Annotated in this window: 51 protein-coding genes and 1 riboswitch (1 of these 52 only partly in view); of the genes, 19 read left to right on the top strand and 32 right to left on the bottom strand. The window is 72.9% G+C overall.

Going from position 1 to position 56331, the window contains the following annotated elements; all coding sequences use genetic code 11:
* Positions 1-2503, bottom strand: partial view of a multifunctional oxoglutarate decarboxylase/oxoglutarate dehydrogenase thiamine pyrophosphate-binding subunit/dihydrolipoyllysine-residue succinyltransferase subunit gene (locus tag ACWDR7_RS07910; RefSeq protein WP_449854379.1) — the 5' portion only. 1220 nt of this gene lie to the left of the window's left edge; only the first 2503 of its 3723 coding nucleotides appear in the window; it begins with the start codon at positions 2501-2503; its stop codon lies beyond the left edge, outside the window.
* Positions 2504-2748: 245 nt separating this feature from the next.
* Here ACWDR7_RS07910 and ACWDR7_RS07905 point away from each other — a divergent pair, with 245 nt between their 5' ends.
* Both ACWDR7_RS07905 and ACWDR7_RS07900 read left to right on the top strand, forming a co-directional pair.
* On the top strand, positions 2749-4080 hold the full coding sequence (locus ACWDR7_RS07905) for a hemolysin family protein (RefSeq protein WP_449854378.1): 1332 nt from the start codon (positions 2749-2751) through the stop codon (positions 4078-4080).
* Positions 4077-5138 carry a hemolysin family protein gene (locus tag ACWDR7_RS07900; RefSeq protein ID WP_449854377.1) on the top strand — a complete coding sequence of 354 codons (1062 nt, stop codon included), beginning with the start codon at positions 4077-4079 and terminating at the stop codon, positions 5136-5138. The genes ACWDR7_RS07905 and ACWDR7_RS07900 overlap by 4 nt, the downstream gene beginning before the upstream one ends.
* A 277-nt stretch (positions 5139-5415) precedes the next feature.
* On the opposite strand, the gene ACWDR7_RS07895 is transcribed toward ACWDR7_RS07900, so the two are convergent.
* The gene (locus ACWDR7_RS07895) at positions 5416-6516 is read right to left on the bottom strand and encodes an NADH:flavin oxidoreductase/NADH oxidase (RefSeq protein ID WP_449854376.1); all 1101 of its coding nucleotides are present in this window, start codon (positions 6514-6516) and stop codon (positions 5416-5418) included.
* A 61-nt stretch (positions 6517-6577) separates the two neighbouring features.
* On the opposite strand from ACWDR7_RS07895, the gene ACWDR7_RS07890 reads away from it, so the two are divergent.
* The 6 genes from ACWDR7_RS07890 to ACWDR7_RS07865 are packed head-to-tail and all read left to right on the top strand — an operon-like array spanning position 6578 to position 11042.
* Positions 6578-7498 (top strand): ADP-dependent NAD(P)H-hydrate dehydratase, encoded by a 921-nt coding sequence (locus ACWDR7_RS07890; RefSeq protein WP_449854375.1) that lies wholly within the window; start codon positions 6578-6580, stop codon positions 7496-7498.
* Positions 7488-8762 carry a hypothetical protein gene (locus ACWDR7_RS07885; protein WP_449854374.1) on the top strand — a complete coding sequence of 425 codons (1275 nt, stop codon included), beginning with the start codon at positions 7488-7490 and terminating at the stop codon, positions 8760-8762. The genes ACWDR7_RS07890 and ACWDR7_RS07885 overlap by 11 nt, the downstream gene beginning before the upstream one ends.
* Before the next feature lie 9 nt (positions 8763-8771).
* Complete coding sequence (locus ACWDR7_RS07880; protein WP_449854373.1) at positions 8772-9101, top strand: thiamine-binding protein; 330 nt, start codon at positions 8772-8774, stop codon at positions 9099-9101.
* 55 nt (positions 9102-9156) lie between these two features.
* Positions 9157-9393, top strand: coding sequence for an antitoxin (locus ACWDR7_RS07875; RefSeq protein ID WP_449854372.1), 237 nt, complete (start codon positions 9157-9159; stop codon positions 9391-9393).
* Complete coding sequence (locus ACWDR7_RS07870) at positions 9390-9761, top strand: type II toxin-antitoxin system PemK/MazF family toxin (protein ID WP_449854371.1); 372 nt, start codon at positions 9390-9392, stop codon at positions 9759-9761. Before ACWDR7_RS07875 ends, ACWDR7_RS07870 begins: the two co-directional genes overlap by 4 nt.
* 60 nt (positions 9762-9821) lie before the next feature.
* Positions 9822-11042 (top strand): MFS transporter, encoded by a 1221-nt coding sequence (locus tag ACWDR7_RS07865; RefSeq protein WP_449854370.1) that lies wholly within the window; start codon positions 9822-9824, stop codon positions 11040-11042.
* An 88-nt stretch (positions 11043-11130) separates the two neighbouring features.
* On the opposite strand, the gene metX is transcribed toward ACWDR7_RS07865, so the two are convergent.
* Positions 11131-12336, bottom strand: a complete 1206-nt coding sequence (gene metX, locus ACWDR7_RS07860; protein ID WP_449854369.1) for a homoserine O-acetyltransferase MetX — start codon at positions 12334-12336, stop codon at positions 11131-11133.
* 102 nt (positions 12337-12438) lie between these two features.
* Complete coding sequence (locus ACWDR7_RS07855) at positions 12439-13755, bottom strand: bifunctional o-acetylhomoserine/o-acetylserine sulfhydrylase (RefSeq protein WP_449854368.1); 1317 nt, start codon at positions 13753-13755, stop codon at positions 12439-12441.
* A 135-nt stretch (positions 13756-13890) separates the two neighbouring features.
* Here ACWDR7_RS07855 and ACWDR7_RS07850 point away from each other — a divergent pair, with 135 nt between their 5' ends.
* From ACWDR7_RS07850 to ACWDR7_RS07835, 4 genes are read left to right on the top strand one after another with little or no spacing between them, the layout of a single operon-like run.
* A complete protein-coding gene (locus ACWDR7_RS07850) occupies positions 13891-14679 on the top strand; it encodes an SDR family oxidoreductase (RefSeq protein ID WP_449854367.1) in 789 nt (262 codons plus the stop codon).
* Positions 14676-15176, top strand: coding sequence for a phosphoribosyltransferase (locus tag ACWDR7_RS07845; RefSeq protein ID WP_449854366.1), 501 nt, complete (start codon positions 14676-14678; stop codon positions 15174-15176). Before ACWDR7_RS07850 ends, ACWDR7_RS07845 begins: the two co-directional genes overlap by 4 nt.
* Positions 15177-15187: 11 nt before the next feature.
* A complete protein-coding gene (locus tag ACWDR7_RS07840; RefSeq protein ID WP_449854365.1) occupies positions 15188-15871 on the top strand; it encodes a uracil-DNA glycosylase in 684 nt (227 codons plus the stop codon).
* Positions 15872-15876: 5 nt separating this feature from the next.
* Complete coding sequence (locus ACWDR7_RS07835; protein ID WP_449854364.1) at positions 15877-16509, top strand: N-acetyltransferase family protein; 633 nt, start codon at positions 15877-15879, stop codon at positions 16507-16509.
* A gap of 104 nt (positions 16510-16613) precedes the next feature.
* Here the strand turns inward: ACWDR7_RS07835 and ACWDR7_RS07830 are convergent, their stop codons facing one another.
* The 7 genes from ACWDR7_RS07830 to ACWDR7_RS07800 all read right to left on the bottom strand — a co-directional run bounded on the left by ACWDR7_RS07830 (position 16614) and on the right by ACWDR7_RS07800 (position 23770).
* Positions 16614-17636, bottom strand: coding sequence for an alcohol dehydrogenase catalytic domain-containing protein (locus ACWDR7_RS07830; RefSeq protein ID WP_449854363.1), 1023 nt, complete (start codon positions 17634-17636; stop codon positions 16614-16616).
* A 180-nt stretch (positions 17637-17816) separates the two neighbouring features.
* Positions 17817-18602: an ABC transporter ATP-binding protein gene (locus tag ACWDR7_RS07825; RefSeq protein ID WP_449854362.1), complete on the bottom strand. Its 786-nt coding sequence runs from the start codon at positions 18600-18602 to the stop codon at positions 17817-17819.
* Positions 18595-19470, bottom strand: a complete 876-nt coding sequence (locus tag ACWDR7_RS07820; RefSeq protein WP_449854361.1) for an ABC transporter ATP-binding protein — start codon at positions 19468-19470, stop codon at positions 18595-18597. Before ACWDR7_RS07820 ends, ACWDR7_RS07825 begins: the two co-directional genes overlap by 8 nt.
* Positions 19467-20339, bottom strand: a complete 873-nt coding sequence (locus ACWDR7_RS07815; RefSeq protein ID WP_449854360.1) for an ABC transporter permease — start codon at positions 20337-20339, stop codon at positions 19467-19469. Before ACWDR7_RS07815 ends, ACWDR7_RS07820 begins: the two co-directional genes overlap by 4 nt.
* Positions 20336-21289 (bottom strand): ABC transporter permease, encoded by a 954-nt coding sequence (locus ACWDR7_RS07810; RefSeq protein WP_449854359.1) that lies wholly within the window; start codon positions 21287-21289, stop codon positions 20336-20338. The genes ACWDR7_RS07815 and ACWDR7_RS07810 overlap by 4 nt, the downstream gene beginning before the upstream one ends.
* 19 nt (positions 21290-21308) lie before the next feature.
* On the bottom strand, positions 21309-22823 hold the full coding sequence (locus ACWDR7_RS07805; RefSeq protein ID WP_449854358.1) for an ABC transporter substrate-binding protein: 1515 nt from the start codon (positions 22821-22823) through the stop codon (positions 21309-21311).
* 23 nt (positions 22824-22846) lie between these two features.
* Positions 22847-23770: an alpha/beta fold hydrolase gene (locus ACWDR7_RS07800; protein WP_449854357.1), complete on the bottom strand. Its 924-nt coding sequence runs from the start codon at positions 23768-23770 to the stop codon at positions 22847-22849.
* 226 nt (positions 23771-23996) lie between these two features.
* Between ACWDR7_RS07800 and ACWDR7_RS07795 the strand changes: the two genes are divergently transcribed.
* Positions 23997-24458 carry a carboxymuconolactone decarboxylase family protein gene (locus tag ACWDR7_RS07795; protein WP_449854356.1) on the top strand — a complete coding sequence of 154 codons (462 nt, stop codon included), beginning with the start codon at positions 23997-23999 and terminating at the stop codon, positions 24456-24458.
* A gap of 6 nt (positions 24459-24464) precedes the next feature.
* Here the strand turns inward: ACWDR7_RS07795 and ACWDR7_RS07790 are convergent, their stop codons facing one another.
* Positions 24465-25877: an amino acid permease gene (locus ACWDR7_RS07790; RefSeq protein ID WP_449854355.1), complete on the bottom strand. Its 1413-nt coding sequence runs from the start codon at positions 25875-25877 to the stop codon at positions 24465-24467.
* A 73-nt stretch (positions 25878-25950) separates the two neighbouring features.
* A complete protein-coding gene (locus ACWDR7_RS07785; protein WP_449854354.1) occupies positions 25951-27405 on the bottom strand; it encodes a helix-turn-helix domain-containing protein in 1455 nt (484 codons plus the stop codon).
* Positions 27406-27583: 178 nt separating this feature from the next.
* Between ACWDR7_RS07785 and ACWDR7_RS07780 the strand changes: the two genes are divergently transcribed.
* Complete coding sequence (locus ACWDR7_RS07780; RefSeq protein WP_449854391.1) at positions 27584-29368, top strand: phosphoenolpyruvate carboxykinase (GTP); 1785 nt, start codon at positions 27584-27586, stop codon at positions 29366-29368.
* Between the two features lie 158 nt (positions 29369-29526).
* Positions 29527-29910 carry a hypothetical protein gene (locus ACWDR7_RS07775; RefSeq protein ID WP_449854353.1) on the top strand — a complete coding sequence of 128 codons (384 nt, stop codon included), beginning with the start codon at positions 29527-29529 and terminating at the stop codon, positions 29908-29910.
* Positions 29911-29931: 21 nt separating this feature from the next.
* On the opposite strand, the gene ACWDR7_RS07770 is transcribed toward ACWDR7_RS07775, so the two are convergent.
* The 4 genes from ACWDR7_RS07770 to ACWDR7_RS07755 all read right to left on the bottom strand — a co-directional run bounded on the left by ACWDR7_RS07770 (position 29932) and on the right by ACWDR7_RS07755 (position 35332).
* Entirely contained in the window at positions 29932-31956 is a 2025-nt protein-coding gene (locus ACWDR7_RS07770; protein ID WP_449854352.1) for a S9 family peptidase, read from the bottom strand.
* A 36-nt stretch (positions 31957-31992) separates the two neighbouring features.
* Positions 31993-33060, bottom strand: a complete 1068-nt coding sequence (locus tag ACWDR7_RS07765) for a winged helix DNA-binding domain-containing protein (RefSeq protein ID WP_449854351.1) — start codon at positions 33058-33060, stop codon at positions 31993-31995.
* A gap of 123 nt (positions 33061-33183) precedes the next feature.
* Entirely contained in the window at positions 33184-35127 is a 1944-nt protein-coding gene (locus tag ACWDR7_RS07760; protein ID WP_449854350.1) for an ABC transporter ATP-binding protein, read from the bottom strand.
* Positions 35128-35131: 4 nt separating this feature from the next.
* Complete coding sequence (locus tag ACWDR7_RS07755) at positions 35132-35332, bottom strand: AsnC family protein (protein ID WP_449854349.1); 201 nt, start codon at positions 35330-35332, stop codon at positions 35132-35134.
* Between the two features lie 202 nt (positions 35333-35534).
* Between ACWDR7_RS07755 and ACWDR7_RS07750 the strand changes: the two genes are divergently transcribed.
* Positions 35535-36935: a dihydrolipoyl dehydrogenase family protein gene (locus ACWDR7_RS07750; RefSeq protein ID WP_449854348.1), complete on the top strand. Its 1401-nt coding sequence runs from the start codon at positions 35535-35537 to the stop codon at positions 36933-36935.
* Positions 36936-37011: 76 nt separating this feature from the next.
* Here the strand turns inward: ACWDR7_RS07750 and ACWDR7_RS07745 are convergent, their stop codons facing one another.
* From ACWDR7_RS07745 to ACWDR7_RS07695, 11 genes are all read right to left on the bottom strand, one after another.
* Positions 37012-38649: an ABC transporter ATP-binding protein gene (locus ACWDR7_RS07745; RefSeq protein ID WP_449854347.1), complete on the bottom strand. Its 1638-nt coding sequence runs from the start codon at positions 38647-38649 to the stop codon at positions 37012-37014.
* Positions 38646-39659: an ABC transporter permease gene (locus ACWDR7_RS07740; RefSeq protein ID WP_449854346.1), complete on the bottom strand. Its 1014-nt coding sequence runs from the start codon at positions 39657-39659 to the stop codon at positions 38646-38648. The genes ACWDR7_RS07745 and ACWDR7_RS07740 overlap by 4 nt, the downstream gene beginning before the upstream one ends.
* A 1-nt stretch (position 39660) precedes the next feature.
* Positions 39661-40746 (bottom strand): ABC transporter permease, encoded by a 1086-nt coding sequence (locus ACWDR7_RS07735; protein ID WP_449854345.1) that lies wholly within the window; start codon positions 40744-40746, stop codon positions 39661-39663.
* A gap of 64 nt (positions 40747-40810) precedes the next feature.
* A complete protein-coding gene (locus tag ACWDR7_RS07730) occupies positions 40811-42433 on the bottom strand; it encodes an ABC transporter substrate-binding protein (protein ID WP_449854344.1) in 1623 nt (540 codons plus the stop codon).
* 256 nt (positions 42434-42689) lie between these two features.
* A complete protein-coding gene (locus ACWDR7_RS07725; protein ID WP_449854343.1) occupies positions 42690-44135 on the bottom strand; it encodes an MFS transporter in 1446 nt (481 codons plus the stop codon).
* Positions 44136-44467: 332 nt separating this feature from the next.
* Positions 44468-44821: a Fe-S protein gene (locus tag ACWDR7_RS07720; protein ID WP_449854342.1), complete on the bottom strand. Its 354-nt coding sequence runs from the start codon at positions 44819-44821 to the stop codon at positions 44468-44470.
* A 47-nt stretch (positions 44822-44868) separates the two neighbouring features.
* The gene (gene ribH / locus ACWDR7_RS07715) at positions 44869-45342 is read right to left on the bottom strand and encodes a 6,7-dimethyl-8-ribityllumazine synthase (RefSeq protein WP_449854341.1); all 474 of its coding nucleotides are present in this window, start codon (positions 45340-45342) and stop codon (positions 44869-44871) included.
* On the bottom strand, positions 45339-46640 hold the full coding sequence (gene ribA, locus ACWDR7_RS07710; protein WP_449854390.1) for a GTP cyclohydrolase II: 1302 nt from the start codon (positions 46638-46640) through the stop codon (positions 45339-45341). The genes ribH and ribA overlap by 4 nt, the downstream gene beginning before the upstream one ends.
* A 14-nt stretch (positions 46641-46654) precedes the next feature.
* Complete coding sequence (locus ACWDR7_RS07705) at positions 46655-47374, bottom strand: riboflavin synthase (RefSeq protein WP_449854340.1); 720 nt, start codon at positions 47372-47374, stop codon at positions 46655-46657.
* Positions 47374-48411: a bifunctional diaminohydroxyphosphoribosylaminopyrimidine deaminase/5-amino-6-(5-phosphoribosylamino)uracil reductase RibD gene (gene ribD, locus ACWDR7_RS07700; RefSeq protein ID WP_449854339.1), complete on the bottom strand. Its 1038-nt coding sequence runs from the start codon at positions 48409-48411 to the stop codon at positions 47374-47376. Before ribD ends, ACWDR7_RS07705 begins: the two co-directional genes overlap by 1 nt.
* A 65-nt stretch (positions 48412-48476) precedes the next feature.
* Positions 48477-48618: riboswitch (FMN riboswitch) on the bottom strand.
* Positions 48619-48663: 45 nt separating this feature from the next.
* Positions 48664-49527: an Fpg/Nei family DNA glycosylase gene (locus ACWDR7_RS07695; protein ID WP_449854338.1), complete on the bottom strand. Its 864-nt coding sequence runs from the start codon at positions 49525-49527 to the stop codon at positions 48664-48666.
* 252 nt (positions 49528-49779) lie between these two features.
* Between ACWDR7_RS07695 and ACWDR7_RS07690 the strand changes: the two genes are divergently transcribed.
* Together ACWDR7_RS07690 and ACWDR7_RS07685 are read left to right on the top strand one after the other, a co-directional pair.
* Positions 49780-50622 carry an endonuclease domain-containing protein gene (locus tag ACWDR7_RS07690; RefSeq protein WP_449854337.1) on the top strand — a complete coding sequence of 281 codons (843 nt, stop codon included), beginning with the start codon at positions 49780-49782 and terminating at the stop codon, positions 50620-50622.
* Positions 50623-50802: 180 nt separating this feature from the next.
* Positions 50803-51318: a GNAT family N-acetyltransferase gene (locus ACWDR7_RS07685; RefSeq protein ID WP_449854336.1), complete on the top strand. Its 516-nt coding sequence runs from the start codon at positions 50803-50805 to the stop codon at positions 51316-51318.
* Between the two features lies 1 nt (position 51319).
* Here ACWDR7_RS07685 and ACWDR7_RS07680 read toward each other — a convergent pair whose 3' ends face one another.
* The 4 genes from ACWDR7_RS07680 to ACWDR7_RS07665 form a co-directional block, all read right to left on the bottom strand.
* Positions 51320-51880 (bottom strand): GNAT family N-acetyltransferase, encoded by a 561-nt coding sequence (locus tag ACWDR7_RS07680; RefSeq protein WP_449854335.1) that lies wholly within the window; start codon positions 51878-51880, stop codon positions 51320-51322.
* Entirely contained in the window at positions 51880-52887 is a 1008-nt protein-coding gene (gene trpS, locus ACWDR7_RS07675) for a tryptophan--tRNA ligase (RefSeq protein WP_449854334.1), read from the bottom strand. Before trpS ends, ACWDR7_RS07680 begins: the two co-directional genes overlap by 1 nt.
* Positions 52888-52940: 53 nt before the next feature.
* Positions 52941-53840, bottom strand: coding sequence for an exodeoxyribonuclease III (locus ACWDR7_RS07670; protein ID WP_449854333.1), 900 nt, complete (start codon positions 53838-53840; stop codon positions 52941-52943).
* Between the two features lie 61 nt (positions 53841-53901).
* Positions 53902-54441: a TetR/AcrR family transcriptional regulator gene (locus ACWDR7_RS07665; RefSeq protein ID WP_449854332.1), complete on the bottom strand. Its 540-nt coding sequence runs from the start codon at positions 54439-54441 to the stop codon at positions 53902-53904.
* 111 nt (positions 54442-54552) lie between these two features.
* Between ACWDR7_RS07665 and ACWDR7_RS07660 the strand changes: the two genes are divergently transcribed.
* Positions 54553-56079: an MFS transporter gene (locus tag ACWDR7_RS07660; protein WP_449854331.1), complete on the top strand. Its 1527-nt coding sequence runs from the start codon at positions 54553-54555 to the stop codon at positions 56077-56079.
* The last annotated feature ends 252 nt before the right edge of the window (positions 56080-56331 follow it).

Raw genomic sequence — 56331 nt, 5'->3', positions numbered from 1 at the left:
CGTGCGTCTCGGCGAACGCGACCTCCAGGCGGTTCTGGAAGTCGGCCTTGGCCTGCTCGTACTCCTCCTCGGTGATGTCGCCGCGGCCGACGAGGGCCTCGGTGTACAGGCGGCGCGTGGAGCGCTTGGCCTCGATGAGGTTGGTCATGAGCGGCTGCGTCATCGACGGGTCGTCGCCCTCGTTGTGACCGCGGCGGCGGTAGCAGACGAGGTCGATCACGATGTCGCGGTGGAAGCGCTCGCGATATTCGAAGGCGAGCTCCGCGGCGCGCACGACGGCCTCGGGGTCGTCGCCGTTCACGTGCAGCACGGGCGCCTGGATCGTCTTGGCCGGGTCGGTCGCGTACGTCGAGGAGCGCGAGTCGACGGGCAGCGTCGTGAAGCCCACCTGGTTGTTCACGACCACGTGGATCGTGCCGCCCGTGCGGTAGCCGCGCAGCTGCGACATCTGCAGCGTCTCCATGACCACGCCCTGGCCCGAGAAGGCCGCGTCGCCGTGCACGAGGATCGGCAGCCAGCCGTACGTGCCGGGCGCCGAGCGGTCCTGCTTGGCGCGCACGACGCCCTCGAGCACGCCGTCGACGGTCTCGAGGTGCGAGGGGTTGGCCGCCAGGTACACCGGCAGCTCGTCGCCGTCCTCGCCCACGAACGTGCCCTGCGTGCCGAGGTGGTACTTCACATCGCCCGAGCCGCGCTTGTTGCCGGGAAGGGCGCCCTCGAACTCCTGGAACACCTGGCCGTAGGTCTTGCCGGCGATGTTCGTGAGCACGTTCAGGCGGCCGCGGTGGGCCATGGCGATCGCGGCGCCGTCGAGGTTCTTCGCCGCGGCACCCGTCAGGATCCGATCCAGCAGCGGGATGAGAGATTCGCCGCCCTCGAGCGAGAACCGCTTCTGGCCGACGTACTTCGTCTGCAGGAAGGTCTCGAAGGCCTCGGCCTCGTTGAGCTTGCGCAGCACGCGCAGCTGGTCGTCGTGGTCGAGCTTCGCGTACGGCTTCTCGATGTGCTCCTGGAACCAGTCGCGCTGCTCGTGGTCGGAGATGTGCATGTACTCGTAGCCGGTGGTGCGGCAGTACGAGTCGCGCAGCACGCCGAGGATGTCGCGCAGCTTGGCCTGACGGCGGCCGCCGAAGCCGTTCGTGACGAACTCGCGCTCGAGGTCCCAGAACGTCAGCCCGTGCGACTCGATCTCGAGGTCGTGGTGCTCGCGCTGCCGGTACTCGAGCGGGTCGGTGTCGGCCATGAGGTGGCCGCGCACGCGGTAGGCGTTGATGAGCTCCTGCACGCGGGCCGTCTTGTCGACGCGCTCGGAGAGGTCGACCGAGACGTCGGCGTTCCAGCGGATGGGCGCGTACGGGATGCGCAGCGCGGCGAAGATCTCCTCGTAGAAGCCGTTCTTGCCGATCAGCAGCTCGTGCACGATCTTCAGGAACTCGCCCGATCCGGCGCCCTGGATGACGCGGTGGTCGTACGTGCTCGTGAGGGTGATCGTCTTGCCGATCGCGAGCTCGTTGAGCGTCTTGGCGCTGGATCCGGCGAACTCGGCGGGGTAGTCGAGGGCGCCGGCGCCGATGATGCAGCCCTGGCCCTTCATGAGGCGGGGGACCGAGTGCACGGTGCCGATGCCGCCCGGGTTGGTGAGCGAAACCGTGGTGCCGGCGAAGTCGGCGGCCGTCAGCTTGTTGGCGCGGGCGCGCTTGACGAGATCCTCGTACGCCGCGAGGTAGTCGGTGAACGAGAGCGACTCGGCGTTCTTGATGCTCGGCACCATGAGCGCGCGCGTGCCGTCGGGCTTGGGCAGGTCGATCGCGATGCCCAGGTTGATGTGGGCGGGCGCCACGACGCTCGGCTTGCCGTCGATCTCGGCGTAGAAGACGTTCTGGCTCGGGAAGGCCTTGAGCGCCTGGATGAGCGCCCAGCCGATGATGTGCGTGAAGCTGACCTTGCCGCCGCGGGTGCGGGCCATGTGGTTGTTGATGACGATGCGGTTGTCGATCATCAGCTTGGCCGGGACCGTGCGCACGCTCGTCGCGGTCGGGACGGTCAGCGACTCGTCCATGTTCTTCGCGAGCGTCTTCGTCATGCCCTTGAGCACCGTGACGCGGTCCTCGGACTGCTCGGCGGGCTCCTGCGACGCGGGCTTCGACTTCTCGGGCGCCTCGGCGGGGATGGGCGTCGGCGCGGCGGGCTTGCTCGTCGTGCGGGCGACGGGCTGCTGCCCCACGGCGGCGGTCGGCGCCGTGGGCGGGTTGGCGGCCGAGGACGGCGCGGCGGCCTCCTGCTTCTGTGCCGGGGCGGGATCGGCCGGGGCGGGAGCGGCCGCCGGGGCCGGGGCGTCCGCCGCCGGAGCGGCGGAGGCCTCGTAGGCCTCCAGGACCGGCCACCACTCCTTGTCGACCGCGTTGCGGTCAGACTTGAACTGCTGGTAGAGCTCCTCGACGAGCCACTGGTTGGCTCCGAACTCCCCCTCGCCAGTACCGACTCCCGTCGTCTGGTTCGTCACGGCTGGATCGCCCACTTTCCTAGCTCTCGTCATGCGCGGTCCGTCCCGGCGCACCCGGGGATCAAGCGTAGTCCACTCGCGGCGGCCTGAGGCCCCCTTGCGCAACCTCGCGCGGGGTGATTCCGCGCGCGCGGGAGCCGCCGTTCAGGGCGTCGCCCTATGATGGTGCGCACGATGGACGACCCTCCCAGTAGACACAGGCCCCACCGACCCTTCCTCGCGTGCGCACGCGGAGGCGATCCGGCATGACCGACTGGATCCTGATGGGGGTGGGGCTCCTTCTGACAGTGGGCACCGGCCTCTTCGTGGCCAGCGAGTTCGCCCTGGTCAACCTCGATCGCGCCGAGCTCGAGGCGCGGCAGCAGCGCGGCGAGCCGAAGCTCGTCATGACGATCCGCGCGCTGCGGCACACCTCCACGCACCTGTCGAGCGCGCAGCTCGGCATCACGCTCACGACGCTGCTGACGGGCTACACGCTCGAGCCGGCGTTCTCGCGCGCCCTCGCGCCGCTGTTCGACGCGCTCGGGCTGCCGCCCGAGGTGAGCGCGCCGATCGCGACCGTCGTGGCGATGGCGATCGCGACGATCCTGTCGATGATCCTCGGCGAGCTCGTGCCGAAGAACTTCGCGCTCGCGCTGCCCCTGGCCACAGCCAAGGTCGTCGCGCCGTTCCAGCTCGCCTTCACCGCGGTGTTCCGGCCCGCCGTCGCGCTGCTGAACGGCAGCGCCAACGCGGTGCTGCGCGGCGTGGGCATCGAGCCGAAGGAGGAGCTGTCGGGCGCCCGCACGGCAGAGGAGCTGTCGAGCCTCGTGCGCCGCTCGGCGACGGCCGGCGTGCTCGAGAAGGACACCGCGAGCCTGCTCGACCGGAGCCTGCGGTTCTCGCGCCTGAGCGCCTCGGACGTCATGACCCCGCGCCCGCGCATGCACGCGCTGGCGGCCTCCGACTCCGCCGAGGACGTCGTGCAGCTGGCCAGGCAGACCGGCCACAGCCGGTTCCCCGTGTTCGGCGACTCGCTCGACGACATCGTCGGCATCGTGCACCTCAAGGCCGCCGTCGGCGTGCCGCGCCACAAGCGGGCCGAGGTGCCCGCCGCGGCGCTTGCGACCGAGCCGCTGCGCACGCCCGAGACGGTGCACCTCGACGCGCTCATCGCCGAGCTGCGGGCACGCGGCTACCAGATGGCCGTCGTCGTGGACGAGTACGGCGGCACCGCGGGCGTCGTCACGCTCGAGGACCTCGTCGAGGAGATCGTGGGCGAGGTGGCCGACGAGCACGACCGGCGCCTGGCCGGCGTCGTGCGCCACCGCGACTCGCTCACCTTCCCCGGCCAGCTGCGGCCCGACGAGCTGCGCGACCGCGCCGCCGTCGAGGTGCCCGAGGACGACGCCTACGACACCGTCGGCGGCTACATCATGAGCGTGCTCGAGCGCGTGCCCGCCGTGGGCGACGCCGTGCGCCTCGAAGACGGCACCCTCACGGTGGAGCGCATGGACGGGCGCCGCGTGGACCGCGTGCGCTTCACACCCGATCCGCTCCCGGAGGGCGCCGACGTCCAGGGAGGTGACGAGCGATGAGCGACTGGATCGGACTCGTCTGGCTGGTCGTGCTGCTGCTGGCCAACGCGTTCTTCGTCGGCGCCGAGTTCGCCGTCATCTCCGCGCGCCGCTCGCAGATCGAGCCGCTCGCCGAGAAAGGCAACCGTGCGGCCAGGACGGCGCTGTACGCCATGGAGCACGCCACGCTCATGCTCGCGACCTCGCAGCTGGGCATCACGATCTGCTCGCTGCTGATCCTGAACGTCTCCGAGCCGGCGATCCACCACCTGCTCGCCGCGCCGCTGGGCCTCACGCCGCTGCCGGAGGCGGCCGTCGACACGGTCGCGTTCGTCATCGCGCTCGTGTTCGTGTCGTACCTGCACGTGGTCTTCGGCGAGATGGTGGCCAAGAACATCGCGTTCTCGGTGCCCGACCGCGCCGTGCTCATCCTCGCGACGCCGCTCGTGTGGGTGTCGAAGGTGTTCCACCCGGTGATCTTCGTGCTCAACTGGGTCGCCAACGCCGTGCTGCGCCTGTTCCGCGTCGAGCCGAAGGACGAGGCGAACTCGACCTTCACGCTCGACGAGGTGGCGACGATCGTCAGCCAGTCGCGCCGCGAGGGCGTGCTGGACGACGCGACGGGCACCGTCGCGGCCGTCGTGGAGTTCACCGACAAGGACGCCGTGGACGTCGCGGTGCCGCTGGATCGGATCGTCACGCTCCCCGAGCGCACGACGCCCGCCGAGATCGAGGCGGCCGTGGCCAAGCACGGCTACTCCCGCTACGTGATCGTCGACGACGAGGGCGAGCCCGTGGGCTACGTGCACCTCAAGGACATTCTGCGCGCCGCGGAGGGGGACGACGCCGACCGAGTGGTGGAGGCTCCGATCCCCGCCAAGCGGATCCACCACATGGTGCCCGTGCAGGAGACGACCGACCTGGAGGACGCGCTCGCGATCATGCGGCGCGCGGGCCGCCACCTCGCCCGCGTGCGCAACGCGCAGGGCGAGACGACGGCCGTGCTCTTCCTCGAGGACATCCTCGAGGAGCTCGTCGGCGAGGTCCACGACGCGACGGAGCGTGCGCGGCGCCGCTGATTTTCTGGATCTGCGCCGCTCGGGCACCCGCTGCGCGGGCGCCGCTCGCGTGCTCGGGCCGTCGCTCCGCTCCGGCCGGCAGCGCTTCGCGCTGCGGGGCGGCCGCACCCGCGGCCGCACGCTCGCGCTTCGCGCTCGCACAATGACCGGTCGCGGTGGTCGCTTCATCTCCGCGGCTTCGCCGCTGAAGTTCAGCAACCGATCGGTGCCACCCCTCGGTTGCTGAACGAAGGCCGCGCCAGCGGCCGAAGATGAAGCGACCAGCGCAACCCTCGCGTCAGTGCTTGGGGGCGCGATAGGCGCGGAGGTACTGCGGCGGCCACAGGGCGTCGGGGTGCTCGCCGAGCTCGGCGGCGGCGCGCAGGCCGAAGTGCGGGTCGCGCAGCCACTCGCGCGCCGCGAGCACGACGTCGGCCGAGCCCTCGGCCAGCACCTGCTCGGCCTGGGCGCCCGAGGTGATGATGCCGACGGCGCCCGTGGGCGCGCCCGTCACCTCGCGCACGCGGGCCGCGAACGGCACCTGATAGCCCGGGCGCACGTCGATCCGCTGATGGGCGACGAGGCCGCCCGAGGAGATGTCGAAGAAGTCGGCGCCGGCCTCGACGGCCCACTGCGCGACCCGCGCGACGTCGTCCACGACGAGGCCGCCGGGCGCCGAGTCCTCGGCCGAGAAGCGCACGAGCACCGGCACGGCCTCGCCCACCTCGGCGCGCACGGCGCGGATGACCTCCAGGACGAGGCGGGCGCGGTTCTCGAGCGATCCGCCGTACTCGTCGTCGCGCTCGTTCGACAGCGGCGACAGGAACTGGTGCAGCAGGTAGCCGTGGGCCGCGTGCACCTCGAGGGCGTCGAAGCCGGCGTCCACCGCACGGCGGGCGGCCGCCGCGAACGCCGCCACGATCTGCCCGATCCGCTCGGCGGGCATCGCCTCCGGCATCGCGTAGCCCTCGTACGCGAGCGCCGAGGGCGCCTCGGTGACCCAGCCGCCGCGATCCTGCGGCACGGATCCGCGGTGCTGCGTGCCGCCGCTCTCCTCGGCGAAGGGCCACCACGTCGACGCCTTGCGGCCCGCGTGCGCCAGCTGCACGCCGGCCTTCGCGCCGCGGGCGTGGATCGCCTCGACGACGGGCCGCCACGCGTCGCGCTGCGCGTCGTTCCAGATGCCGGCGTCGCGCGGCGAGATGCGGCCCTCCGGCACGACGGCCGTCGCCTCGGCGATCACGAGCCCGGCGCCGCCGGAGGCGAACTGGGCCAGGTGCACGTGGTGCCAGTCGTTCACGATCCCGTCCTCGGCGCTGTACATGCACATGGGCGCGACCCACAGGCGGTTGCGGAACTCGACCTCGCGGAGGGTGATCGGGGTGAACAGCTGGGACATGGGGATCCTTCCGTGTGGGAGGCGCGGGCGTCCTCCGGGCGGCACGACGTAATCTGGCGGCATGCCAGGGGGATACGCCAGGCCGAGCGATGAGACCTTCGAGTGGACCGCGGCCGATGCCGCGGCGCACCTGCGGGTGCCAACGGCCTCGGACCACAAGTATTCCCGGGGCGTCGTGCTGCTCGAGACCGGCTCGCCCGCGTACCCCGGCGCGGCGGTGCTCACGGCGGAGGGCGCGTGGCGTGCCGGCGCCGGCATGGTGCGGTGGCAGGGAGACCGCGATGTCGCCCGCCTCGTGCTGCAGCGCCGCCCCGAGACGGTGGTGAACACGGGCGAGCGGTTCGACGCCGCGGTGATCGGCTCCGGGGTGTCGGCGCGCGACCGCGACGGCGAGGCGACGGCGCGCTTCCGGGCGCTGCTGCGCGCCGACGCGCCGACCGTCGTCGACGCCGGCGCGCTCGACCTCGTCACGGATCTGCGCGGCCCCGTCGTCGTCACGCCGCACGAGGGGGAGCTGGGCGAGGTGCGGATCCCGCTGGGGCTCGGCATCGACGATCTCGACGGCGATCCGCTGCCGCGGCGCCTGCGGGCCGGCTTCGCGGAGCGGCTGCTCGCGGTGCGCGAGACCGCGGTCGCGCTGGGCGGGGTCGTGCTGCTCAAGGGCGCCGAGACGATCGTCGCCACGCCGGGCGGCTGGTGGACCGTCGTGCGCGCCGGGACGCCCTGGCTCGCCACGGCCGGCACGGGCGATGTGCTCGCCGGCGCGATCGGCGCCGTCGTCGCCGCCGCGCAGGCGCGCGCCGAGGGCGGGCTCGACGCCGAGGATCTCGGGCCGCTGGCGGCCACGGCGGCGTGGCTGCACGGCACCGCCGGCCGCCTCGCCTCGGGTGTCGACGGCGCCGCGCCGGGGCACCCCGTCACGGCGCTCGACGTGGCCGCCCGCCTGCCCGACGCCTTCGCGGCGGCGCTCCGTGCGCGCTGACCGGCCGCGCGCGCCGCACCGGCGCACGCGGGCGTGGCTGTGGGCGGGGTTCGTCGTCGTGCACGCGATCGTCGCGCTCCTGGGCTGGGCGCTGCCCAACCAGCCCATGGGCGACGTCTACCTCGTGTACGAGCCGTGGTCGGAGCAGGCGCTCGGGGGCGAGCGGATCGTGGGCGTCACAGAATCGTGGGTGTACCCGATCCTGGCCCTCGCGCCGATGCTGCTCACACAGGCGCTCGGCTTCCTCGGCCCGTACGAGATCGGGTGGGCGGTGCTCGTCACCGCGTGCGACGCGGCGGCCTTCGCCCTGCTCGTGGGCGGCGGGCGCTCGCGCGGGCGCGTGGCGGCCGCCTGGTTCTGGCTCGTGTTCGCGCTCGCGCTCGGACCCGTGGGCATGTACCGCCTCGACGCCGTCACGGTGCCGCTCGCCGTCGCCGGCGTGCTGTGGCTCGCGGGCCGCCCGCCCGTCGCCGGAGCGCTGCTGGCCGCCGCGACGTGGATCAAGATCTGGCCGGCGGCGCTGCTGGCCGTGGCCGTTGCCGCCCTGTGGCGGGCCGCGCGGGCCCGCGCGCTCGGCCTCGTCGTCGGCGCGGCGGTGCTCAGCGGCGTCGTCGTGGGCGTCGTCGCGATCGCGGGCGGCCTGCCGCATCTGCTGGGCTTCGTCGCCACGCAGCAGGACCGCGGCCTGCAGATCGAGGCGCCCGCCGCCACGCCGTACGTGTGGGGCGCTGTGGCCGGCCGGGACGGCTGGTTCCTGTTCTACGACCGCGACATCCTCACCTTCCAGGTCGCCGGCCCGGGCGTCGATGCGGTGGCCGCCGCGACGACCCCGCTGCTCGCGCTCGCCGCCGTCGCGATCGCGGCGCTCGCCGCCGTCAAGACGTGGCGCGGCGCCGCCGTGGCGCGGGTGCTGCCCCCGGCGGCGCTGGCCCTCGTGCTCGCGCTCATCGTGTGCAACCGCGTCGGCTCGCCGCAGTTCCACGCGTGGCTCATCGCGCCGCTCGTGCGGTGGCTCGTGTGGGACCGCCGGCGGGCGTGGCCGCTCGCGGCCCTCGCCCTCGTGTGCGCCGGGCTGACGCAGCTCGTGTACCCCGTGGCCTACTGGTCGCTGCTGGGCGCGGATCCGCTCGGCGCGGCGCTGCTGTCCGCGCGCAACCTCGCGCTCGTGGCGCTGCTGGCGTGGGCCCTCGTCCGGCTCGCGCGGGTCCCGGCGGGCCGGGATCGCGCCCGGATCGGGGTGGATCCGCTGCGGTCGGCGGCATAGCCTCGGAGCATGCTCATCGCCTTCTCCGTCGCCCCGAGCGGCGCGCCCTCGGGCGCCACCGCGAACCCGGACGGCTCCGTCCACGACGCCGTCGCCGCGGCCGTCCGCGTCGTCCGCGACTCAGGCCTGCCCCACCGCACCACCTCGATGTTCACCGAGGTCGAGGGGGAGTGGGACGAGGTCATGGACGTCGTCCGGCGCGCCACCGACGCCGTCATGCCCTTCGGATCGCGCGTGTCGCTCGTGCTCAAGGCCGACATCCGTCCCGGCCGCACGGGCGAGCTCGACGGCAAGATCGAGCGCCTCGAGCGCGCCCTCGGCGAGGACGCGGCGGATTAGGCCGCGCCGGGCCCGAGCCGGGCCAGCCGTTGCGAGCGGCACTATGATTGGCGCTATGAGCCTGAGTATGAAGGCCTTCAGCGGCAGCCTGCCGGAGAACGATCTCGCCTTCCTCGAGGAGTACGGACGGCGTCACCGCCTGGCGAGTCGATCGGCCTCGCTGCGGGCGGCGGTGCGCGCGCTTCGGGAGGCCGAGGCCGAGCGCGAGTACGTCACGGCTTTCGAGGAGTTCGAGGCGTCGGGCGACGCCGCGCTCTGGGACGGCGTCAGCGGTGACGGGCTGAGGGCGTGAGGCCCGACATCCCCCGCCTGCGTGGCGACATCTGGGACGTCGAGTTCGACCCCGCCCAGCCCGGGGAGGTCGCGAAGACGCGGCCGGCGGTGATCGTGTCGAACGACGGGGCGAACCGGGCCGCGCTTCGCGCACGCGCCGGGGGTGTGCTCGTCGTCGTGCCGATCACCTCGAACATCGCGAACGTGCTGACCTTCCAGACGCGACTTCCCGCCGACGACCTCACCGGGCTGACGACGGAGTCGAAGACGCAGCCCGAGCAGCTGCGGGCGGTGCACGTCCGCCGGCTGGTGCGGCGTCGTGGCGCGCTCAACGCCGAGCAGCAGGCCGCGCTGGACGCCGCGATCACCGATCACCTCGCGCTCTGAGCGGTCCGGTCCCGGGGAAGGGTGAGCGCCCGCCGCACCGGGAGCCATTAGGCTGAACGGGTGACCACCTCGACACCCGTGTCGGGGGGTGCGGCGAGGATGGCGCTCCTCTCGCTCGCCATCGGCGCCTTCGGCATCGGCATGACCGAGTTCGTCTCGATGGGGCTGCTGCCCGGGATCGCGAGCGACCTGCTGCCCGACCTGTATGCCGCCCGCACGGAGGACGCCATCGCGCGGGCCGGCCTGCTCATCAGCCTCTACGCGCTGGGCGTCGTGCTGGGCGCCCCGACGATCGCCGGCTTCGCGTCGCGCTTCCCGCGCCGCCGCGTGGTGATGGCGCTCGTCGCGGCGCTGCTCGTCTTCAACGTGCTCACGGTGATCGCGCCGACGTTCGAGCTCGTCGCCGTCTCGCGCTTCCTCTCCGGCGTGCCGCACGGCGCGTTCTTCGGGATGGGCGCGCTCGTCGCGAGCGAGCTCCTCGGGCCGGACAAGCGCGGCCGCGCCGTGGCGCTCATGATGACCGGGCTCACCGTCGCCAACGTCGTCGGGGTGCCGGCCGGCACCTTCCTCGGCCAGGCCGTCGGATGGCGGGCGGCCTACGTGGTCGTCGCGCTCGTCTTCGCGCTCGCGTTCGTCATGTGCGCGCGGTTCCTGCCCGCGCAGCCCGGCGATCCCGGGCGCACCTTCCGGCACGAGCTGCGCGTGTTCCTCATCCCGCAGGTCTGGTTCGCGATCGGGATCGGGGCGATCGGTTTCGGCGCGTTCTTCGCGATCTACAGCTACGTCGCCACGCTCGTGACAGAGGCCGCCGGCGCGCCCGAGTGGCTCGTGCCGTTCGCGCTCATGGCGCTGGGGCTCGGCATGGTGGTGGGCAACCTGTTCGGCGGACGCCTGGCCGACATCAGCGTGACCCGCACGCTCGTGGCGGGGCTGGGCGGGATGTCGGCCGCATCGGTGATCGTCGCGGTCCTGTCGAGCTGGAGCATCGCGCTCGTCGCCGCCCTGTTCGTCTTCGGGCTCATCGCGCAGCTGATCAACCCCGCCATCCAGCTGCGCCTGTTCGACGTGGCCCACGAGCACCAGGCGCTCGCCGGCGCACTCAACCACTCGGCCCTCAACATCGGCAACAGCGTGGGCGCGGCCGTGGGCGGCGCCGTGATCGCGGGCGGCTTCGGCTATGTCGCCCCGGCGTGGGCCGGTGCTGTGCTGGCGTTCGCCGGCGTGCTCATCGCGCTCGCCGCGTTCGCCGTCGACCGGCGATCCGTGCGCGTCGCCGCCTGATCCGGCCGTCCCGCCCGATCCGGTCGCGGATCCGGTCGCCGATCCGGCCGTCCCGCGCGATCCGCCGCGTGATGCGGCGATCCGGGCGTCAGGACTCGAGCAGCCGCCGCAGGTGGTACCCGACGGCGCCGGTCTCGATGAGGAACCCGTCGTGGCCGAAGTCGCTGGGGACGACGACGGCACGGTCGCCGTCGAGCGCGCGCGGGATGCCGCGCGCGATGCGGTGCTGGCCGCCGATGGGGAACAGCCGGTCGGAGTCGATCCCCAGCACGAGCGTGCGGGCGGTGACGCGCGAGAGCGCCTCCTCGACGCCGCCGCGGTCGCGGCCCACGTCGTGCGAGTCCATGGCCTCGATGAGGCGCACGTAGCTGTTGGCGTCGAAGCGGCGCGTGAACCGGTTGCCGTGGAAGTCGAGGTACGACTCCACGGCGAAGCGGCCGCCGTGGCCCAGCGGGCTCACGCCCGACTGCCACGAGCGCTGGAAGCGCTGGTTCAGCTCGGTGGGGCTGCGGTAGTTCAGCAGCGCCATGCGCCGGGCCAGCGCGAGACCGCGGTGCGGGCCCTCGCCGTCGGGCGCGTCGTAGTACTCACCGCCGCGGAAGCGCGGATCCATCTCGATCGCCTGCCGCTGCACGGAGTTCAGCGCGATCTGGTCGGCCGTGTTCAGCGGCGGCGCCGAGAGCACCGCGAGCCGCTCGACGCGCTCGGGCAGCGTCGCGGCCCATTCCAGGGCGTGCATGCCGCCCATCGACCCGCCGATCACGGCCGCCCACACCTCGATGCCGAGCGCATCGGCCAGGCGTTCCTGCGCCTCGACCTGGTCGCGGATCGTGAGGAAGGGGAAGCGCGAGCCCCACGGATCGCCGTCGGGGTGGACGCTCGCCGGGCCCGTCGATCCCTGGCACCCGCCGAGCATGTTGGGCGCCACGACGAACCAGCGATCCGTGTCGACCGCGCGCCCCGGGCCGACGATGTCGTCCCACCAGCCCGCCGTGGGGTGGCCGGGCACGGCGGGGCCGGCGACGTGGCTGTCGCCCGTGAAGGCGTGCGCGATGAGCACGGCGTTGTCGCGCGCGGGGTTCAGCTCGCCCCACGTCTCGTACGCGATGCGGAACGACGGCAGCGCGCGGCCGCTCTCGGTCACCAGCTCGCCGAAGGTCTCGAAGCGGCGCTCGCCCACCGGGTCGCCCTCGCGCCAGGCGCCCGTCGCCGGGGGACGGCCGACCATCGACCGCGCGTCCTGCTCGGTGACGAGCGCGGACGGCACGGTGTCCTCGGAGATCTGCCAGTCCATCCGCCTCATTCTGCCGTGCCGGGGCATCGCGCCGCCGGAGTGTTACGGACGGGTCGGGCCCGCACGCACGTGGCGTGCGGGCCCGACCAGGGTGAGCGCGGCTCAGGCGCGCGCGGTGAGGGCGCCCGAGCGGGCCGCCTCGAGCGCCTGCTCGAGGTCGGCCGTGAGGTCGGCGACGTTCTCGAGGCCGACCGACAGCCGCACGAGGCCCGGCGTGACGCCGGCCGTGAGCTGCTGCTCGGGCGTGAGCTGCGAGTGCGTGGTCGAGGCGGGGTGGATGACGAGCGAGCGCACGTCGCCGATGTTCGCGAGGTGGCTGAACAGCTTCAGCGCGTTCACGAACGCGCGGCCGGCGTCCACGCCGCCCTTGAGCTCGAACGAGAGCACGGCGCCCACGCCCTTCGGGGCGTAGCGGTTCGCCGCCTCGTACCAGGGCGAGCTCGGCAGGCCCGAGTAGCTCACCGAGGCCACGTCGTCGCGCGCCTCCAGCCACTCCGCCACCGCCTGCGCGTTCTGCACGTGCCGCTCGATGCGCAGCGACAGCGTCTCGATGCCCTGGATGAGCTGCCACGCGTTGTTGGGCGAGACCGCCGATCCCAGGTCGCGCAGCAGCTGCACGCGCGCCTTGGTGATGTACGCGACGCCGTCGCCGAGCACGCCCGTGTAGCTCACGCCGTTGTACGACGGGTCCGGCTCGGTGAGGCCGGGGAAGCGATCGGCGTGCTGCGACCACGGGAAGGTGCCGCCGTCGACGATCGCGCCGGCGACCACGGTGCCGTGCCCGGCGAGGAACTTCGTGGCGGAGTGCACGACGATGTCGGCGCCGTGCTCGAAGGGACGGATGAGGTAGGGCGTGGCGATCGTGTTGTCGACGATGAGCGGCAGACCGTTCTCGTGCGCGATGTCGGCGACCGTGCGGATGTCGAGCACGTTCGCCTGCGGGTTGCCCACCGTCTCGGCGAAGAACAGCTTCGTGTTCGGGCGGATCGCGGCGCGCCAGGCCTCGGGGTCGTCCTGGTTCTCGACGAACGTCGTCTCGATGCCGAGCTTGGCGAGCGTGTACTTGAAGAGGTTGTACGTGCCGCCGTAGATGGAGCTGGACGAGACGATGTGGTCGCCCGCCTGCGCGATGTTCAGCACCGCGAACGTCTCGGCCGCCTGGCCGCTGGCCACGAGCAGCGCGCCCGTGCCGCCCTCGAGCGCCGCGATGCGCTGCTCGGCGACGTCCTGCGTGGGGTTCATGATGCGGGTGTAGATGTTGCCGGTCTCGGCGAGGGCGAACAGGTTCGCCGCGTGATCCGCGTCCTTGAAGACGTACGCCGTGGTCTGGTACAGCGGCGTCGCGCGCGCGCCGGTCGTGGGATCGGGCTGCGCGCCGGCGTGGATCTGCTTGGTCTCGAAGCGCCAGTTCTCGGTCATGATGCGTCCTCGTGTCTCTCGTGCGCGGCCTTCCGCCGGTCGCACGGGCGACGCTACGCGCGCGGGCAAGGCCGCGGCAACGGCCCGGAAACGCGGCGTCACAATCGGCGCCCGGCGCCGCGATACCGTGGAGGCATGGCGAACAGACGCGCGGTCGTGACCGGGGCGAGCTCGGGGATCGGAGCGGCGACCGTGAGGGCGCTGCGCGACGCGGGATGGGATGTCGTGGGCGTGGCCAGGCGGGCCGATCGCCTCAGGGAGCTGGCGGCCGAGACCGGGGCGGACACCTTCGCCGCGGATCTCACCTCGCAGACCGACGTCGACGCGCTCGCCGCGCACCTCGCGCACACCGGTCCCGTGCACGCGCTCGCGCACGTGGCGGGAGGCGCGAAGGGCACCGATCGCGTGGAGGACGGCGCGGCCGCCGACTGGCTGTGGATGTACGAGGTGAACGCCCTGTCGGCGCAGCGCCTCGTGCAGGCGCTGCTGCCGCAGCTGCGCGGCACCGCCGCGGCCGAGTCGACGCACGCAGACCTGCTGTTCGTCACCTCCACCGCCGCGCAGGTGGCGTACCCGGGAGGCGGCGGCTACAACGCCGCGAAGGCCGCCGAGAGCATGCTCGTGCACGCGCTGCGGCAGGAGCTGAACGGCGAGCCGCTGCGCGTCGTCGAGATCGCGCCCGGCATGGTGCACACCGAGGAGTTCACGCTGAACCGCACGGGCGATCCCGCCGCCGTCGAGGCGCTGTACGCCGACGTCGACGGGCCGCTCGTCGCCGAGGACGTCGCCGACGTCATCGCCTACGCGCTGAACGCCCCCGGCCACGTCAACCTCGACCTCGTCACGATGCGCCCCGTCGCGCAGGCCGCGCAGCACATGCTGCATCGCGGGCCGCTCGCGCCGCGCGAGGAGCCCGGCGCATGACGGCGCCGCGCGAGGTGCTCACCTGGCAGGGCTTCGGCGATGCCACGCGCGAGCTGTCGCGGCGGATCGTGGCCGACGGGTTCGTGCCCGAGGTCGTCGTCGCGATCGCGCGCGGCGGGCTGCTGCCGGCGGGCGCGCTCGCGTATGGCCTGGGCGTGAAGAACTGCGGCGCCATCAACATGGAGTTCTACACGGGCATCGGCACGGTTCTCGACGCCCCCGAGGTGCTGCCGCCCGCGCTCGACATGGACTACCTCGACGGCCGGCGCGTGCTGCTCGTCGACGACGTCGCCGACTCGGGGCGCACGCTGCGGATGGCGGTGGATCTGCTCGCCGCGAAGGGCGCGGACGTGCGCTCGGCGACCATCTACACGAAGCCGTCCACGATCATCCAGCCGGACTACGCGTGGCGCGACACGGATCGGTGGATCGACTTCCCCTGGTCGGCCGCCGGCTCGGTGGTCGAGGAGGACGCCGGCCTGGCCCCGTCGGCGTGAGCATGCCGGGCATGACGCTGCCGCAGCTGGCGGAGGCGGGGCTGATCGACGCGGGCTGGGCCGACGCCCTTGCGCCCGTGGCGGGCGAGATCGCCGCGCTCGGCGACCGGCTGCGTGCGGAGGTCGCCGCCGGCCGGCCGTACCTGCCGGCGGGGGAGCACGTGCTGCGGGCGTTCCAGCGGCCGCTCGCCGACGTGCGGGTGCTCGTCGTCGGCCAGGATCCGTACCCCACGCCCGGCCATCCCATCGGCCTGTCGTTCGCCGTCGAGCGCCACGTGCGCCCGCTGCCGCGCAGCCTCGCCAACATCTACCGCGAGCTGCACGACGACCTCGGCATCCCGCCGGCCGCGCACGGCGATCTGTCGGCCTGGGCGGACCAGGGCGTGATGCTGCTCAACCGCGTGCTCACGGTGCGGCCCGGCGCGCCGGCCTCACACCAGGGCTGGGGCTGGGAGCGCGTGACGGAGCACGCGATCCGCACGCTCGCGGCGCGCGGCGGCCCGCTCGTGGCGGTCCTGTGGGGGAACCAGGCACGCTCGCTCGCGCCGCTGCTGGGCGACGTGCCGCGCGTGGAGTCGGCGCACCCCTCGCCGCTCTCGGCGAACCGCGGCTTCTTCGGCTCCCGCCCGTTCTCGCGCGTCGACGCGCTGCTGCGGGCACAGGGCGCCGGCCCGGTGGACTGGCGCGTAATCTGATGCCCATGCTCGATGAGTCGTACGAGAGGCGCCGCCGGCGGCACCTGCGCAGCCGTCAGGTGAGCGAGGAGCGCCCGTTCTCGTACGAGATCCGACCGGCGAGGCTCGAGGACATCCCGGACATCCGCGAGATCTACAACTACTACGTCATGAACTCGGTCGTGACCTTCGACGAGAAGCGGTGGACCCACACGCAGTGGGTCGAGAAGTTCGAGCATCTCCAGAGGCTCGGCCTGCCGTTCCTCGTCGCCGTCTCTCCGTCGGGGCAGGTGCTCGGGTACGCGCTCGTCTCGCCGTGGGCCGGCAAGTCGGCGTTCCGCTACACCGTGGAGAACTCCGTCTACCTCGGCCAGGCCGCCACGGGGAAGGGTCTCGGCCGCGCGCTGCTGGAGGCGCTCATCGAGGCGTGCGAGGAGATCGGGCTGCACCAGCTCGTCGCCGTCATCAGCGACAAGGGCGCCGAGGCATCCATCGCGCTGCACCAGAAGCTCGGCTTCGTCGAGGTGGGGCGGATGGGGCGCGTCGGCTTCAAGTTCGGCCGCTGGCTCGGCACCGTATACCTGCAGAAGCAGCTCAAGCCCCGCAAGAAGCCCGGCGTGCTCTCCCGCATCTTCGGGAGGGGCGAGCAGTCTTCCTGACCGCGGGGTTGCACCACTCGGTCGCACCCATCGGTTGCTGAACGGAGCGGCCGGAGGCCGCGGAGATGAAGCGACCACCGCAAGCCGCGCCGCGGCCCCGGGCGTCAGCGGCGGGGCTGGACGGAGGCGCGCGGGGCGATCGGGGCCGGCTGCGTGAGCAGGGTCGGCAGGTACGACATCGGCACGGCGGGCGAGACGAGCTGCTCCCACGGCCAGCGGTCGCGGGCCTCGGCGAGATAGGCGACGGCCTCGGCCAGGTGCCGCGGCTCCGAGCCGAGCACGCCGGCGACCGAGAGCCGGCGGTCGACGAGGCGCTCGGTGTCGAGCGCGAGCGGATCGGCGGCGGCACGGGACCCGACGAGCGCGAGACGGCCGCCGATCGCGAGCGCGTCGAACGCGGGCGCCGGCGGCATCCGGAACACGAGCGCGATGTCGACGTCGGGCAGCGGGGCGCCGGGCGCGACGGCCTCCGTCGCGCCGAACGCCCGGACCATGGCGCGGCGCGAGGCATCGCGGTCGACGGCCACCACGGTGGACGCGCCCCGGTCGGTGGCGACGGCCGCCGCCGTGAGGCCGAGCATGCCGGCGCCGCCGACGAGCACCCGCGCGCCGCGCAGCGGTCCGACGGCGTCGAGCGCGGCCATGACGGTGGCGGCGGCGCAGCCGGCCGACGACGCGACGGCGTCGCACAGCACCTCCGGCACGCGGGCCACCGTCGCGCCACGGGGCAGCAGCACGTGCGCGGCGAACGAGCCCGACAGCGGCCACGACCCGTCGATCGGCTCCTCGCCGAACCGGCGCAGCATGCGGCAGGCCGCGGTGCGGCCCCCACGGCAGCGGTCGCATCGGCCGCACGCGACCGTCGGCCCCCACACGACCCTGTCCTTCACGGCGGCGGGGGCGCCGGGCCCGGCGGCGACGACGCGGCCGACGCCCTCGTGCCCGAGGACCCGCGAGGGGCCGGACGCGGCGGGCGCGCGATCCGCGGCGCACACGGTGGCGAGATCGACGGCCACGAGCAGCTCGCCCTGACCCGGCTGGGGCAGGGCGATGCGCTCGACCGACACGCTTCCGCCGCGCAGCACGGCGGCGGTCGTGGTGCCCGTGGTCACCTCGCGTACGCTCACGCCGCCACCTCCCCCTGCTGCCCGACTCGAACGGTCTCCCTAGGGTCGCCCGCGCTCCGGAACGCGCCCGGTATGTCGGGTGAACGGCAGGTGAATTGCACGGATCGGATTACCGACGGCCCGATCCGGCGCCGCGCCGGCGCCCCGATCCGCGTCCGCCGGAGCGTCGATCCGGCCGCGTCAGATGGTGGGGATCGAGGCGAGCAGGCGCCGCGTGTACTCCTCGCGTGGGCGGCGCAGCACCTCGGAGGTCGGGCCGGATTCGACCACGGCCCCTCCCTTCATGACCACCACGGTGTCGCACAGGTTCTGCACCACGCCGATGTCGTGCGAGACCATGACGAGCGTCAGGCCCTCGCGCTCGCGCAGCCCCCGCAGCAGCTCGAGGATCTGCGCGCGCACGGTCACGTCGAGGGCCGAGAGCGGCTCGTCGCCGAACAGCACCAGGGGTCGATGCGCGATCGCCCGCGCGAGGGCGATGCGCTGGCGCTGCCCGCCCGAGAACTCGTGCGGGTGCCGATCCGCCATGTCGGGATCGAGGCCCACGTCGGCGAGCACCTCGCGCACCCTCGCGCGGTGGTCTCCGTCCACGCCGAGCGCCCACAGCGGCTCGTCCACGATCCGGCCCACGCTCATGCGGGGATCGAGGGACGCGTACGGATCCTGGAAGACGACGCCGGTCATGCGGCGCAGCCAGTGCAGCGAGCGCGCCGACGCGCGGGCGTCCACGGCGCGCCCGTCGACCTCGACGGTGCCCGAGGTAGGCCGGTCGAGCCCGAGCAGCAGCCGCACGAGCGTCGACTTGCCCGACCCGGACTCGCCGATGACGCCGACGGCCTCGCCGCGCGCGATGTCGAGGTCGGTCGGCTGCAGCGCCGTCGTGACCCGTCGCGGCGAGAACGCCCTCGCGCGCGGCGCCGCGTACGCGCGCCCGAGCCCCCGCGCCCGGATCAGCACATCACTCATCCGCCGCTCCCTCATCCGGCGAGACAGCATCCTGGCGCCGAGACAGCGGACGCTGCACGCTGTCTCGGCGCGCGGTTGCTGTCTCGCTGCCCTCGCCGCGCCACAGGGTCGCGGTCGCGTCGCGGAGCAGGCCCTGCGTCACGGGGTGCGCCGGGTCCGTGAGCAGGCGCGGCACGGGCCCGCGCTCGACGACTCGGCCGCGCTCGAGCACGATGCCCTCCGCGGCGACCTGCGAGAGCACGGCGAGGTCGTGGGTGATGAACAGCAGCGACATGCCCGCGTCGTCGACCAGCCCCAGCAGCAGCTCGAGGATCTCGGCCTGGATCGTCACGTCGAGGGCGGTCGTGGGCTCGTCGGCGATGAGCAGGCGCGGTCCGCACGCCAGCGCCATCGCGATGGCCACGCGCTGCCGCTGCCCGCCCGAGAGCTGGTGCGGGTAGCGGTTCACGATCGCCTCGGGGTCGGGCAGGCGCACGCGCGCCGCCTCGGCCACGGCGATCCGCCGCGCCTCCGCCCGCGAGACGCCGCGGTGGATGCGCACGGCCTCGGCGATCTGCCGGCCCACGGTCCGGATGGGGTTCAGCGCCTTCTGCGGCTCCTGGAACACCATCGCCAGCTCGTCGCCGCGCAGCGCCGCCAGCCGCCGCTCGGGCATGCCGAGCAGCTCCGTCCCGTCCCAGCGGATCGATCCGGTCGCCGTGGCGCCGTCGGGCAGCAGGCCCAGGATGGCCAGGGCGGTGAGCGACTTGCCCGAGCCGGACTCGCCGATCAGCCCGGCGCGCGATCCGTCCGACACCTCGAACGAGACGCCGTCGACCACGCGCCGGCCGTCGATCTCGATCGCGAGATCGCGCACCTCGAGGCTCACGCGACCACCCCCGGCGTCGTGTGCGGGATGCGCCGGCGGTCGCCGTGGCGCAGCGTCGGATCGGTCGCCTCGCGCAGGGCATCGCCCAGCAGGTTGAGCGCGAGCACGGTGAGGGTGATCGCCAGGCCCGGCCACACGACGGAGGTGGGGTGGATCGCGATGTAGCGCTGCAGCTCGCTCAGCAGCAGGCCCCACGACGGCTCGGTGACGGTGGCGCCGAAGCCGAGGTACGACAGCCCGGCCTCGGCGAGCACCGCCACGGCCATGCCCCACGACAGCTGCACGATGAAGATCGGCGCGACGTTGGGCAGCAGGTGCCGCGTGAGGTTCTGCCACGGGGTGAGCCCGGCGGCGCGGCCGGCGAGCACGAAGTCGCTGCGCTGCACGCGGCGCAGCTCGGGGCGCGTGACGCGGGCGATGTTGACGCCGAAGCCGATGCCCACCGCCCACACGACCACCCACAGCGATCCGCCCCACACCGAGGAGATCATCATCGCGATGAGCAGCACGGGGAAGGCGATGAGGATGTCGATGAGCACCGCGACGGCCTCGCGCGTCCAGCGCGGGGTGAGGGCGCCGAGCACGGCGAGCACCATGCCGAACAGCGTCGCCACGAGCGCGGCGCCGACCGCCACGAAGATGGTCGTGCGGGCGCCGACCATGAGCAGGCTCAGGATGTCGCGGCCGGTGTTGTCGGTGCCGAGCAGGTGCGGCCAGCTCGGGCCGGCCCAGCGGGCGGCCGTGTCGACCGCGCGCGGATCGAAGGGCGTCCACAGCAGCGACACGAGCGCCGTCGCGGCGATCACCGCCACGACGACGAGCCCGAAGCGGCCCGTGCCCGAGCGCCACAGTCGCGCGAGCGTGGTCATCCGGCCTCCCTCTGCCGCGGATCGACGGCATGATGCAGCAGGTCGACGAGGAAGCCGACGGCGAGCACGAAGCCCGTGAGCACGAGCAGCTCGCCCTGCACCTTCTCGAGGTCGCGCGCTCCCACGTCGGTCACGAGCATGCGGCCGATGCCCGGCAGGTTGAACACCTGCTCGATCACGACGGCGCCCACGATGATCCCCGCCACCTGCACGCCCAGCACCGTGACGACCGACAGCCCGACGCTCGGCAGCCCGTGCCGCAGCAGCGCCTGCGTGCGCGTCAGTCCCTTCGCGGCGGCGGTGCGGACGAAATCCTCGCCGAGAGCCTGCAGCGTGGCGCTGCGCACGAACCGCAGCAGCACGGCCCCCTCCACGACGCCGATCGTGAGAGCGGGCAGGAGGAGCGCGCGCAGCGCCTCCCACGGCGTGGACCAGCCGGTGCGGGTGGGGAAGCCCTGCGCGGGCAGCCAGCCGAGCCCCACGGCGAAGACGACGACGAGCATCATGCCGGCCCACACCACGGGCACGGCGGCCAGCCCCTGCGCCACCACGCTGATCGCGGTGCCCGAGGCGCGGCCGCGCCGCAGCGCCGAGAGCACGCCGAAGGGCACGGCCACGAGCAGCGCGATGAGCATGGCGAGCAGACCGAGGGGCACGGTCACCTCGGCCTTGCGCGCGAGCTCGGGGGCCACGGGCGCGCCCGTGAGGAAGGACGATCCCAGATCCCCGCGCAGCACGCCGCCGATCCAGTCGGCGTACTGCGCGAGCAGCGGGCGGTCGAGCCCCAGCTGGGTGCGGATCCGCGCCGCCTGCTCGGGCGTGCCGTTCGTGCCGGAGATGAGCTGCGCGACGTCGCCGGGCAGCACGCGCAGGGTGAGGAAGATGATCGCGCTCGCCACGACGAGGCCCACCGCGAGCAGCAGCAGCCTTGTGAGCGCGTAGCGGATCACCCGTCCTCCCCGGTGCGGATCAGCCGGCGAACGTCACGCCCGCCAGCGGCAGGCGGGTGCTCGTGGCGTCGGCGGGGAAGCCCTCGACGCCCGGGGCGACGGCGACGATGTCGGCGCGCGTGTAGAGCCAGTCGGCGGGGTGGTGCTCGGCGACGATCCGCGCGGCCTCGGCGAGCAGCTGCGCCGACGCGTCCGGGTCGGTCTCGCGCATCGCGTCGGCGTAGAGCCCCTGCACCTGCGCGAGCACCTCCTCGTCCGAGATGGCGTAGTAGTAGTCGGGGTCGGCCCACGTCTCGAAGTCGCGCGGCTCGACGTGGTTGACGTAGCTGAGCTCGTAGTCCTGGTTCGTGTACACGTCGTTCAGCCACGTCGAGAACTCGACCGGCTCGACGCGGAGGTTCACCCCGATGTCGTCGAACGCGCCCACCAGCAGCGTCGACACGGTGGTGCCGTACACGTTGGGGATCGTCAGCTCCAGCTCGAGGCCATCCGCTCCCGCCTCGGCCAGCAGCTCGCGGGCGCGCTCGGGGTCGTACGAGACGACGTCCGAGAGATCCTCGTAGCCGGGGTCGAGCTCGGGGATCGGGCCGAACTGCGGGATGCCGGCGCCGACGGTCTCGATGATCGCCTGGTGGTCGATCGCCATGCGCAGCGCCTCGCGCACCCGGATGTCGTCGAGCGGCGGCGCGGCGTCGTTGAAGGCGAGGATGAACTTGTCGGTCGTCAGTCCCTCGCTCACCTCGAACGAGCCCTCCAGCTCCGGCACGAACTCCGGATCGACGGCCGTGATCGCGTCGAGGGACCCGTCGAGCCCGGCGTTGACGAGTGCCGTGGCGTCGGGGATGTACTGCAGCACGACCTCGGCGACGCCCGCGGGCTCGCCCCAGTACGCGTCGTTGCGCGCGAGGGTGAGGTGGTCGCCGTCGACCCACTCGGCGACCGTGAACGGGCCGGTGCCGTTGGCGGCCGTGCGCAGGTCGGTCTCGTCGCCCTCGTCGAACACGAGCCCGGCGCGCCCGCCCAGCGCGAAGAGGAAGTTCTGATTCGGCTCGGCGAGCGTGACGACGACGGTCGAGTCGTCCGGCGCCTCGATCGAGGCGACGTTCGCGAACACCGCGTGGTCGACGTACGACTCGTCGGCGCGCACCGCCTCGAGCGAGGCGACGACGTCCGAGGTCGTCAGCGCGCCGCCGCCGTGGAACCTCACGCGCTCGGCGATCGTGAAGGTGTAGGTGAGGCCGTCGGGGGACACCTCGTACTCGGTGGCGAGGCGCGGCACGACCTCCCCCTCGGGCGTGCGGCTGACGAGGCCCTCGTACACGTTGTCGATGAGCGCCTGCTCCAGCGCCGCCCCCGAGGTGCGGCGGATGTCGAGGTTGTCGGGCTCCAGGATGAGCCCGACCCGCAGCGCGGCGTCCGGGTCGGCGGGCGCCGGCGACGGGTCGCCCGCCGAGCACGAGGCGAGTGCGAGCGCCGCGGCGAGCGCGGAGGCGACGGCGGCGGCGCGGACGCCGCGGCGAACGGGAAGCGACATGGGGGTCCTTTCGGGCGAGCGCGTCAGGCGACGCTCTCGGGTGCGGGGGAGGAGAGGGGGGAGCGGATGAGGGCGGCCAGCTCGACGGGGGCGACCTCCTGCACGTTGTGCGGGGCCTCGAGCTCGACGACGTCGGCGTGCGGCAGGCGCGAGCGGAACGTGTCGAGCGCGGCCGCGGAGACGAAGCCGCGCGTGCCGCGGACGAGGGTGAGAGGCGCGCGCACCGCCTCGAGGTCGGCCCAGCGCTCGCCGTCGTCGTCGCGCGCGGCGGGTGCGAGGGCGGAGGCGGCGATGCGGGCGAAGTGGTGCTTCCACTCGACGGTGCCGTCGGGCAGCACGCGCGAGTTCAGCACGACGCCGCGGCGGGCCTGCTCGCGCCCGCCGCCCAGGCCGAAGGCGACGACGTGGTCGAGCAGCTCCTCGCGCGAGGCGAACGAGAGCCGCTCGTAGAAGCGGCGCAGCTCGGCCGGGCCGGACTCGTCGATTCCGGGGGTGATGTCGACGAGCACGACGGCGCGCACGAGATCGGGCCGCGCGGCGGCGACCGCCGCGGCGGTGGCGCCGCCGAGCGACTGGCCGACGAGCACGACAGGCGCCTCGGCCCACTCCTCGATGCCGCGGATGACGTCGGGCGCGAGCACGCGCGGGGCGTAGGCCGCGTCGTCGCGCCACGACGAGTCGCCGTGGCCGGGCAGGTCGATCGCGAGGGTCGGCTCGCCGAGGGCCAGGGCCGTGGCGTCCCACGTGTGCGCGTTGAGGCCGGCGCCGTGCAGCAGCACGACCGCGGGCGCGCCCTCGCCGAGCGCGACGGCGCTGAGCGAGCGGCCGTCCGGCAGGCTCAGCGCGAGCCGGCGGGCGGGCGGCACCTCGGTGCCCAGATCGGCCGCCTGCGGCGCCAGGAACGAGAACTCGTCGATGTCGTCGTGGCGCGGGCTGTCAGAGCTCACAGCGGATCCCTTCGTGGCTGGCCGTGAATCGCTCCATTGTGAGGCCACCGCGCGCCCGCGTGGAAATCGCGGATCAAAGTGCCACGTAATGGTCCTGTCTATCTGTGCGAAGTGATCCCAAACAGCCTAGAAGGCTGTGCGAAGTGATTTCGGAGCGTGCGGCGCCGTGCGGGCGGTACTGTCGTCGCAGGCGGTCGGACCAGGCCGCGCAACCGAGGGAGGATCGATGGCCGAGAAGCGCGTGCACCTGTCGAAGGCGGCGCCCGAGGCGTACCAGGCGCTCGACGCCTTCGCCGACACGGCGGCCCGGATCGCGCGCGAGAACGGCGTGGACGAGCGGATGAAGGAGCTGGTGCTGCTGCACTGCTCGCAGCTGAACGGCTGCGCGTACTGCTCGCGCGTGCACGCCGACCGCGCCGCGAAGGCGGGCATCTCGTACGACGACCTCGCGCAGCTGCCCGTATGGCGCGAGTCCGGCGTGTTCTCCGAGCGCGAGCGCGCGGCGCTCGAGCTGGCCGAGGCGCTCACCTTCATCCACCGCGGCGGCATCTCGGACGACGTCTACCACCGCGTGGGCGGCGTGCTCAGCGAGCCCGAGTACGTGGGCGTGTGCTGGCTCGCCGTGGAGATCAACGCGTTCAACCGCATCGTCATCGCCGGGCGCTACCCGGTGCCGCCCCGCGGCTGAACCCCGTCAGCGCGTCTCGAGGCCGTGCGGCTCCGGCGCGCGCGTCTCCAGCTCGGGGCGGACGCGGCCCTTCGGCCCCACGAGGACCGCGTAGGCGATCGACAGCAGCGCGATCCAGATCGCGCCCACGACGAGGGCCGTGCGGCCCGACTCTGTGAAGGCCAGGATCACGACGACGAACGCCATGAACGCCAGCGCGACGAGGTTCGTCCACGGCCACAGCGGCATCGCGAAGCCCGCGCTCGGCGCGCCGTCGCGGGTCATCTCGCGGCGCATGCCATGGTGGGCGAGCAGGATCGAGGCCCACGTCAGCACCGTCGCGAACGTCGCGATCGAGGCGACGACGAGGAACAGCTGGTCGGGGATCAGCAGGTAGGCGCCCAGGCCCAGCACGGCGCACCCGGCGACGATCGCGACCGGCACGATCGGCACGCCCGAGCGCGACAGCCGCGTGAAGACCTTCGGCGCGTGATGCTGCTCGGCGAGGCCGTACATCGTGCGGCTCGCGGCGTAGGTGATGGAGTTCATCGCCGAGAGGGCGGCCGTGAGGACGACGAAGTTGAGGATGTGCGCCGCCGCCGGCACGCCGAGCGTGGCGAAGACCTGCACGAACGGCGACTCGCCGGAGCCGATCTCGGTCCACGGGATGAGCATGAGGATCACCGCGAGCGTCGCGACGTAGAACAGCAGGATGCGCACCGGCACCGTGTTCACGGCCTTCGGGATCGAGCGGGCGGGATCCGCCGTCTCGCCGGCCGTCATGCCGAGCGTCTCGATCCCGCCGAACGAGAACACGACGATGCCGAGGCTCATGACGATGCCCCACACGCCGAACGGCGCGAAGCCGCCCAGGTGGTCGAAGAGGTTGTGGGGCCCCGGCTCGAAGCCGCCCAGGCTCACGCCGAACACGATGAGGCCGAGACCGCCCACGATGAGCGCGACGATCGTGACGATCTTGATGAGCGTGAACCAGAACTCCAGCTCGCCGAACACCTTCACGCGCAGCAGGTTGAGCCCGCAGATCAGCGCGATGGCCGCCACCATCCAGACCCAGCCGGGGGTGTCCGGGTACCACATGCCCATGTAGCCGGCCGCGGCGGTCATGTCGGCGACGGCGACGACGATCATCTCGAACGTGAACGTCCAGCCCGTGAGGAAGCCCAGGAACGGGCTCACGTAGCGGCTCGTGTACTGGGTGAACGAGCCCGCCACGGGGTGGCGCACGGCCATCTCGCCGAGGGCGCGCATCACGGCGAACGCCGCGCACCCCGCGATGAGGTAGGCGATCAGGACGGCGGGGCCGGCGGCCTGGATCGTCTCGGCCGAGCCGTAGAACAGGCCCGTGCCGATCGCGGTGCCGAGGGCGATGAAGCGGATGTGGCGCAGCGACAGGCTGCGACCGAGGCGATCAGAAGACACGGGTCTCGACGTTAGGCGATGCGCCCGACAGTCCGGTGTGCGACGCGGCCCGGGGCACGCAAGGGCGGGCCCGTCAGCTCTCGGCGTGGCGCTCGAGGAACTCGAACACCGTGCTGTCGTCGACACCCGGGAAGGTGCCGCGGGGCAGCGGGGTGAAGATGTGGGTGTGCACGCGGGCGCTCGGCCACGCCTTGCCCCGCCACCGATCGGCGAGCTCGCTCGGGGCGCGCCGGCAGCAGGCCTCGTCGGGGCACGTCGACGTCGCGCGGTTCTGCGTCTCGCGCCCGCGCCACCACCGCGCGTCGTCGAAGCGCACGCCCACCGTGATCGAGAAGTCGCCGTCGTCGCGCGATCCCGTCTGAGTCGCGCACCAGTACGTGCCGGCGGGGGTGTCGGTGTACTGGTGGTGCTCGGTCGTGCGGTTCTGCTGCTCGAATGCGTCGCGCGCCGAGAACTTGCGGCACACGATCTGGCCCTCGATCGATCCCGTCACGTCCTCGGGCAGCGGCAGGCCGTCGTTCTCGTACACGCGCTCGATCTGCCCGGCCGATCCGACGCGCAGGAAGTGCAGCGGCATGTCGAAGTGCGTCGTCATGAGGTTGGTCATGCGCATCGCGGCGGCCTCGTGCGTCACACCGAACGCGTCGCGCAGGTCCTCGACGGCGAGGTTGCGGTCCTTCTTCGCCTGGCTCAGGAAGGCGACCGCCGCCGTCTCGGGCACGAGGCAGCACGACGCGTAGTAGTTGATCTCGAGGCGCTGCTGCAGGAAGTCGGCGTAGTCGGTGGGCGGCCGGTGGCCGAGCAGGCGGTGCGCCATGGCCTGCAGCGCCATGGAGCGCAGGCCGTGGCCGCCGGGGATCGACGCGGGCGGCAGGTAGATGCGGCCGTTCTCGAGGTCGGTGATCGACCGGGTGGCGGAGGGCAGGTCGTTGACATAGAGCAGCTCGAAGCCCAGCTGCTCGGCCATGATGCTCACGGTGCGGTGGCTGAGCGCCCCGCCCGTGTGGCCGGCCGCGGCCAGCTGCTTCTCGGCGAGCTTCTCGATCTCGGGCAGGTAGTTGCTCCGCTCGCGCATGCGCAGCCGCAGCTCGGTGTTGGCACGCCGGGCCTCCTCCGGCGTGGCGATCGCCTCGCGCTCGCGGCGCTGCAGCTCGCGGTGCAGTCCGAGGATCGACTCGATCGTCTCGTCGCTGATCGACTTCGTCACGCGCACGGGCGGGATGCCCAGCTGCCGGAACACGGGGCTCGACTGGGCGCGCTCCAGCTCCAGCTCCAGCGCGGCCCGCCGGTTGGGCGGCCCGCCCGAGATGAGATCGGTCACCGTCGTGCCCGTCGCCTCGGCGATGGCCTGCAGCAGCGAGAGCTTGGGCTCGCGCTTGCCGTTCTCGATGAGGCTGAGCTGGCTGCCCGCCACCCCCACGGTGGCGCCCAGCTCGTCGAGCGTGAGGTGCTGCTGCGTGCGGTAGTGCCGGATGCGGTGCCCGAGCGTGCGCAGCTCGAGTCCCTTCGAATCGGACGCCGAGGTCATTCCTTGAGCATATCTAAAGATCCGCGATTCTTTCGTGCGAATCGGACCGAAAGGGCGGGGAAGGGATGCCCATGCTGGAGACATCCCCGCCCATTCAGCGAAGGAGCTCACGGTGACGATCGACACGCACCCCGCCCCCACGGCCGCGGCCACCGCCCCGGCCGTCGAGGGACGCGGCATGGCCGAGCTGCTCGCCTGGGTCGACGAGATCGCCGCCCTCACGCGGCCGGATCGCATCCACTGGGTCTCCGGCTCGCCCCGCGAGCACGAGGAGCTGCTGGCCGAGATGGTCGAGGCCGGCACGCTGCTGCGGCTGAACGACGCCAGGCGGCCGAACTCCTACCTGGCACGCTCCGATCCGGACGACGTCGCGCGGCTCGAGTCGCGCACCTTCGTCTGCTCCGAGCGGCGGGACGACGCCGGGCCCACGAACAACTGGATGGCGCCCGACGCGATGCGCGCGACCCTGAACCCGCTCTTCGAGGGCTCGATGCGCGGGCGCACGATGTACGTCGTGCCGTTCTCGATGGGCAAGGTCGGCGGCCCGATCTCGCAGCTCGGCGTGCAGCTGACCGACAGCCCGTACGCGGTGGCGTCGATCGAGATCATGACGCGCGTGGGCGATGAGGTCGTCGAGCTCATCGCGGGCGGCGAGCCGTTCGTCCGCACCGTGCACAGCGTCGGCGCGCCGCTCATCGGCGGCGCGGACGACGTGGCCTGGCCCTCGAACCCCGAGAAGTACATCGTGCACTTCCCCGACGCGCTCGAGGTGTGGTCGTTCGGATCGGGATACGGCGGGAACGCGATCCTCGCGAAGAAGTGCTACGCGCTGCGCATCGCCTCGGTGCTGGGGCGGGAGCAGGGCTGGATGGCCGAGCACATGCTGCTCATCCGCGTGATCGATCCGGAGGGGCGCGCCTTCCACGTGGCGGGGGCGTTCCCCTCGGCATGCGGCAAGACGAATCTCGCCATGCTGCGCCCGACCCTCCCCGGGTGGCGGGTCGAGACGCTCGGCGACGACATCACGTGGATCCGCCCCGGCGACGACGGCCGGCTGTGGGCGATCAACCCCGAGGCCGGGTTCTTCGGCGTCGCGCCCGGCACCGGCGCGTCGACGAACGTCACGGCCGTCGAGACGCTGCGACGCGACGTCATCTTCACCAACGTGGCCCTCACCGACGACGGCGACGTGTGGTGGGAGGGGCTCACGGACGAGCCGCCCGCACACCTGATCGACTGGCGCGGCGAGGACTGGACGCCGGATTCTGGGCGGCCCGCCGCGCATCCCAACGCGCGGTTCACCGTCTCGGCCGCGCAGGCGCCGTCGATCGCGCCCGACTGGGAGGAGGCCGTGCCGCTCGACGTCATCCTCTTCGGCGGGCGCCGCGCGACGAATGTGCCGCTCGTGGTGGAGGCCTTCGACTGGGAGCACGGCGTGTTCCTGGGATCGACGATCTCGTCGGAGCGTACGGCGGCCGCCGAGGGCACGGTGGGCGAGCTGCGCCGCGATCCGTTCGCCATGATGCCGTTCTGCGGCTACAACATGGCCGACTACTTCGCGCACTGGATCGAGATGGGCGGGCGGGTGGCATCGCCGCCGGCCGTCTTCCAGGTGAACTGGTTCCGCAAGGGCGCCGACGGGCGCCTGCTGTGGCCCGGGTTCGGCGACAACGCGCGCGTGATCGAGTGGATCATCCGGCGCCTGACGGGCGAGACCGGGGCCGTGGACTCGCCGATCGGGCGACTGCCCGAGGCGGGCGCGCTGAACCTCGAGGGGGTCGACGTCGCGACCGCCGACCTCGACGAGCTGTTCGCCGTCGATCCCGACTCCTGGCTGGCCGAGGCCGACCTGACCGAGGCGTTCTTCGACACGTTCGGCGATCGTGTGCCGGCCGCGCTGCGCGCGCAGCTGGCCGCGCTGCGCGAGCGTCTGAAAGCCGCGAAGGCCTGGACCGCACGCTAGGTCCTTCGCCCGCGCGCTCCGGACCGCACGCCGGGGCCCGCACACACAGCGGCCCGCCCCTTTCCGATCCGAGGGGCGGGCCGCTTCCTTCCTGCTGCGCCGGACCCCTGCGCCGCGAGACAGCGGGCGCGCGCGACGAGGCGAATACCATGACCGGCATGACGTCGCAGACTCCGAACGGCGCCCCGCCCCCGGGCTTCTACCCGTACGCCGACGTCCAGGCGCAGCTGCGCTGGTGGAACGGGTACGCGTGGGAGGACAGGTGGCAGCAGGTGCCCGAGCCGGGCAAGCGGTTCACGTGGGGCACGGGCAACGGCACGGCGCAGGTGGTCGGAGGCAGCATCATCGCCGGGTTCCTGGGCCTGCTGCTGATCGTCGGGCTCTTCAGCCTGGCGGCGGTCGAGGACGGCATCGACCTGCTCATCGCGCTTCTGTGGATCATCAGCCCGCTGCTCATGATGGTCGCGGCCGCCGCGGTCATCTACAACGGACGCGTCGCGATCCGGCGCCAGCGCGACCGGGAGCGCGTCGGCTCCCGCTGATCCCCGGCGGAGCGTCGCGGATCAGCCCAGCAGCTCGGGGTGCGACGGCTCCTCGCCGAGCACGTGCTGGGCGAGGAACGCGAAGACCGTCTCGTACCAGACCTTCGCGTGCTGCGGGGTGAGGACCCAGTGGTTCTCGTTCGGGAAGTACAGGAACCGGTGCGGCATCTCGCCCTCGGGCGTGGCGTGGTGCAGGTACAGGTCGCTCCACAGGCGCAGGCCCTCGCCGATCGGCACGCGGTAGTCCTTGTCGCCGTGGATGACGAGCATCGGCGTGCGGATGTCCTCGACGAAACGGTGCGGGGAGTTCTCGACGAGGCCCTCGGGCGTGAAGGTCGACAGCCAGTAGGTGGGCATGTCGGTGGTGCCGCTGAACTGGTCGAGCGCCCACAGGCTCGCGTGCGTCACGATCGCGCGGAAGCGGTCGGTGTGGCCCGCGACCCAGTTGGCCATGTAGCCGCCGAACGATCCGCCCATCGCCGCCGTGCGCGTCTCGTCGATGTCGGGGCGGGCCTCGACGGCGTCGGTGATCGCCATGAGGTCGGTGTAGGGCTTGCCACCCCACGCGTTCCAGCCGCGGGCGATGAAGTCCCGGCCGTAGCCGGTGGACAGGGCGGGATCGGGCAGCAGCACGGCATAGCCCCGAGCGACCATCAGCTGCGGCGTCCACCTCCAGCTCCACGCGTTCCAGCTGTTCAGCGGCCCGCCGTGGATCCACAGCAGCAGGGGTGCGGGCGCCGTCGCGCCGGCGGGCTTCAGCAGCCAGCCGCGCACGCGCGCGCCGTCCTCGGCGGTGGTCTCGACCTCCTCCATCGTCGCGTTGGGGGCCGGGATCGGCGCGGGCGTCGGCAGCGGGGTCACGGATCCGTCCGCCGCGATGCGCACGGGGTGCGGCGGTTCGATCCAGTTCGAGCGCAGCGCCGTGATCGTGCCGTCGTCGGCGACGTCGACCGAGGAGTACGCGTAGTCGTCGTTCGTGAGCCGGGTGGGGGCCGATCCGTCCAGCGGGATGCGGAAGACGGGGCCGCGGCCGTCGTGGTCGGCCGTCGCGATGAGCGCGGCGTCGTCGGCGGCGAAGCGGAACGACGACGGCCAGCGGTCCCACTCGGGGGCGAGGCGGACCGGGTCGGATCCGTCGATCCCGGCGATCCACAGCTCGGAGTCGGACGGGGCCTCCGGCGTCGCGAGAGCGGCGCGGAGGTAGGCGAGGCGGGTGCCGTCGCGGCTGACGATGGGGCTCTCGTACTCGAAGCCCGGCTCGGTGAGGACGGTCGTGCGCTCTCCGGTGGCGACGTCGATCGCGACGAGGTCGCTCGTGAAGGCGCGGTCCTCGATGCGGCGGAGGGCGGTGATGAGGGTGCGGCCGTCGGGCGTGATCGACTGCCCGGCGTTCTCGAGCGTGCGGCCGGGCTTCGGCGTGAGGTCGCGCAGGGTGGGACGCGGGCTCTGGCCGGCGGCGGGCGCCGCGGTCAGCTCGCCGTCGACGGCGAGCAGGTGCGGCTCGGCCGGCCCGAGGTCGTGGTCCCAGAAGCGCACGGGCAGCGACGCGTGCAGGATCGCCTGCACCTTCAGGTCCTTGCGCTTCTTGCGCAGCGCGGCCTCGGCCTCCAGCCCCTCCGCGCCAGGCAGCAGCCCCGCGGAGAGGATCACGGTGCCGGCCTCGTGCGCGACGGCGGCGATCTGCCCGACCCCGCCGGCCAGCGACGTGAGCGCGCGGGCCTCCCCGCCCTCGCGCGGCAGCAGCCACAGCTGCGGCTTGTCCTCCGGGGCGTCCTCGTCCTCGGCGTCGGGTCGCGCGGAGGTGAACAGCAGGTCGCCGGAGGGCAGGAACGCCGCGCCGGCCTCGCCCTTGGCCGAGCGCGTCAGCCGAACGGGCGCGCCCGCGGCGCTCACGGGGACGCGCCAGATCGCGCGCTCCCACGCGGTGCGGTCGGCGCTCAGCGTGGCGACGGTGGCGGCGGCCCACGTGCCGTCGGGGGAGAGGGCGAGGGCCTCCACGCGGGGCAGGGCGATGAACTGGTCGAGGTCGTCGTACGGCGCGGTCATGGCTCCACCGTATCGGCGGCGTGTGACGGCCCGGCGTCAGCCGCGCAGGGCCGCCATCGCACGATCGAGCGCGACGCGGATCGCGTCCTCGGGCGCCGGGCGCATCAGCTCGAACGCGGGCTCGACGGTCGCGCGCTCCGCCGGCGGCGGGGGCTTCCAGAGCGCGACGACCTCGCCCTCGTGCAGCAGCAGCGCGCGGACCATGCCGTTCTTGCCGGGCCCCGCGGCCGCCATGACGTCGAACGACGCCACGCGTGAGCGGTCGGCGTAGGCGATGTAGTACTCCTCGAACGTCGGCAGCGCGTGCGTCGCGGCGGCGCCCGGGGCGCGCCGCGGGGCGGCGGCCGAGGCGAAGAGCATCTCGCCGCCGACCGCGATCGTGGCGAGGCGATCGGCCGCGGCCGCCGCGGCCCGGCGCGCGTCGCCCTTGGTGAGCCCGGCCCACCACGCGAAGTCCTCGGGGCTCGCGGGCCCGTGGCCCTCGATGTACCGCACGAACAGCTCGGCGAGCGGATCGTCCGGGGCGTCGTGCTGGCCGATCCACTCGTCGACGAGCACGATCCGCTGCTCGCGGGGCTCGAATCCGTCGCGCCGGACCGTGGGGCCCCAGCAGATGAGGCCGCGCAGCGCGATGTGGAACAGCAGGTGGTAGCCGCGCCCCTCGGTGGTGGGGATGCCGGCGGCCTCCCAGAGCGCGAGCGCCTCGGCGCGGGTGAGCGCGCCGCCGCCGCGCAGGGCGCCGACGAGCGCGTCGGTGGCGCGGGCGATGGTGCCGTCGTCGAGGCCGAGCTGGGCGCGCCGGGTCGCGCTCTGGGCGAGCGTGCGCGCGGCCGTGACCGACAGCACCCAGCGCAGGTCGCCCGCGGGGATGGTGTGCAGCGTGCCGCGCTGCGTCCACGCCCGCACGAGGTCGCCCCGGTCGTACGCCGCGTCGACCTGCGACGCCCGGCCGCCGCGGGAGCGCGCGGCGAGGGCGAGGCGCCCGCTCCAGTAGTCCTGCGACTGCACGCACAGCAGGTGCCGGGCGGCGTCGGTCACCGTGCGCGCCGGGGCGGTGAGCCGGTGGTGGCGCAACCGCAGCGCCCGCAGCCTCGCGAGGTCCATGCGCCCATCCTGCCGGTGGGGTCGGACACTGCGACAGATTCCTGTGGTCGCACCTCTCGGTTGCTGAACGGAGCGGCCGGAGGCCGCGGAGATGAAGCGACCAGCGCGAGCCGCCCGCGAGCCTCACACGAGCAGCTGGTGCTTGGCGAGGTCGCGGTACAGCGGGGTGGACTCGACGAGCTCGCTGTGGGTGCCCTGCCCGACGACGCGGCCCTTGTCGAGCACGACGATCCGGTCGCTGTCGACGACCGTCGACAGGCGGTGCGCGATGACGAGCAGCGTGCGGCCCTCCGCGACCGCGTCGATCGCCTCGCGCATACGCTGCTCGTTGACGCCGTCGAGCGACGACGTCGACTCGTCCAGCAGCAGGATCGGCGGCGCGGCCAGCAGCGCGCGGGCGATCGCGAGGCGCTGGCGCTCGCCCCCCGAGAGCATCACGCCGTCCTCGCCGACGGGGGTGTCGATGCCCGCGGGGGAGCGGTCGATGACGTCGCCGAGGTTCACCTGCCGCAGCACGCGCTCGCACTCCTCATCGCCGGCATCGGGCGAGGCGAGACGCAGGTTGTCGGCGATCGTGCCGGCGAGCGTGGGGGCGTCCTGCTCCACGTAGCCGAAGCGGGCGCGCAGCTCGTCGCGCGGCAGGTCGCGGATGTCGGCGCCGCCGATCCGGATCGTGCCCTCGGTGGGGTCGTAGAAGCGCTCGATGAGCGCGAGGATCGTCGACTTCCCGGCGCCCGAGGGGCCGACGAGGGCGACGCGCGTGCCGACGGGCACCTCGAACGAGACGCCGCGCAGCACCTCGCGCGGCTCGTCGCCCGCGGTGATCGACTCCGTATCGAGATGCGCCTCGGCTGCGAGGCTCAGCGCCTCCTTCTCGGCCTCGGTGCGCGCCGCGACCGCGGCCTCGGGGTAGCGGAACCGCACGTCCTCGAACGCGATCGCCGGGGCATCACTGCACAACGAAGGAGATCCGGCCGCGGCCGGGCCCGATTCGGGCCCTGCCATGCGCGGGGCCCCGCCGTCTTCCTTCGTTGTGCCGGAGGGCGCCCGGTCGCCGTCGGACTCGAGGGGCAGGTCCAGCACCTCCTGGATGCGGCCGAGCGCGCCGAGCGCCTGGCCGACCGAGGTCATGGCCCCGAAGAACGACGCGAGCGGCATGACCATGAGGAACAGGAACATCACGAACGTGACGAGACTCGCGATCGAGATCGCGCCCGAGGCCACGCGGAAGCCGCCCACGCCCAGCACGACGAGCATCGAGGCCTGCATCGCGACGCTCGCGACGGGCACCACGAGGGCCGAGGCCTTCGCGACCTTCACCCCCGCCCCGTATGCCGCCTCGGCCATACGCGCCACCGACGCCTTCTCGCGCTCTGTCGCGCCCGCCGCCCGCACGGTGCGGATCGCGCCGATCGCCCGCTCGACGCCCGAGGTCAGCTCGCCCACCCGCTCCTGCTGCTCGGCCGTGGCGCTGCGGATGCGCCCGCTGAGCGACGCGACGAGCGCCACGGCGACGACGAGGACGCCGATGATCGACAGCAGCAGGATCGGATCGATGAAGATCATCGCGACGAGCGCGCCGATGAACAGCAGCGCGTTGCCGACGCTGTCGGCCAGGCCCTGCGTGAGCACGGCGTAGAGCATCGTGGTGTCGGTGCCCACGCGCGAGACGAGGTCGCCCGTGCGCCGCGCGTCGAACTCGCTGATGGGCAGGTGCAGGATGTGCGCGATGAGGCGCCGGCGGCTGGAGAACACGATGGCCGTGCCCGTGCGCTGCAGCAGGTAATGCTGGTAGGCGCCCACCGCCGAGGCCACGATGACGAGCCCGACGAGCAGCCAGACGATGCCGCCCAGCGCCTCGCCGATCTGCACGCGTTCGATGACCCGGCCGATGAGCAGCGGCTGCACGAGGGTGAACACCGCCTCGATGACGCTGAGCACCGCGACGACGATCAGCACCGCCTTGTGCTCGAAGAGGAACGGCAGCAGCTGGCGGAAGGTGGCACGCGGCCCCTCCTGGGGCTGCGGGCGGCGGAACGGGGAGCGGCGGGGCGCGTCGGTGCTCACGGATCTACTTTCGTCCGTACTTCTTGTGAGCCGCCTGCTTGCTCACGCCGAGTGCCATGGCGATCGCCTCCCACGAGTAGCCGCTCACGCGGGCGCGGCGCACGAGCGCCTCCTCCTCGCGGCTCAGCGCGCGGCGGCGCTCGGCGAGGCGCCGCAGGGCGGCGATCGGCTGATCCGGATCCTCGGACGTGGCGGTGACGGGCATGGCGTCAACCGTAGTTGACGTGCCCCGGTGCGTCAACAACCGTTGACGCACTGCACGACGAAGGAGGAGTCGGGTGTCCTCGGCGGATTCGGCGGCGTGTCGGGCCGCGGCGGGGCCGGATCTCCTTCGTTGTGCAGCCCGGCGGGAGGAGAGGGGGCGTGGGCGTTGTGCGCAAAGCGTGCGGACCCGTAGCGTCGGCGGCATGGAGACGCGCGAGGTGGACGTGGTGGTGATCGGCGCCGGCCCTGTCGGCGAGAACGTGGCGGATCGGACGGCGCGGGCGGGCCTCGAGACCGTCATCGTCGAGGCGGAGCTCGTCGGCGGGGAGTGCTCGTACTGGGCGTGCATGCCGTCGAAGGCGCTGCTGCGTCCCGGCGCCGCGTTGCGCGCCGCCCAGGCGGTGGCCGGCGTGACCGGCGGAGGACTCGACGCCGGGGCGATCCTCGCCAGGCGCGACGAGTTCGCCGCGCACTGGCACGACGAGGGACAGGTCGAGTGGCTCGCCTCGGCCGGGATCGAGTTGATCCGCGGGCGGGGCCGGATCGTGGGCGAGCGGATCGTGCGCGTCGAGACCAGCACCGGCGAGGTCGAGCTGCGCGCGCGACACGCGGTCGTCGTGGCGGCGGGATCGGACGCGCGCATTCCGGACACACCCGGCCTGCGCGAGGCGCGGCCCTGGACGAGCCGCCAGGCCACCGCCGTGCGCACCCCGCCCGCGCGCCTCGCCGTGATCGGCGGCGGTGTCGTGGCGGTCGAGGCGGCCACCTTCCTGCACGACCTCGGCAGCGCGGTGACGATCCTCTCGCGCGGGCCGCTGCTGCGCGGCATGGAGCCGTTCGCGGGCGAGGCCGTGCGCGACGCGCTGCGCGAGCGCGGCGTCGACGTGCGCGAGGGCGCGCCGGTCGCGTCGGTCGAGCGCGCCGGGGAGGTGCGGATCGCGCTCGAGGGCGGCGGCGTCGTGACGGCCGACGAGGTGCTCGTGGCCACGGGGCGCGCGCCGCGCACGGGCGACCTGGGGCTCGAGACCGTCGGGCTCGAGCCGGGTGCGCCCGTCGAGGTCGACGACACGCTGCGCTCGCCGCAACTGCCGTGGCTGTATGCGACGGGCGACGCCAACGGGCGCGCGCTGCTGACCCACCAGGGCAAGTACCAGGCGCGGGCCGCGGGCGAGGCGATCGTCGCCAGGGCGCGCGGCGAGCGGGTGGATGACGCGCGCTGGGGCCGGCACGCCGCCTCGGCGGATCACGCGGCCGTGCCGCAGGTGGTCTTCACCGATCCGGAGATCGCGTCGGTGGGGATCACGGCGGCGCAGGCCGAGGAGCGCGGCCTGCCGCACCGCGTGATCGACTACGACCTCGCGAGCGTCGCGGGCGCCGGACTGCTCGCCGACGGCTACGCGGGGCGCGTGCGCGCCGTCGTCGACGAGGAGCGGCGCGTGCTCGTGGGGCTGACGCTCGTGGGCGCCGGCGCGGGCGAGATGCTGCACGCCGCGACGATCGCCGTGGTGGGAGAGGTGCCGCTCGAGCGGCTCTGGCACGCCGTGCCGTCGTACCCCACCGTCAGCGAGTTCTGGCTGCGGCTGCTGGAGGAGTACGGGCTGTAGCGGGCGCGCTGCTCCGTTCGGCGACCCGTTCGGTTCCTGAACGGAGCGGCGCAGCCGCGGAGATGAAGGGACCGGATCAGGCCAGCGACGCGCGGCGCGCGGCCTGCTCCACGGGATCCGGAACGGGCAGCGAGGCGATCAGGCGGCGGGTGTAGTCGTCCTTCGGGGCGCCGAGCACCTGCGCCGTCGGGCCCTGCTCGGCGATCTCGCCGTGGTGCAGCACCGCCACGCGGTGCGCGAGCAGGTCGACGACGGCGAGGTCGTGCGTGATGAACAGGCACGCGAAGCCGAACCGCTCCTGCAGCTCCTGGAACAGCTCGAGCACGCGCGCCTGCACCGACACGTCGAGCGCCGAGGTCGGCTCGTCGGCGATGAGCAGCTGCGGGTTGAGCGCGAGGGAGCGCGCGAGGCTCGCGCGCTGGCGCTGGCCGCCCGACAGCTCGTGCGGGAAGCGATCCCCGAACTCCTTGGGCAGCTGCACGGCCTCGAGCAGCTCGTCCACGCGGTCGCGCGCGTCGGCGGGCGAGCCGGCCTCGCCGTGCACGACGAGCGGCTCGGCGATGGCGTCGGCGACCGTGAGCATCGGGTTGAAGCTCGAGGCCGGGTCCTGGAACACGAAGCCGAGCTCGCGGCGCGACCGGCGGAACTGCCGCTCGCGCATGCCGTTCATCTCGGTGCCGAGCACGCGCAGCGAGCCGCCGGTCACGGGCGCGAGGCCCGCCATGGCGCGGCCGATGGTCGTCTTGCCCGATCCCGATTCGCCCACGAGGCCCAGCACCTCGCCGGGGCGGATCGTGAAGTCGACGCCCTTGACGGCCCGGAACGGCTTCTGCCCGAAGCGGCCGGGGTACTCGATCTCGAGCCCCTTCGCCTCGACGACCGGCGCCGCCTCGGGGTCGCCGTCGTACGCGCGGTCGGCCACCTCCAGGCGCGGCACGGCGGCGAGCAGGCGCTGCGTGTACTCGTGCTGCGGGGCGGCGAACAGCTCGCGCACGGGCGCCGTCTCGACGATGTCGCCGCGGTACATCACGGCCACGCGGTCGGCGAGGTCGGCCACCACGCCCATGTTGTGGGTGATGAGCACGATGGCGGTGCCGAACTCCGTGCGCGCGCGGCGCAGCAGGTCGAGGATCTCGGCCTGCACCGTCACGTCGAGCGCCGTCGTCGGCTCGTCGGCGATGATCACCGACGGCTCGAGCGCGAGCGCCTGCGCGATGACGATGCGCTGCTTCTGGCCGCCCGAGAACTGGTGCGGGTAGTGGTCCACGCGGGTCTCGGGATCCGGGATGCCCACGCGGCCGAGGATGTCGATCGCCCGGCGGCGGGCCTCCTTCTTCGACACCTCGCCGTGCGCGCGCAGGCCCTCGGCGATCTGCCAGCCCACGGGGTAGACCGGGTTGAGCGCCGTCATGGGCTCCTGGAAGATCATCGCCGCGTCGGGACCGCGCAGCGCGCGCATCCGCTCGGGCGAGAGGCCGACCACGTCGGTGCCGTTCAGGACGACGGCGCCGCCCAGGCGTGCCGTCTCGGGCAGCAGGCCGAGGATCGAGCGGGCCGTGACGGTCTTGCCCGATCCGGACTCGCCGACGATCGCGAGCACCTCGCCGGGATTCACGTCGAGCGAGATGCCCTTGACGGCGGGCACGTCGCCGCCGTCGGTGGCGAAGGTGATGGTCAGGTCGCGGATCTGCACCGCGGGGGCTGCGTCGGTCATTCGACCTCACCGATCTCGTTGCGGGCGACGGGGGTGGTGGCGGCGACGGCGTCGGCCGGGGTGGCCGCGGCGGCGCGCCGGCGGGTGCGCAGGCGCGGATCGGCGAGGTCGTTCAGCGACTCGCCGACGAGCGTGATGCCCATCACGACCAGCACGATCGCGACGCCGGGGAACACGGCGGTCCACCAGCGGCCGGCGGTGACGTCCTCGATCGCGCGGTTGAGGTCGTAGCCCCACTCGGCGGCGGCGCTCGGCTCGATGCCGAAGCCCAGGAAGCCGAGGCCCGCGAGCGTGAGGATCGCCTCGGACGCGTTCAGCGTGAACACGAGCGGCAGCGTGCGGGTGGCGTTGCGGAACACGTGCCGCGACATCACGCGCCACGTCGACGCGCCCATCACCTGGGCGGCCTCGACGAACGCCTCCGACTTGATGCGCACCGTCTCGGCGCGGATCACGCGGAAGTACTGCGGGATGAACACGACGGTGATCGAGATGGCGGTGGCGAAGATGCCGCCCCACAGATCCGACCGGCCGCCCGAGATGATGATCGCGCTCACGATGGCCAGCAGCAGCGAGGGGAAGGCGTACACGGCGTCGGCGATCACCACGAGCACGCGGTCGACCCAGCCGCCGATGTAGCCGGAGACGAGGCCGAGCAGCACGCCCAGCAGCATCGACATGAGCACCGAGATGACGATCACGAGCAGCGCCGTGCGGGCGCCCCACAGCACGCGCGAGAACACGTCGTAGCCCGCGATCGTCGTGCCCCAGATGTGCTCGGCGCTGGGCGCCTGGCGGGGCCGGAAGGTCTCGCCGGCCGCGTCGCGGAGCTGGTTGAACTCGTAGGGCGCGATGAGCGGAGCGAAGATCGCCGTCAGCAGGAACACCGCGCAGATGACGAGGCCCGCGGTGAGCATGCCGCGCTGCAGCCCGACGGACTGGCGGAACTGGTGGACGATCGGCAGCCGCGTCCACAGGGGCGGACGGCGCCGGCTTGCGGTCTTCGGCACGTCAGTACCTCACCCTCGGGTCGATGAACGCCGCGATGATGTCGACGATGAAGTTGGTCAGGGCCACGATGACGGCCAGCAGCGCCACGATGCCCTGCACGGCCACGTAATCGCGCGCCTTCAGGTACTCGCTGAGCTGGTAGCCCAGGCCCATCCACTCGAAGGTGGTCTCGGTGAGCACCGCGCCGCCCAGCAGCATGGCGATCTGCAGGCCGATGACCGTGATGATCGGGATGAGCGCGGGCTTGTAGGCGTGCTTGCGCACGAGGCGGTACTCGCTGATGCCGCGCGAGCGCGCGGCGTCGACGTAGGGCATCGCCAGGGTGCCGATGACGTTGGTGCGCACGAGGCGCAGGAACACGCCGGCGGTGAGCAGGCCCAGCGCGATGCCCGGCAGGATCGCGTGCTGCAGCACGTCGCCGATGATCGCGGGGTTGCCCGTGCGGATCGCGTCGATCGTGAAGATCCCGGTCGATCCCTCCAGGCGGTTCAGCTGCAGCTCGATGCGCGGCGAGGCGCGGCCCGACGAGGGCAGCACGCCCAGCCACACCGAGAAGACGAGCTTCAGGATGAGGCCGGCGAAGAAGACGGGGGTGGCGTAGCAGAGGATGGCGAACACGCGCAGCACGGCGTCGCCCCAGCGGTCGCGCAGGGCCGCGGCGAGCATGCCGAGCGGGATGCCGACGACGAAGGCGACGATGAGGGCGTAGAAGGCCAGCTCGAGCGTCGCGCCGCCGTAGCGCAGCAGCACGCCCACGACGGGCTGGCCGTCGAGCGTCGTGCCGAAGTCGCCGCGGAAGATCTGGCCCAGGTACTCGAGGTACTGGATGATGAGCGGCCGGTTGTAGCCGGCGGCCTCGATGCGCTCCGCGAGCTGGGCCGGCGTGAGCTGACCGCCCAGCGCGGCCGTGATCGGATCGCCCGTCACCCGCATCATGAGGAAGACCGTCGTGACGAGGATGAAGATCGTCGGGAAGATCAGCAGGAAGCGGATGAGGACGTATCGCCAGAGCGTCGCCCCGCCGCGCGCGCCCTTGCGGGCGACGGCGGGAACGGCCTCGGGCGGAGCCGTTGCGGTGTCTGCCACGGGGGAATCCTAGTCGTGGGGAGGGGGCGGTCCCGTACCGGGACCGCCCCCTCGTGAGCGTGGATCAGCGGGTGATCGAGGCCATGCGGAGCTTGAACGAGGCGTCGAGGACGATGCCGTCGACGTCCGCCGCGCTCACCGCGACCTGGGCGCCCTGCAGGTAGGGCACCGTCGAGAGGTCCTCGGCCACGAGCTGCTGGATCTGCTCGATGAGCGCCTCGCGCTCGGCCGCGTCCGGCGTCGACGCCTGCTGCAGGATGAGGTCGTTGACCTCCTGGTCGTCGTAGTGGTTGACGAGGAAGTTCTCCTGCAGGAAGAACGGCGTCAGGTAGTTGTCGGCGTCGGAGTAGTCCGGGAACCAGCCCAGCTGGTACGCGGGGTAGACGTCGTTGACGCGGTCGTCCGAGTACTGCGTCCACTCCGTGCCGGCCAGCGTCACGTCGAACAGGCCGTCGGCCTCGAGCTGCTGCTCGATGAGCGCGTACTCGTCGGCCGAGCTCGGGCCATAGTGGTCGGGGCTGTACTGCAGCGCCAGCGGCACGGGCGTCTCGACGCCCGCGTCGGCCAGGAACTGGGCCGCCGCCTCGGCCGAGGGGCCGCCCTCGCCGTCGCCGTACAGCTCCTTCAGCGGCTCGGCCGCGCCGGCGAAGCCCTGCGGCACGTACGAGTACAGCGGGGTGTAGGTGCCGTCGTAGACGTCCTCGCTGAGGGCCTCGCGGTCGATCAGCGACGCGACCGCCTGGCGCACGGCGAGCGCCATGGCGGGGTCGGCCTCGTCGGTCGCGGCGCCGTAGGGCTGCGTGTTGAAGTTGAACACGATGTAGCGGATCTCGCCGCCGGGGCCCTCGTGGACCGTGAGGCTGTCGTCGCCCGAGAGGTCGGCGACGTCGCTGGCCGACAGGCTGCGGTAGGCCACGTCGACCTCGCCCTCCTGCACGGCGAGCTTCAGGTTCGACGACTCGGCGTAGTAGTTGATGATGACGCCCTCGTTCGCGGCGGCGTCGTGCAGACCCTGGTAGTTCTCGTTCGGGGTCAGCTCGACGAGCTCGTTGAACGTGTAGTCGGCGATCGCGTACGGGCCGCCGAAGGCGTTGGCCTCCACGATGTCCTCGTCGGGCGTGACGGCGTCGGCCGCGAACGTCTCCTCGTCGACGATCGCGCCGGGGAACGACGTGAGGACCATGGGGAAGGTCTGGTCGTTCTCGCTCTTGAGGTGGAACACGACGGTCGTCTCGTCGGGAGCCTCGACCGAGTCGAGGTTGAACAGCAGCGACGACGGCCCGTTCGGGTCGGCGATGGCGAGCTGGCGGTCGAACGTGAACTTCACGTCGCTCGAGGTGAGGTCGTTGCCGTTGGCCCACTGCAGGCCCTCGGGCAGCGTCACCGTGTACTCGGTGGGGCCGGTGAACTCGGCGGTCTCGGCGAGGTCGGGCACGACGTCCGTGCTGTTCTCGGCCGTGTTGACGAGGTACGGGAACACCTGCGTCTGCAGCGTGAGCGATCCGTTGTCGTACGAGCCGGCGGGGTCGAGGTGGGTGACGGAGTCGGTGGTGCCGACGAGGATCACGTTGTCGCCCGCGCCGCCGCCGTCGGTCGCTCCGCCGGCGCAGCCCGCGAGGGCGAGCACGGCCACGGTCGGGAGGGCGACGGCCACGGCGCGCGTGCGCGCCTTGTGGGGGAGTGTCATGCGGTGTCCGCTTTCTTGTCAGGACGGCTGTGTCTTGCTGCGACCCGCGGCGGGTTGCGGGTCAGCGCGCCGCGGGAACGGCGCGCGTGTGAGCGATCCTCCCACATGCCCGGGCATGCCATGGCCCTCCGCGTCACTTTCGACACACGCCCGAAACCTCGCGTTACGCGCCCGAGACGCGGGGCCAGTCGGCGAGGCGGGAGACGACGAGCACCCCCTGTCCAGAGGCAGGGGGTGCTCGCGAAACGTGAGCGGATCAGAGCATCGCGGCTTCCTTGGCGGCGAGCCGCGCGCCCTCGTCGCCCTCGTCGGTCACGCCGTCGCCGTCGATGTCGACGTCCTTGGTCTCCTTGCCGAGGATGAGCGCGATGAGCGTCAGCACGCCCGAGGCCGACAGGTAGACGCCGACCAGCCACGGGTTGCCGTCGCCGACGCTCCACAGCCACAGCGCCACGATCGGCGCGAGCGCGGCGCCGAGGATCGACGACACGTTGTAGGCCACCGCCGATCCGGTGTACCGCACGTTGGTCGGGAACAGCTCGGGCAGCAGGGCGCCCATCGGCCCGAAGGTCATGCCCATGAGCAGGAAGCCGAACACGAGGAACGCCTGCGTGAGCGCGCCCGTGAAGAGCGGATCGCCCTGCGGCAGCAGGAACACCGGGAACAGCAGGCCGAGCCCGATGATGAACGACGTCACCCAGATGAGCAGCTTGCGGCGGCCGATCGCGTCGGCCAGCGGGCCGGACGCGAGGGTGCAGATGCCGAAGAAGATGACGCCGATGATCTGCATGAGCACGAAGTGCGTGTACGTGAAGCCGAGGCCCGGGACGAACGTCGCGGGGTCGGCGCCCTCCGGCAGCGTCTGCGCGCGCGTGCCGTACGACAGCGTGAACGTCGTCATCAGGTAGAAGAGCACGTAGGTCGCGAGCATGAAGAAGGTGCCGAGGATCAGCTGCCGCCAGTGCCGGCGGAACACGTAGCCGATCGGCGCCTTCTGGATCTGGCCCTTCGCCGCGGCCTTCGTGAACGCGTCGGACTCCACGAGCTTCAACCGCACCCACAGGCCGACGATGACCATGACGGCCGAGAACAGGAACGGGATGCGCCAGCCCCAGCTGAGGAACGCCTCGCTCGCGCCGCCGTCCTCGCCGGGCATCGCGAAGCTGATGAGCAGGAAGATCGAGTTGGCGATGATGAAGCCGATGGGCGCGCCCAGCTGCGGGAACGTGCCGTACAGCGCGCGCTTGCCCTTGGGGGCGTTCTCCGTGGCGACGAGGGCCGCGCCCGACCACTCGCCGCCGAGCGCGAAGCCCTGGGCGAGCCGGCAGATCAGCAGCAGGAACGCCGCCCACGCGCCGATCTCGTTGTGGGTGGGCAGGCAGCCGATGAGGAACGTCGCGATGCCCATCGTCAGCAGCGAGGCGACGAGGGTGCCCTTGCGCCCGATGCGGTCGCCGAAGTGGCCGAAGACGACCGCGCCGATCGGCCGGGCGACCATGGCGGCGCCGTAGGTCGCGAACGACAGCAGGAGCGCCGTGGTCGGGTTGCCGCTGGGGAAGAAGAGGATCGGGAACACGAGCACGGCCGCCGTGGCGTACGCGTAGAAGTCGTAGAACTCGATCGTGGTGCCGACGAGGCTGGCCGTGATCACGCGTCCGCGTGAGTTGGCCGGCTTCGGATCGGTGGGTGCTGTGGACGTCATGGTGCCTTCTGGAACAGAGCGGGAGGACGCTTCGCGGTGCGCGGCGGGGATGCGCGGCGCGCCGCGTGCTCGGGGTGCCGGCCGGGTCTCCGCGGGGTCGTGCGGTGGCCCTCCGGCTCGTCGGGTGCGCCGCGGATGAGCGGGGCACAAACGACGATTCTACGCGCGTGAGTGAGCATTCTGCGCACCGGCGCACGTCACGGCGCGCTCCGGGCGCGTCGGAACCGCGAGTGCGAACACCCCCGCCGATCACAATGATCAACGGGGGTGTCGGCGCGATGCGAAATGCTCTCGCTGCGCGGGTGTCGCGCGGCGGAGTGCGCGACGCGCCGTCAGCGCCAGATGAGGGCGAGGCCCGCGTTCAGCAGCGTGAGGCCGCCGATCAGCCAGAACACCCATGACGGCAGCGGCGTGCCCTTCTTCGCGCGGCTCGTGCTGATGCCCACGAGCGCGCCGATGACGAGGAGCACGACGAGCTTGATGCCGATCTTCACGTAGTTGAGGTCGTGGTCGAGCCCCCACGGCGCCGCGAGCGCGAGCCCGGCGACGCCGGCGACGAGCACACCGAGGTCCATGAGGCGCGTGGCCTGGTAGCGCCGCGAGGCCGCCTCGACGACCCAGGCGCCGAACAGGATCGCAAAGCCGACGAGGTGGACGAGCAGGACGACGTTCCGCAGGATCTCCATGACTTCTACCCTATGTAGAGAAACCCTCGCCGTCGAGCCCGATCCGCTCAGCCGCGCAGGGTGCGGAGGGTGAGGGCCGTGCGCAGGGCCGCGTCGGCGGCCTCGGCGCCCTTGTCCTCCTTCGAGCCGGGCAGGCCGGCCCGATCCAGGCCCTGCTGCTCGTCGTCCAGCGTGAGCACGCCGAAGCCCACGGGCTTGCCCGTGTCGAGCGCCACGCGCGTGAGCCCGTCGGTGGCGGCCGACGAGACGAACTCGAAGTGCGGCGTGCCGCCGCGGATGATCACGCCGAGCGCCACGACGGCGTCCGCGCCCGCCTCGAGCGCCGCCTTCGCGACGACCGGCAGCTCGAACGATCCCGCCACGCGTACGAGCCGGTGGCTCGCGCCCGCCGCGTCGAGCGTGCGCCGCGCGCCCGCGATCAGCCCCTCCGAGATCTCCTCGTGCCAGGTGCCCGCGACGATGACGACGTCCAGGCCCTCCCCGTCGATCCGCTCCCGCTCGGGTGCGCCCTTTCCGCTCACTTCGTCTCTCCCGTCTGGACGGCGCTCTCGTCCGCCTGCATCTGCGCGACCGCGGCGGCCAGCTCCGCCTCGCCGATGATGTGGCCCATGCGGTCGCGCTTGGTCTCGAGGTACTGGTGGTTGTTCGGGCCGACGCCCACGATGAGCGGCACCTGCTCGACCACGTCGAGGCCGAAGCCGCGCAGCTGCCGCACCTTGTCGGTGTTGTTGGTGAGCAGCCGGATGCGCGCGACGCCGAGGTCGCCGAGGATGCCCGCCGCGGCGGCGTAGTCGCGGGCGTCGGCCGGCAGGCCCAGCGCCGTGTTGGCGTCGACGGTGTCGAGGCCCTCCTCCTGCAGCGCGTACGCGCGGAGCTTGTTGATGAGCCCGATGCCGCGGCCCTCGTGGCCGCGCATGTAGATGACGACGCCGCCGTCCTGCTCGATGGCGTCGAGGGCGGCGTCGAGCTGCGGGCCGCACTCGCACTTGAGCGATCCGAACGCCTCGCCCGTGAGGCACTCCGAGTGCACGCGGACGAGCGGGGTGGGGTTCGCCGTGAGGTCGCCCGAGACGATGGCCAGGTGATCCGTGCCCGTGAGACGGTCCTTGTACGCGAGGAACCGGAACGTGCCGTGCGAGGTGGGCACGAGGGCGTCGGCGCGCAGGCTCACGGCGCGGCGGACGACGGGCGCCTCGGCGCCGTCGCGCGGGTCGACGTCGTCGAGGTGGGCGACGAGCTGCTCGATCGTGATGACGGGGATGCCCTCGCGCGCGCCCATCTCGACGAGGCCGGGCAGGCGCATCATGCTGCCGTCCTCGGCGACGACCTCGGCGATCACGCCGACGGGCTGCAGCTCCGCGAGCCGCATGAGGTCGACGGCGGCCTCGGTGTGGCCACCGCGCTGGCGCACGCCGCCCGGCACCGCCCGCAGCGGCAGGATGTGCCCGGGGCGGATGACGTCGGTGGGGGCGGCGTCGGGATCGGCCAGCACGTTGAGCGTGCGGGCGCGGTCGGCGGCGCTGATGCCGGTCGTCACGCCCGAGGCGGCGTCCACGCTCACGGTGTACGCCGTGCCGCGCGCGTCCTCGTTGTTCGTGACCATGGGAGGCAGGTCGAGACGGTCGGCCCAGTCCTGCGGCATCGGGGCGCACAGGTAGCCGGAGGTGTAGCGCACCGTCCACGCGATCCACTCCGGCGTGGCCAGCTGCGCCGAGAGGATGACGTCGCCCTCGTTCTCGCGATCCGCGTCGTCGGCGACGATCACGGGGCGGCCGGCGCGCAGGGCGTCGAGCGCCTCGTCGATCGTGGCCAGGGGCAGGGGGGTGGTCAGGCTCATCGGGAGCCTCCTTCGAAGGGTGCGGAGAGGATCGAATAGTCGGCCGGCGGCACGTCGGTCGTGCTGAAGGCGCTGTCGGGGCGCCGCCAGGTCGGGTCGGGCGCGGGCGCGGCGCGGAAGGCCATGAGTCGCTGCACGTGGCGCGCGAGGATGTCGGTCTCCAGGTTCACGGCGTGCCCGGGCGCGAGCGCGCCGAGCGTCGTGGCCTGCAGCGTCTCGGGGATGAGCGACACCTCGAACCAGGGCGCGGCGGCGCCCGCCGGGCTCACGGCGCTCACCGTGAGCGAGGTGCCGTCGACGGCGATCGAGCCCTTGTCGACGACGAGCGGCGCGAGGTGGGCGGGCATCCCGACGCGGATCACGCGCCACTGCGCGCCGTGGCGCACCTCGGCGACGGTGCCCGTGCCGTCGATGTGGCCCTGCACGATGTGGCCGCCGAGGCGCCCGCCCGCCGCCGTCGCGCGCTCGATGTTGACCCGCGACCCGGGGGCGAGCAGGCCCAGCGTCGACATGTCGAGCGTCTGCCGCATGACGTCGGCCGTGAAACCGCGCGCGTCCCACGCCACCACGGTGAGGCACACGCCGCTCACGGCGATCGAGTCGCCGTGGCGCACGCCCTCGACGGCCCGCGGCGCGATGACGCTCAGGCGCACGCCGTCGCCCGACGGCTCGATGGCGGCGATCTCGCCGATCTCCTCGATGATCCCGGTGAACATCAGCTGTCTCCCTCGTGCAGGCGGGCTTCGTACAGGACGTCGGCGCCGAGCGGCACCGTGCGGTCGACGACGAGGCGGCGGGCGCCGCCGATCGTCGCCACGCCGATGTCGTCGAGCGCCGTGCGCGGGCCGCCCAGCAGCACCGGCGCCACGTACACGAGCACCCGGTCGGCCAGGCCGGCGCGCAGGAACGCGCTGGCGAGCGTCGGCCCGCCCTCGACGAAGACGCGGTGCAGGCCGCGCTCGCGCAGATCGGCGAGGACGGCGGCCAGATCGTGCGTGGCGTACGCGAGCGGCTCGCCGCCCGGCGCGATGGCGGGGTGGCGGCGCACGGCGGCGTCCGGCGGGATCGGGCGGGAGCCGATCACGACGGGCACCGGCTGGTGCGGGGCGAGCGCGCCGTCGATGCGCGCGGTGAGCTGGGGGTCGTCGGCGAGCAGCGTGCCGGTGCCCACGACGATCGCGTCGGCCTCGGCGCGGCGGCGGTGCACGTCGGCGCGGGCCTCGGGGCCGGTGATCCACTGGCTCGTGCCGTCGGCCGCCGCGGCGCGGCCGTCGAGGCTCTGCGCCCACTTCACGGTGACGTGGGGGCGGCCGAGGCGCATCGCGGCGATCCAGGGGGTCAGGAGCGCGCCGGCCTCGTCGGCCAGCAGGCCGCCCTCGGCGTCGATGCCCACGGCGCGCAGGCGCTCGGCGCCGCCGCCCGAGGCGGCGCCCGGATCGGCGACGGCGTAGACGACGCGCGCCACGCCCGCCGCGATGAGCGCCTCGGCGCACGGGCCGGTGAGCCCGGTGTGGTTGCAGGGCTCGAGGGTCACGACGGCGGTGGCGCCGCGGGCCGCGCCCTCGGGCAGCTGCGAGAGCGCGTCGACCTCGGCGTGGGCGGTGCCGGCGCCGCGGTGCCAGCCCTCGGCGAGCGGCTCGCCGGCGGGGGAGAGGATGACCGCTCCGACCTGCGGGTTGCGGCTGCGGGGGCCGCGGGTGGCCAGCTCGAGCGCGCGCGCCATCGCGCGCCGCTCCGCCTCGCTGAATGCCATCCGATCCTCCGGTCCTGGGCGCCCGGGGTCGTCGAACGGCGTCGCGCGGTCAGGCCGCGCTCGCCGCGTGCTTCCTCTCATCCGGACTCGCAGGCTGCGCCTGCATCACCGTCGGTCCCGGAATTCCACCGGATCGGCCTCGGGATCGCTCCCTCGGTTCGCGGACTGTCACCGCCGGTTCGGATTCTCACCGACCCCGGAGCACGTGTGCTCTCTCAGCCTAGTCAACGCGCGGGGCACCGGCGTATTCCGTCACTTCAGCAGCCGCGAGAGCCGCCGATCCGCCAGGGGCTTTCCGCCCGTCTGGCAGGTGGGGCAGTACTCCAGGGATCGATCGGCGAAGAAGACCGAGCGCACGGTGTCGCCGCACACGGGGCACGGCTGCCCGGCGCGGGCGTGCACGGCCATGCCGCGGCGCTTCGCGTCCTTGAGCTCGGCGGGCGGCTTGCCCGATGCCGCCGCGACGGCCTCCGTGAGCACGGCGCGCATCGCGGCGTAGAGGCGCGAGACGTCGTCGGCGCCGAGCGTGGCGGCGATCGCGTACGGCGACATGCGCGCGGCGTGCAGGATCTCGTCGGAGTACGCGTTCCCGATCCCCGCGATCACGGACTGGTCGCGCAGCAGCCCCTTGATCTGCGTGCGGCGGCCGGCGAGCGTGCGGGCGAAGGCCTCCTCGGTGAACGCCGCGCCCAGCGGATCCGGCCCGAGGCGCGCGATGCCCGGCACCTCCGCCGGGTCGCGCACGACGTACACGGCGAGCGACTTCTTCGTGCCCGCCTCGGTGAGGTCGAAGCCCGAGCCATCGTCGAAGCCGACGCGCAGCGCGATGGGCGAGCGGCCCGGCTTGATGACGGTGGCCGGCAGCTGCTCGGACCAGCGCAGCCAGCCGGCCTTGGCGAGGTGGAAGACGAGGTGCAGCCCGTCGCCCAGCGCGAGGTCGACGAACTTGCCGTGCCGCTCGGCGCCGGTCACGGTCGCACCGACGAGGGCGGTGATCGGCGGGTCGAAGGTCTTCAGCGCGGCGATCTGCGCCACCTGCGCCTTCGCGACGCGGAGCCCGGCGGCGCGCTCCCGCAGGAACCGCACCAGCCCCTCCACCTCGGGCATCTCCGGCATGCGGCCATCCTGCCACCACCCTCCGACGCGCGGGCGGGGGTTGCGCGTCGAGGTCGCCGTGCGCGCTCACCTGCACAACGAAGGAAACGCGGCGCCTCGCGACCCGTGGAGGCGCAGAACCTGCGGCTTTCACGCGGTTCTTCCTTCGTTGTGCAGCTCTGCAGCCCTCCACAGGGACAGGGATGGCGGTGCAGCGCGGGGCAGGTTGTGGGTAAGCGGATGCGAGGGGGTGCGACGGGGCATCGTCGAGGCATGTCCTGGTACCCGGCTGATGTCGCGTGGAGCTATCGGCAGCTCCGCGATGGCGGCATGACGAGGACCGACATCGAGAACGCGCTCGCGACGGGCAGGCTGTTCCGTGCCCGGCGGAACGTGTACCTCGCGGGGGACACCGCCGACGACCTCAAGTCGGCCGCGCGAGTCGGCGGTCGGCTCGATTGCCTCTCGGCGCTGCGGGTCATGGGGGTGTTCGTCCAGGAGCACGAACAGCTGCACGTTCAGATCGAAGCGAATCGCAAGCACCTGCGCTCGCCGCGGTCGAGGCGGGTACGTCTCAAGGATCGCCACGGCGTGCGGGTCCACTGGCGCCGGGTGCAGGCGCCGGATGACGTCCTCGTTGTCGACCCGGTCGAGGCGCTGATTCTTGCCAGCCGGTGTCAGCCGCCGCGGTCGATGATCGCGACGCTCGACTCCGCGCTTCATCAGGGGATCGTGACGTCGGAGGATCTCGACGACGTGTTCGCGGCGCTGCCGGGACACTTCGGAGTCCTGCGCAGGCTCGTGGACAGCCGGGCGGAGTCCGGGCCGGAGTCCCTCGCGCGGCTGGAGCTGAGAGGCGCGGGCTGGCACGTGGCGGTGCAGCAGTGGATCGACGGAGTCGGACGCACCGACCTCGTCGTCGAGCGGCGGGTCATCGTCGAATGCGACAGCCGCGAGCATCACTCGGGGTGGGAAGCGCAGGAGCGCGACAGGGCGCGAGACCTGGCGGCCGCCGAGCGCGGCTTCGCCACGGTCAGGCCGACCGCGCGGATGATCTTCGACGATGTCGGCGACATACGGCGAGCAGTGGCGGGGCTGCTCGCTGCGCCGTTCTGAGGCACATCCGCCCCGTGCTGCGGCTCCTGCTCTCACCGCCGGACTGCACAACGAAGGAAAGAGCCGGCCCATCCTCGACGGAAACCCCGTCCTGGGCGCCGCGAAGCGGCGGTCTTCCTTCGTTGTGCAGAAGGCGAGGCAGAGAGGATCCGCGGGGCGGTGCCGGGATATCGTGGCGGGATGGTGGATCGCCGGTGCCCGGAGGCGACGGAGCGGCTGCGGTTCCGGGAGCTCGAGGAGTCGGACCTCGACGACATGGCCGCCCTGCTGGGCGATCCGGCCGTCATGGCGTTCTACCCGGCGCCGAAGACGCGCGACGAGGCGGCCGCGTGGATCGCCCGGTCCCGCGCGCGGTACGCCGAGCACGGCTTCGGGCTGTGGGCGGTCGAGACCCACGCCGGCGAGTTCGTGGGCGACTGCGGCCTCACGTGGCAGCAGGTGAACGGGCGGCGCGTGCTCGAGGTCGGCTACCACGTGCGCGCCGGCCTGCAGGGCCGCGGCTACGCGACCGAGGCCGCCCGCGCGTGCGTGGGCGAGGCGAGGCGCCGGTTCCCGACCGGCGTGCTCACGGCCATCATCCACCCCGAGAACACCGCGTCGCGCCGCGTGGCCGAGAAGCTCGGCATGACACACACCGAGGACGACCGCTCGCATCCGTGGATCGTCCGCACGGTGATGTCGATGCCGCTCGGCTGAATCAGATCGGCCAGGGCTGGGGCGTGCGCGGGTCGGTCGCGAGCAGGCCCGCGATGTGGCCGTCGCGACGGTCGCCCGTGGAGCCGATGCGGCCGAGGCCCAGGCGCAGCAGGCCCTCGTAGCGGAAGCCGAGCTTCTGGGCGATGCGGACCGAGGCCGGGTTGTCGGTGACCGCGCGCCACTCCACGCGCTGCAGCCGCATGGGGCCGAACGCGAAGTCGAGCACGGCGCGGGCGGCCTCCGTGAGGTAGCCGCGGCCGCGCGCCGGGGCAGCCATCCAGTAGCCGAGCTCGGCGGCGCCGTCGCGCACGCCGTGCAGCGCGATCATGCCCACGAGCACGCCGTCGGCGCGGATCGCCCACGTGCACTCGTCGCCGGTGGCCCACCACGCCGCGACGAGGTGGACGAAGGACTCCGCGTCGGTGCGCTGATAGGGCGAGGGGACGGTCGTGTAGCGCTGGATGTCGGGGTCCTGGCACGCCTCGTAGATCGCGTCGATGTCGTCGGTCGTCGGGGCGGACAGGACGAGGCGAGCGGTCTCGAGCTCGACGGGATCCGGCATCACCGGGCGCGCGGCAGCAGGCCGACCTTGTCGTACACGTCGGCGAGCGTGGCGTCGGCCACCGCCTCGGCCTTCGCGGCGTTCGCGGCGAGCACGCGGTCGAGCTCGGCGGGGTCGTCGAGCAGCTCGAGCGCGCGGGCGCGCACGGGCTCGAACTCCGCCACGACCACGTCGCGCAGGCCCTTCTTGAAGTCGCCGTACCCGCGGCCCGCGTACTCGTCCTCGATCGACGCGACGGGCCGGCCGGTGAGGGCCGCGTAGATGGTGAGCAGGTTGGACACGCCCGGCTTCGCCTCGCGGTCGAACCGCACGACGCCGTCGTTGTCGGTCACGGCGCGCATGATCTTCTTCGCCGTCACGTCGACCTCGTCGAGCAGCCACAGCACGCCCGCGTGCGACTCGGCGGACTTCGACATCTTCGCCGTGGGGTTCTGCAGGTCGTAGATGCGCGCGGTCTCCTTCTGGATGACCGGCTTCGGGATCGTGAAGGTGGTTCCGTAGCGCGCGTTGAAGCGCTCGGCCAGGTCGCGCGTGAGCTCGACGTGCTGCTTCTGGTCGTCGCCGACCGGCACGACGTCGGTCCGGTAGAGCAGGATGTCGGCGGCCATGAGGATCGGGTACGTGAACAGGCCGACGCTGGCGTTCTCGGCGCCCTGCTTCTGCGACTTGTCCTTGAACTGCGTCATCCGGCCGGCCTCGCCGAAGCCGGTGATCGTCGACAGGATCCACGCCAGCTCCGCGTGCGCGCGCACGTGCGACTGCACGTACAGCGTCGACTTCGACGGCTCGATGCCGGCCGCGATGTACTGCGCCGCGGTGCGGCGGGTCTTCTCGCGCAGCACCGCCGGGTCCTGCGGGGCCGTGATGGCGTGCAGGTCGACGACCGAGAAGAACGCGTCGTACTCGCTCTGCATCTCGCGCCACTGCAGCAGGGCCCCGATGTAGTTGCCGGCCTGGAGCGAGTCGGCCGAGGGCTGCATTCCGGAGTAGAGGCGCTGCTGAGTCACCGTTCGATCCTACGCCGCGCGGCGCCTCGGCCTCTCGCGCCGTGGGGCGCCGATCAGCCGATCGCGTAGTCCGCGACGACCGGGGAGTGATCGCTCCAGCGCGTGTCGTAGGACGGGGCGCGGTCGATGCGGTACGCCGTGGCGCGCTCGGCCAGCGCGGCGGTGGCGAGCTGGTAGTCGATGCGCCAGCCCGAGTCGTTGTCGAACGCCTTGCCGCGCATCGACCACCACGTGTAGGGCCCGTCGACCTCGCCGGCGAGGCGGCGGCCGATGTCGACCCAGCCGAGACCGGTGGCGCCGGCGCTGAAGGCGCGGGTGTCGCTCAGCTCGCCGACCATGCCGCGGCCCACGCCCTCCTGACCGAGGACGGGAGCGCCGGCGGGGGTGAGGATGCGGTCGAAGTAGGCCCGCTCGCGTGCGAGGAAGCCGGCCTTCTTGACGTTGCCCTTCCAGTTGCGGATGTCGAGCGGGCGGTGGCCGACGTTCAGATCGCCCGTGACGAGCGCGAGCGCGCCGTCGGCCGAGAGCTCGGACATGCGGCGCTCCATGGCGTCGAGGAACGCCCACTTCGGGTCCTGCTTGGCGGGCGTCTCGGCCTCGCCGGTGAAGACGTAGGCGCTGACGACCGTGAGCGTCTCGCCCCCGATCTCGAAGTCGGCCTCGATCCAGCGGCCGTTCGACTCGAGTCCGTCGTCGCCCAGCTCGACGCGCGAGATCGCGCACTCCTCGCGCGAGGCGATGGCCACGCCCGCGCGGCCCTTCTGCAGCGACGCGTCGGCGATCACGCGCCAGCCGGGCAGGGCCTCCTCGAGGTGCGCCAGCTCGCCGCGCACCTCCTGCAGCGTGACGATGTCGGGCGCCGCCTGCTCGAGCCATTCGCCCATGCCCTTGCGGGCGGCCGCCCGGATGCCGTTGACGTTGACGGAGGCGACGCGGAGGGAGCGAGAGGTCATGCTTCCACCCTAGGTCGGCCCTCCGACACCGCCCGAACCGGTCCCGGTGGGCGCGGACGGCTCAGCCCTCGCGCACCATGCGGGCGAGCTCGTCGAGCACCGCGCGCCGCCGTTCCGCGGGGAACGGCGCCTGCAGCGTCGCCTCATCGAGCCAGATGCCGTCGGCGGCGACGAGCGCCACCTGCTGGCGGACCGTCAGCTCGGCGACGTCGCCCACCCACCGATCCCGCAGTTCGCGCCAGCGTCGCACGTACCGCTCGTCGCGCGCGACGTCGACCATGACCATGAGGTCCGCCGTGGCGTCGAGGTCGGTGCCCGACTCGGCCGAGGCGAGCAGGAACGCGACGATCCGCTCCTCGCGCGTGGCCTCCTCGAACGGTGCGCCCAGGTGCCGCATCGCGTCGGCCTCCCACGCGTCGATGAGCTCCGCGATGACCGCCTCGATCAGGTCGTCCTTCGAGGGGAAGTGATACAGCACGCCGCCCTTCGTCTTGCCCGCCGCCTCGGCGACCGCCTCGAAGGTGAGCGCGCGCGTGCCCACCTGGGCGGCCAGGCGCAGGGCGGCCTGCACGACCTCCTGCTTGGCGCTGGGGCGGCTCATCGGGTCCCTCCTCCGGGCGCCTCCGGCCCGGACTCGCTGGCAGGCCACGTTACCGCGTGCTGCCCAGGATCCGCCCAGTTTCTATACTGACCGGACGGTACAGTAATCGTCATGAACACCGCGTCGATCGTCACCGTGCGCGCGGGCGCCCGCGAGTGGGTGGCACTCGTCGTGCTCACCCTCGCCGTCGTCCTGCTGGCGGTCGACGCCACGGTGCTCGCGCTGGCGGTGCCCGCCCTCACCGAGGCCCTGCAGCCCACGGCGGTCGAGATCCTCTGGATCGGCGACATCTACTCGTTCGCCATCGCGGGCCTGCTCGTCACGATGGGCAATGTCGCCGACCGCGTGGGGCGCAAGCGCCTGCTCATGATCGGCGCCGTGGCGTTCGGGCTCGCGTCGGTGCTCGGCGCGTTCGCCGCTTCCTCCGCCGTGCTCATCGCGGCGCGCGCCCTGCTCGGTGTCGCGGGCGCGACGATCATGCCGTCGACCCTCGCGATCATCCGCGACATGTTCCGCGACGACCGGCAGCGCACACAGGCGATCGCCGTGTGGTCGGTGGGCTTCACCGTCGGCTCGGCCGCCGGGCCCCTCATCGGCGGGGCGCTGCTGGAGCATTTCTGGTGGGGATCGGTCTTCCTCATCAACGTGCCGGTCATGATCCTCGTGGTCGGCCTGGGCGTGTTCCTGCTGCCCGAGTCGCGCAACCCGCGCCCCGGCCCCATCGACCTGTGGTCCGCGGCGCTGTCGATCCTCGCGATCGTGCCGGTCGTGTACGGGATCAAGCACGTCGCGAAGGGCGATCTCGGTGTGCTCACCTTCGCGGGCTTCGCGGTCGGCATCGCGGCCGGATGGGCGTTCGTGCGCCGGCAGCGGCGGCTCGCGCACCCGCTCGTCGACGTCGGGCTGTTCCGCAACCCGGCGTTCAGCGGCGCGATCGCGGCCAACGTGGTGTCGATCTTCGCCGCGGCCGGGCTGCTGTTCTTCTTCTCGCAGTACCTGCAGCTGGTGCGGCGGTTCTCGCCCCTGCGGGCCGGCATCGGCGAGCTGCCCATGGCGATCGGCGCCGTGGCGGTCGTCGGTGTGGTCGCGTTCCTCGTGGGTCGCTGGGGGCGCGGCAACGCGATGGCGGCGGGCCTGCTCGCCATGGCCGTCGGCCTGGGCGCGCTCGTGGCGGCCGAGGGACTGCCGGGATATGTCTGGCTGGCGCTCGCGCTCGTCGTGATCGGGATCGGGATGGGGCTCGCGGGCGCCGTGGCGACGGACGCGGTGGTCGGCGCCGTGCCGCGCGAGCGCGCGGGCGCGGCATCGTCGATCTCGGAGATGGGGATCGAGCTCGGCGTGGCGCTGGGCATCGCCGTGCTCGGATCGCTGCACACGGCCGTCTACCGCGCCGCGCTCGTGCTGCCGGACGGGATGCCCGACGCGGTGCGCGCGGCGGCGGGGGAGTCCCTGCCGCAGCTGGTTGATGCCGCGCACCGCGCGGGCGGTGCCGACGCGGCACTCGAGGCGGGCCGCGAGGCGTTCACGGTGGCCATGCAGTCGGCGACGGGCATCGCCGCGGTGCTGACGGCGGTGGCCGCGTTCATCGCGTGGCGCTTCGTCCCCTCCACCCGCGGCGCGGCCCCGACCGCCCACTGACGACGGTTGAAACTCCCCGCTTGCTGAACGAAGCGGAAGCGACCAGAGCGAGTCCACGAGGGTCGCGGTGGTCGCTTCATCTCCGCGGCTCCGCCGCTCCGTTCAGCAACCGATGGGTGTGACCGATTGGTGCAACCGGTCGGCAAGCCACCGCACAACCGGTCACTGTGCGAGCGCGTAGCGCGAGCGGGCCACCCGGCGCGCACGCCTGCCAGATGCCGCGCGATTCCCGCCGATCCGGCACGACCGATC

It is taken from the genome of Microbacterium sp. NPDC003461 (assembly GCF_053588335.1).
This window is presented reverse-complemented; position numbering and strand designations above follow the sequence as displayed.

Coding starts and splice junctions, on each gene's coding strand:
- ACWDR7_RS07840 (WP_449854365.1), top strand. CDS start 15,188: ATGACGCTGCCGCAGCTGGCGGAGGCGGGGCTGATCGACGCGGGCTGG.
- ACWDR7_RS07765 (WP_449854351.1), bottom strand. CDS start 33,060: ATGGACCTCGCGAGGCTGCGGGCGCTGCGGTTGCGCCACCACCGGCTC.
- ACWDR7_RS07670 (WP_449854333.1), bottom strand. CDS start 53,840: ATGACCTCTCGCTCCCTCCGCGTCGCCTCCGTCAACGTCAACGGCATC.
- ACWDR7_RS07905 (WP_449854378.1), top strand. CDS start 2,749: ATGACCGACTGGATCCTGATGGGGGTGGGGCTCCTTCTGACAGTGGGC.
- ACWDR7_RS07850 (WP_449854367.1), top strand. CDS start 13,891: ATGGCGAACAGACGCGCGGTCGTGACCGGGGCGAGCTCGGGGATCGGA.
- ribD (WP_449854339.1), bottom strand. CDS start 48,411: ATGGCATTCAGCGAGGCGGAGCGGCGCGCGATGGCGCGCGCGCTCGAG.
- ACWDR7_RS07795 (WP_449854356.1), top strand. CDS start 23,997: ATGGCCGAGAAGCGCGTGCACCTGTCGAAGGCGGCGCCCGAGGCGTAC.
- ACWDR7_RS07780 (WP_449854391.1), top strand. CDS start 27,584: ATGGCCGAGCTGCTCGCCTGGGTCGACGAGATCGCCGCCCTCACGCGG.
- ACWDR7_RS07805 (WP_449854358.1), bottom strand. CDS start 22,823: ATGTCGCTTCCCGTTCGCCGCGGCGTCCGCGCCGCCGCCGTCGCCTCC.
- ACWDR7_RS07880 (WP_449854373.1), top strand. CDS start 8,772: ATGCTCATCGCCTTCTCCGTCGCCCCGAGCGGCGCGCCCTCGGGCGCC.
- ACWDR7_RS07685 (WP_449854336.1), top strand. CDS start 50,803: ATGGTGGATCGCCGGTGCCCGGAGGCGACGGAGCGGCTGCGGTTCCGG.
- ACWDR7_RS07875 (WP_449854372.1), top strand. CDS start 9,157: ATGAGCCTGAGTATGAAGGCCTTCAGCGGCAGCCTGCCGGAGAACGAT.
- ACWDR7_RS07900 (WP_449854377.1), top strand. CDS start 4,077: ATGAGCGACTGGATCGGACTCGTCTGGCTGGTCGTGCTGCTGCTGGCC.
- ACWDR7_RS07825 (WP_449854362.1), bottom strand. CDS start 18,602: ATGAGTGATGTGCTGATCCGGGCGCGGGGGCTCGGGCGCGCGTACGCG.
- ACWDR7_RS07680 (WP_449854335.1), bottom strand. CDS start 51,880: ATGCCGGATCCCGTCGAGCTCGAGACCGCTCGCCTCGTCCTGTCCGCC.
- ACWDR7_RS07725 (WP_449854343.1), bottom strand. CDS start 44,135: ATGACGTCCACAGCACCCACCGATCCGAAGCCGGCCAACTCACGCGGA.
- ACWDR7_RS07695 (WP_449854338.1), bottom strand. CDS start 49,527: ATGCCGGAGATGCCCGAGGTGGAGGGGCTGGTGCGGTTCCTGCGGGAG.
- ACWDR7_RS07690 (WP_449854337.1), top strand. CDS start 49,780: ATGTCCTGGTACCCGGCTGATGTCGCGTGGAGCTATCGGCAGCTCCGC.
- ACWDR7_RS07785 (WP_449854354.1), bottom strand. CDS start 27,405: ATGACCTCGGCGTCCGATTCGAAGGGACTCGAGCTGCGCACGCTCGGG.
- ACWDR7_RS07895 (WP_449854376.1), bottom strand. CDS start 6,516: ATGTCCCAGCTGTTCACCCCGATCACCCTCCGCGAGGTCGAGTTCCGC.
- ACWDR7_RS07750 (WP_449854348.1), top strand. CDS start 35,535: ATGGAGACGCGCGAGGTGGACGTGGTGGTGATCGGCGCCGGCCCTGTC.
- ACWDR7_RS07855 (WP_449854368.1), bottom strand. CDS start 13,755: ATGACCGAGAACTGGCGCTTCGAGACCAAGCAGATCCACGCCGGCGCG.
- ACWDR7_RS07665 (WP_449854332.1), bottom strand. CDS start 54,441: ATGAGCCGCCCCAGCGCCAAGCAGGAGGTCGTGCAGGCCGCCCTGCGC.
- ACWDR7_RS07845 (WP_449854366.1), top strand. CDS start 14,676: ATGACGGCGCCGCGCGAGGTGCTCACCTGGCAGGGCTTCGGCGATGCC.
- ACWDR7_RS07815 (WP_449854360.1), bottom strand. CDS start 20,339: ATGACCACGCTCGCGCGACTGTGGCGCTCGGGCACGGGCCGCTTCGGG.
- ACWDR7_RS07770 (WP_449854352.1), bottom strand. CDS start 31,956: ATGACCGCGCCGTACGACGACCTCGACCAGTTCATCGCCCTGCCCCGC.
- ACWDR7_RS07775 (WP_449854353.1), top strand. CDS start 29,527: ATGACGTCGCAGACTCCGAACGGCGCCCCGCCCCCGGGCTTCTACCCG.
- ACWDR7_RS07835 (WP_449854364.1), top strand. CDS start 15,877: ATGCTCGATGAGTCGTACGAGAGGCGCCGCCGGCGGCACCTGCGCAGC.
- ACWDR7_RS07720 (WP_449854342.1), bottom strand. CDS start 44,821: ATGGAGATCCTGCGGAACGTCGTCCTGCTCGTCCACCTCGTCGGCTTT.
- ACWDR7_RS07660 (WP_449854331.1), top strand. CDS start 54,553: ATGAACACCGCGTCGATCGTCACCGTGCGCGCGGGCGCCCGCGAGTGG.
- metX (WP_449854369.1), bottom strand. CDS start 12,336: ATGGACTGGCAGATCTCCGAGGACACCGTGCCGTCCGCGCTCGTCACC.
- ACWDR7_RS07730 (WP_449854344.1), bottom strand. CDS start 42,433: ATGACACTCCCCCACAAGGCGCGCACGCGCGCCGTGGCCGTCGCCCTC.
- ACWDR7_RS07890 (WP_449854375.1), top strand. CDS start 6,578: ATGCCAGGGGGATACGCCAGGCCGAGCGATGAGACCTTCGAGTGGACC.
- ACWDR7_RS07705 (WP_449854340.1), bottom strand. CDS start 47,374: ATGTTCACCGGGATCATCGAGGAGATCGGCGAGATCGCCGCCATCGAG.
- ACWDR7_RS07755 (WP_449854349.1), bottom strand. CDS start 35,332: ATGCCCGTCACCGCCACGTCCGAGGATCCGGATCAGCCGATCGCCGCC.
- ACWDR7_RS07745 (WP_449854347.1), bottom strand. CDS start 38,649: ATGACCGACGCAGCCCCCGCGGTGCAGATCCGCGACCTGACCATCACC.